The organism is Caballeronia ptereochthonis, from assembly GCF_001545075.1.
Lineage (GTDB): Bacteria > Pseudomonadota > Gammaproteobacteria > Burkholderiales > Burkholderiaceae > Caballeronia > Caballeronia ptereochthonis.
The window spans coordinates 55262-108245 of record NZ_FCOB02000027.1 but is presented as its reverse complement, the minus strand read 5'-3'; the positions used below and the strand labels follow the sequence as shown (position 1 = coordinate 108245).

51 protein-coding genes (1 of these 51 only partly in view) are annotated in these 52984 nt (G+C 65.1%); 30 read left to right on the top strand and 21 right to left on the bottom strand.

Translation table 11 applies throughout. The features are described 5' to 3' along the window. The first annotated feature begins 381 nt into the window (after positions 1–381). The 10 genes from AWB83_RS26005 (at position 382) to AWB83_RS25960 (ending at position 9690) form a co-directional block, all read left to right on the top strand. Entirely contained in the window at positions 382–1665 is a 1284-nt protein-coding gene (locus AWB83_RS26005; RefSeq protein WP_087048490.1) for a molybdopterin-binding domain-containing protein, read from the top strand. After that, positions 1662–3362, top strand: coding sequence for a formylmethanofuran dehydrogenase subunit A (locus tag AWB83_RS26000; RefSeq protein ID WP_087048489.1), 1701 nt, complete (start codon positions 1662–1664; stop codon positions 3360–3362). The genes AWB83_RS26005 and AWB83_RS26000 overlap by 4 nt, the downstream gene beginning before the upstream one ends. Before the next feature lie 5 nt (positions 3363–3367). After that, on the top strand, positions 3368–4309 hold the full coding sequence (gene fhcD / locus AWB83_RS25995; protein WP_087048505.1) for a formylmethanofuran--tetrahydromethanopterin N-formyltransferase: 942 nt from the start codon (positions 3368–3370) through the stop codon (positions 4307–4309). Then, positions 4306–5139 (top strand): formylmethanofuran dehydrogenase subunit C, encoded by an 834-nt coding sequence (locus tag AWB83_RS25990; protein ID WP_087048488.1) that lies wholly within the window; start codon positions 4306–4308, stop codon positions 5137–5139. The genes fhcD and AWB83_RS25990 overlap by 4 nt, the downstream gene beginning before the upstream one ends. A gap of 67 nt (positions 5140–5206) precedes the next feature. Then, positions 5207–5779 (top strand): cytochrome b, encoded by a 573-nt coding sequence (locus AWB83_RS25985; RefSeq protein WP_087048504.1) that lies wholly within the window; start codon positions 5207–5209, stop codon positions 5777–5779. Continuing rightward, positions 5776–6696, top strand: a complete 921-nt coding sequence (gene pqqB / locus AWB83_RS25980; RefSeq protein WP_087048487.1) for a pyrroloquinoline quinone biosynthesis protein PqqB — start codon at positions 5776–5778, stop codon at positions 6694–6696. The genes AWB83_RS25985 and pqqB overlap by 4 nt, the downstream gene beginning before the upstream one ends. A gap of 34 nt (positions 6697–6730) precedes the next feature. Further along, positions 6731–7465 (top strand): pyrroloquinoline-quinone synthase PqqC, encoded by a 735-nt coding sequence (gene pqqC, locus AWB83_RS25975; RefSeq protein ID WP_244197890.1) that lies wholly within the window; start codon positions 6731–6733, stop codon positions 7463–7465. Then, a complete protein-coding gene (pqqD, locus tag AWB83_RS25970; RefSeq protein WP_244197887.1) occupies positions 7462–7770 on the top strand; it encodes a pyrroloquinoline quinone biosynthesis peptide chaperone PqqD in 309 nt (102 codons plus the stop codon). The genes pqqC and pqqD overlap by 4 nt, the downstream gene beginning before the upstream one ends. Before the next feature lie 4 nt (positions 7771–7774). Next, complete coding sequence (gene pqqE / locus AWB83_RS25965) at positions 7775–8971, top strand: pyrroloquinoline quinone biosynthesis protein PqqE (protein WP_087048502.1); 1197 nt, start codon at positions 7775–7777, stop codon at positions 8969–8971. Further along, entirely contained in the window at positions 8968–9690 is a 723-nt protein-coding gene (locus AWB83_RS25960; protein WP_087048485.1) for a response regulator, read from the top strand. Before pqqE ends, AWB83_RS25960 begins: the two co-directional genes overlap by 4 nt. Here the strand turns inward: AWB83_RS25960 and AWB83_RS25955 are convergent. Then, positions 9600–10640: an ATP-binding protein gene (locus AWB83_RS25955; protein ID WP_087048501.1), complete on the bottom strand. Its 1041-nt coding sequence runs from the start codon at positions 10638–10640 to the stop codon at positions 9600–9602. The two genes, AWB83_RS25960 and AWB83_RS25955, sit on opposite strands and share 91 nt — an antisense overlap. Positions 10641–10815: 175 nt before the next feature. Here AWB83_RS25955 and AWB83_RS25950 point away from each other — a divergent pair, with 175 nt between their 5' ends. Then, positions 10816–13173, top strand: a complete 2358-nt coding sequence (locus tag AWB83_RS25950; RefSeq protein ID WP_087048484.1) for a TonB-dependent receptor — start codon at positions 10816–10818, stop codon at positions 13171–13173. Between the two features lie 21 nt (positions 13174–13194). On the opposite strand, the gene AWB83_RS25945 is transcribed toward AWB83_RS25950, so the two are convergent. From AWB83_RS25945 to AWB83_RS25930, 4 genes are all read right to left on the bottom strand, one after another. After that, a complete protein-coding gene (locus AWB83_RS25945; protein WP_087048483.1) occupies positions 13195–13605 on the bottom strand; it encodes a hypothetical protein in 411 nt (136 codons plus the stop codon). A gap of 138 nt (positions 13606–13743) precedes the next feature. Next, positions 13744–14805: a YVTN family beta-propeller repeat protein gene (locus tag AWB83_RS25940; protein ID WP_087048482.1), complete on the bottom strand. Its 1062-nt coding sequence runs from the start codon at positions 14803–14805 to the stop codon at positions 13744–13746. 189 nt (positions 14806–14994) lie between these two features. Continuing rightward, the gene (locus AWB83_RS25935) at positions 14995–15522 is read right to left on the bottom strand and encodes a DUF3280 domain-containing protein (protein ID WP_087048481.1); all 528 of its coding nucleotides are present in this window, start codon (positions 15520–15522) and stop codon (positions 14995–14997) included. Between the two features lie 394 nt (positions 15523–15916). Next, the gene (locus tag AWB83_RS25930) at positions 15917–18112 is read right to left on the bottom strand and encodes a SulP family inorganic anion transporter (RefSeq protein WP_087048500.1); all 2196 of its coding nucleotides are present in this window, start codon (positions 18110–18112) and stop codon (positions 15917–15919) included. A 364-nt stretch (positions 18113–18476) separates the two neighbouring features. Between AWB83_RS25930 and AWB83_RS25925 the strand changes: the two genes are divergently transcribed. The 3 genes from AWB83_RS25925 to AWB83_RS25915 all read left to right on the top strand — a co-directional run bounded on the left by AWB83_RS25925 (position 18477) and on the right by AWB83_RS25915 (position 19803). Further along, on the top strand, positions 18477–18800 hold the full coding sequence (locus AWB83_RS25925; protein ID WP_087048480.1) for a hypothetical protein: 324 nt from the start codon (positions 18477–18479) through the stop codon (positions 18798–18800). Positions 18801–18811: 11 nt separating this feature from the next. Beyond that, positions 18812–19198 (top strand): VOC family protein, encoded by a 387-nt coding sequence (locus AWB83_RS25920; RefSeq protein WP_087048499.1) that lies wholly within the window; start codon positions 18812–18814, stop codon positions 19196–19198. 356 nt (positions 19199–19554) lie between these two features. Continuing rightward, on the top strand, positions 19555–19803 hold the full coding sequence (locus AWB83_RS25915; RefSeq protein WP_087048479.1) for a hypothetical protein: 249 nt from the start codon (positions 19555–19557) through the stop codon (positions 19801–19803). Between the two features lie 90 nt (positions 19804–19893). On the opposite strand, the gene AWB83_RS25910 is transcribed toward AWB83_RS25915, so the two are convergent. Both AWB83_RS25910 and AWB83_RS25905 read right to left on the bottom strand, forming a co-directional pair. Continuing rightward, complete coding sequence (locus tag AWB83_RS25910) at positions 19894–20493, bottom strand: J domain-containing protein (RefSeq protein ID WP_087048478.1); 600 nt, start codon at positions 20491–20493, stop codon at positions 19894–19896. Between the two features lie 87 nt (positions 20494–20580). Next, positions 20581–20901, bottom strand: a complete 321-nt coding sequence (locus AWB83_RS25905; RefSeq protein ID WP_244197886.1) for a hypothetical protein — start codon at positions 20899–20901, stop codon at positions 20581–20583. 122 nt (positions 20902–21023) lie between these two features. Here AWB83_RS25905 and AWB83_RS25900 point away from each other — a divergent pair, with 122 nt between their 5' ends. The 3 genes from AWB83_RS25900 (at position 21024) to AWB83_RS25890 (ending at position 23867) form a co-directional block, all read left to right on the top strand. Continuing rightward, positions 21024–21578: a phosphonate degradation HD-domain oxygenase gene (locus AWB83_RS25900; protein ID WP_087048477.1), complete on the top strand. Its 555-nt coding sequence runs from the start codon at positions 21024–21026 to the stop codon at positions 21576–21578. A 210-nt stretch (positions 21579–21788) separates the two neighbouring features. Continuing rightward, a complete protein-coding gene (locus AWB83_RS25895; RefSeq protein ID WP_087048476.1) occupies positions 21789–23198 on the top strand; it encodes a DHA2 family efflux MFS transporter permease subunit in 1410 nt (469 codons plus the stop codon). Between the two features lie 105 nt (positions 23199–23303). Then, positions 23304–23867 carry a lytic transglycosylase domain-containing protein gene (locus tag AWB83_RS25890; protein WP_087048475.1) on the top strand — a complete coding sequence of 188 codons (564 nt, stop codon included), beginning with the start codon at positions 23304–23306 and terminating at the stop codon, positions 23865–23867. A 125-nt stretch (positions 23868–23992) separates the two neighbouring features. Here the strand turns inward: AWB83_RS25890 and AWB83_RS25885 are convergent, their stop codons facing one another. Both AWB83_RS25885 and AWB83_RS25880 read right to left on the bottom strand, forming a co-directional pair. Beyond that, positions 23993–24352 carry a hypothetical protein gene (locus tag AWB83_RS25885; RefSeq protein ID WP_087048474.1) on the bottom strand — a complete coding sequence of 120 codons (360 nt, stop codon included), beginning with the start codon at positions 24350–24352 and terminating at the stop codon, positions 23993–23995. 112 nt (positions 24353–24464) lie between these two features. Then, positions 24465–24788 (bottom strand): hypothetical protein, encoded by a 324-nt coding sequence (locus AWB83_RS25880; protein ID WP_087048473.1) that lies wholly within the window; start codon positions 24786–24788, stop codon positions 24465–24467. Positions 24789–25190: 402 nt separating this feature from the next. On the opposite strand from AWB83_RS25880, the gene AWB83_RS25875 reads away from it, so the two are divergent. Then, positions 25191–25487, top strand: coding sequence for a hypothetical protein (locus AWB83_RS25875; protein WP_087048472.1), 297 nt, complete (start codon positions 25191–25193; stop codon positions 25485–25487). 199 nt (positions 25488–25686) lie between these two features. Further along, complete coding sequence (locus tag AWB83_RS25870; RefSeq protein WP_087048471.1) at positions 25687–26190, top strand: Mpo1 family 2-hydroxy fatty acid dioxygenase; 504 nt, start codon at positions 25687–25689, stop codon at positions 26188–26190. Here AWB83_RS25870 and rarD read toward each other — a convergent pair whose 3' ends face one another. Then, the gene (rarD, locus tag AWB83_RS25865) at positions 26191–27168 is read right to left on the bottom strand and encodes an EamA family transporter RarD (protein WP_087048470.1); all 978 of its coding nucleotides are present in this window, start codon (positions 27166–27168) and stop codon (positions 26191–26193) included. 409 nt (positions 27169–27577) lie between these two features. Between rarD and egtD the strand changes: the two genes are divergently transcribed. After that, positions 27578–28546 (top strand): L-histidine N(alpha)-methyltransferase, encoded by a 969-nt coding sequence (gene egtD, locus AWB83_RS25860; protein WP_087048469.1) that lies wholly within the window; start codon positions 27578–27580, stop codon positions 28544–28546. A 1-nt stretch (position 28547) separates the two neighbouring features. On the opposite strand, the gene AWB83_RS25855 is transcribed toward egtD, so the two are convergent. The 5 genes from AWB83_RS25855 to AWB83_RS25835 form a co-directional block, all read right to left on the bottom strand. Then, a complete protein-coding gene (locus tag AWB83_RS25855) occupies positions 28548–28844 on the bottom strand; it encodes an acylphosphatase (protein WP_087048468.1) in 297 nt (98 codons plus the stop codon). Positions 28845–28906: 62 nt separating this feature from the next. Then, entirely contained in the window at positions 28907–30046 is a 1140-nt protein-coding gene (locus AWB83_RS25850; protein WP_087048467.1) for a hybrid sensor histidine kinase/response regulator, read from the bottom strand. Between the two features lie 30 nt (positions 30047–30076). Further along, positions 30077–30682 carry a chemotaxis protein CheB gene (locus AWB83_RS25845; RefSeq protein WP_087048466.1) on the bottom strand — a complete coding sequence of 202 codons (606 nt, stop codon included), beginning with the start codon at positions 30680–30682 and terminating at the stop codon, positions 30077–30079. A gap of 2 nt (positions 30683–30684) precedes the next feature. After that, positions 30685–31521: a CheR family methyltransferase gene (locus tag AWB83_RS25840; RefSeq protein WP_087048465.1), complete on the bottom strand. Its 837-nt coding sequence runs from the start codon at positions 31519–31521 to the stop codon at positions 30685–30687. 17 nt (positions 31522–31538) lie between these two features. Beyond that, positions 31539–34688, bottom strand: a complete 3150-nt coding sequence (locus AWB83_RS25835) for a hybrid sensor histidine kinase/response regulator (RefSeq protein WP_087048464.1) — start codon at positions 34686–34688, stop codon at positions 31539–31541. Between the two features lie 174 nt (positions 34689–34862). Here AWB83_RS25835 and hpnA point away from each other — a divergent pair, with 174 nt between their 5' ends. The 3 genes from hpnA (at position 34863) to AWB83_RS25820 (ending at position 39120) form a co-directional block, all read left to right on the top strand. Beyond that, positions 34863–35873 (top strand): hopanoid-associated sugar epimerase, encoded by a 1011-nt coding sequence (hpnA, locus tag AWB83_RS25830; RefSeq protein ID WP_087048463.1) that lies wholly within the window; start codon positions 34863–34865, stop codon positions 35871–35873. Positions 35874–36118: 245 nt separating this feature from the next. After that, positions 36119–38371 carry an NADP-dependent isocitrate dehydrogenase gene (locus AWB83_RS25825; protein ID WP_087048462.1) on the top strand — a complete coding sequence of 751 codons (2253 nt, stop codon included), beginning with the start codon at positions 36119–36121 and terminating at the stop codon, positions 38369–38371. 200 nt (positions 38372–38571) lie between these two features. Further along, positions 38572–39120: a hypothetical protein gene (locus tag AWB83_RS25820; RefSeq protein WP_087048461.1), complete on the top strand. Its 549-nt coding sequence runs from the start codon at positions 38572–38574 to the stop codon at positions 39118–39120. 31 nt (positions 39121–39151) lie between these two features. Here AWB83_RS25820 and AWB83_RS25815 read toward each other — a convergent pair whose 3' ends face one another. Further along, positions 39152–40354: a glycosyltransferase gene (locus tag AWB83_RS25815; protein ID WP_208636806.1), complete on the bottom strand. Its 1203-nt coding sequence runs from the start codon at positions 40352–40354 to the stop codon at positions 39152–39154. 53 nt (positions 40355–40407) lie between these two features. Between AWB83_RS25815 and AWB83_RS36860 the strand changes: the two genes are divergently transcribed. Genes AWB83_RS36860 through hpnH form a run of 3 tightly spaced genes read left to right on the top strand, consistent with a single transcriptional unit; the run spans position 40408 to position 42986 of the window. Beyond that, positions 40408–40821 carry a hypothetical protein gene (locus tag AWB83_RS36860; RefSeq protein WP_167389163.1) on the top strand — a complete coding sequence of 138 codons (414 nt, stop codon included), beginning with the start codon at positions 40408–40410 and terminating at the stop codon, positions 40819–40821. Between the two features lie 34 nt (positions 40822–40855). After that, positions 40856–41818 (top strand): 4-hydroxy-3-methylbut-2-enyl diphosphate reductase, encoded by a 963-nt coding sequence (gene ispH / locus AWB83_RS25810; protein WP_087048460.1) that lies wholly within the window; start codon positions 40856–40858, stop codon positions 41816–41818. A 13-nt stretch (positions 41819–41831) separates the two neighbouring features. Further along, entirely contained in the window at positions 41832–42986 is a 1155-nt protein-coding gene (gene hpnH / locus AWB83_RS25805; RefSeq protein ID WP_087048459.1) for an adenosyl-hopene transferase HpnH, read from the top strand. A gap of 147 nt (positions 42987–43133) precedes the next feature. Here hpnH and AWB83_RS25800 read toward each other — a convergent pair whose 3' ends face one another. Together AWB83_RS25800 and AWB83_RS25795 are read right to left on the bottom strand one after the other, a co-directional pair. Then, the gene (locus AWB83_RS25800; protein WP_087048496.1) at positions 43134–43328 is read right to left on the bottom strand and encodes a YbdD/YjiX family protein; all 195 of its coding nucleotides are present in this window, start codon (positions 43326–43328) and stop codon (positions 43134–43136) included. 27 nt (positions 43329–43355) lie between these two features. Further along, on the bottom strand, positions 43356–45440 hold the full coding sequence (locus tag AWB83_RS25795; RefSeq protein WP_087048458.1) for a carbon starvation CstA family protein: 2085 nt from the start codon (positions 45438–45440) through the stop codon (positions 43356–43358). 164 nt (positions 45441–45604) lie between these two features. Here AWB83_RS25795 and AWB83_RS25790 point away from each other — a divergent pair, with 164 nt between their 5' ends. Together AWB83_RS25790 and AWB83_RS25785 are read left to right on the top strand one after the other, a co-directional pair. After that, a complete protein-coding gene (locus AWB83_RS25790) occupies positions 45605–47032 on the top strand; it encodes a cache domain-containing protein (protein WP_087048457.1) in 1428 nt (475 codons plus the stop codon). Beyond that, positions 47022–47660 (top strand): response regulator, encoded by a 639-nt coding sequence (locus AWB83_RS25785; RefSeq protein WP_087048456.1) that lies wholly within the window; start codon positions 47022–47024, stop codon positions 47658–47660. Before AWB83_RS25790 ends, AWB83_RS25785 begins: the two co-directional genes overlap by 11 nt. 30 nt (positions 47661–47690) lie before the next feature. On the opposite strand, the gene AWB83_RS25780 is transcribed toward AWB83_RS25785, so the two are convergent. Next, positions 47691–48308 (bottom strand): MlaC/ttg2D family ABC transporter substrate-binding protein, encoded by a 618-nt coding sequence (locus AWB83_RS25780; protein ID WP_087048455.1) that lies wholly within the window; start codon positions 48306–48308, stop codon positions 47691–47693. A 262-nt stretch (positions 48309–48570) separates the two neighbouring features. On the opposite strand from AWB83_RS25780, the gene hpnN reads away from it, so the two are divergent. Beyond that, positions 48571–51231, top strand: a complete 2661-nt coding sequence (hpnN, locus tag AWB83_RS25775; protein ID WP_087048454.1) for a hopanoid transporter HpnN — start codon at positions 48571–48573, stop codon at positions 51229–51231. Further along, positions 51228–52223 carry an MlaA family lipoprotein gene (locus AWB83_RS25770; protein WP_087048453.1) on the top strand — a complete coding sequence of 332 codons (996 nt, stop codon included), beginning with the start codon at positions 51228–51230 and terminating at the stop codon, positions 52221–52223. The genes hpnN and AWB83_RS25770 overlap by 4 nt, the downstream gene beginning before the upstream one ends. A gap of 41 nt (positions 52224–52264) precedes the next feature. Here the strand turns inward: AWB83_RS25770 and AWB83_RS25765 are convergent, their stop codons facing one another. Continuing rightward, complete coding sequence (locus AWB83_RS25765) at positions 52265–52738, bottom strand: acyl-CoA thioesterase (protein ID WP_087048452.1); 474 nt, start codon at positions 52736–52738, stop codon at positions 52265–52267. Positions 52739–52862: 124 nt separating this feature from the next. Beyond that, positions 52863–52984, bottom strand: partial view of a phosphorylase gene (locus AWB83_RS25760; protein ID WP_244197888.1) — the 3' portion only. 535 nt of this gene lie beyond the right edge of the window; the window shows 122 of its 657 coding nt (coding positions 536–657); the start codon falls outside the window, past its right edge — the gene reads right to left on this strand; its stop codon occupies positions 52863–52865.

Below are 52984 nucleotides of genomic sequence, written 5' to 3'. Positions count from 1 at the left end.
TCTCTTCGCATTCGCTAAAGGTTGGTTTCCCTCGCATGCCCGACGGCAGCGCGTAGCGCTGTGCCGGAACGCTTTGGTGCTGAACCAGCGCGTTAAACGGACTAGCTTGGCAGACCGTGCGCGAGCCAAGCCGGGTCAGTCCTATGAGGGCGACACTTAGGGGCTGGGCCACTCTGAACGATGACGACGAGTCTGCCTGGGCCCAAAGCTGCTTTCTTTGGTTACTTTCTTTGCAGCAGCAAAGAAAGTGACTGCCGCCCCGCACAGGGGCAACGCTAATAGACCACTAAGAATTCAGGATTCCACGAAAGAACAAGCAAGCAATAGAACAAACAAGAAACACAAAAAAAATCGGCATAAACCTTGCTCTAAAGCACGACCATGCCGACCTTCCCCACGAAAACGACCATAGAGTCCCCGGCCCGGACCACCGGGCCAACCCACTGGACCTGTCCGTTCTGCCCACTGCTATGCGACGACATCACGCTCGCGCCTACCGGCGATCAACGCCTCGCAGCGCCGCACATCGCCTGCCCGCGTCTGGCGGACTCACTTGCCCGCTTCGGTCCGCAGGATGCAAGCCAAAAGCCCACGATCGACGGACAAGGCACCGATCTCGCATCGGCGCTCTCGCAGGCCGGCGAGATCCTGTCGAACGCACGGCGGCCGCTCTTCGGCGGCCTCGCGACCGACGTGGCCGGCGCACGCGCGCTCTATGAACTCGCCGCGCACTGCGGCGCCATCCTCGATCATCTGCACGGCGACACGCTCGCCGACTCCAATCGCGCACTACAGGATCGCGGCGCATTCTTCACGACGCTGTCGGAAGTGCGCTCGCGCGCCGATCTCGTCATCGTCTTCGCCTGCGCGCCGTCGCGGCGCTATCCGCGCTTCTATGAACGTGTCATCGATGAAGGCAGCGCAACGAGTATCGTATTCGTCGGATGCGACATCGACCCGGCCGCCAGCGCACGAACCAGACGAACGGAATCGATTCTGCAGACAAACGATCCCTTCGATACCCTCGCGCTCTGGTCAGCGCATGTCGAAGGCGGCCGCCCAATCCCGGCACCCGAACTCGCCGCGCTGACCGCGCGCATCGACGCCGCCAAGTACACCGCGTTCATCTACGAGCCGTCGTCGCTGCCCGCGCCGCACGCGGCGCTCGCGATCGAAGCGCTCCAGCGCATCGTCAAGGCGATCAACCGCACCGTGCGCGCAGGCGCGCTCGCGCTCACCGGCGACGACGGCGCGCTCTCCGTCAATCAGGCCACGACGTGGCTCTCGGGCTTCCCGCTGCGCACGCGCATCGCATACGGCCTGCCGCTCGATCACGACTCGTATCGCTACCGCACCGAAACACTCCTGAACCGCGGCGAACCCGATGCGCTCCTGTGGGTGTCGAGCTTCGCGCCCGAACCGCTGCCCGCAGCGCTCGATGACACCGTGCCCGCGATCATCCTCGGCCATCCGTCGACGACACTGCCCGCACGCGCGGGCCCGACCGTGTTCATCCCCGTCGCGACGCCCGGCATCGACAGCGGCGGCCACCTCTTTCGCGTCGATACTTCCGTCGTCGCGCCGCTTGCCGCCGCGCGCGACGCCGGCCTGCCGAGCGTCGCGACGATCGCAGCGCAGCTCGCGCAGGCAAGGAGGCCACAATGAGCCTCACGCGCCTCAAAGGCGGCACGCTCTACGATCCGGCAAACGGCATCGACGGCGAGAAGCGCGACATCTGTTTCCGCGACGGCCGCATCGTCGATGACGCCCAAGGCGAAACCGTTCCGCCCGAACGCGACTTCGATGCGAGCGGCATGATCGTGATGGCCGGCGGCATCGACCTGCATTCGCACATCGGCGGCGGCAAGACGAACCTCTCGCGCCTGCTCCTGCCGGAAGATCATCGCGACGATCCACGCGCCGTGCCCGATCGTCCCAACGAAGGCCGCTACATGCGCCTGCCCTCTTGCGGCGTGTGCGCGCCGGGCACGCTCGCAACCGGCTACCGCTATGCGGAGATGGGCTACACGGCCGCATTCGAACCCGCGATGATCGCGTCGAACGCGCGCCACGCGCATCTGGAAATGGGCGACACGCCGATCATCGATCACGGCGCCTACGTGATGATCGGCAACGACGAGATCTTTCTGCAGATGCTTGCCGCAAACGAAGACTTCGGGCGCCTGCGCGATTACGTCGGCTGGACCATCGATTCGAGCAAGGCGCTAGGCGTGAAGGTCGTGAATCCGGGCGGCATCTCGGCGTTCAAGTTCAATCAGCGCTCGCTCGACGTCGACGAAAGGCACGTGCATTACGGCATCACCCCGCGCGATGTGCTGAAGACGCTCACGCGCGCGCTCACCGACCTGCGCGTGCCGCATCCGCTGCACGTTCACGCGAGCAACCTGGGCGTGCCGGGCAACGTCGAATCGACGATCAAGACGATGGACGCCGCCGAAGGCCTGCCCATTCATCTGACGCATATCCAGTTCCACAGCTACGGCGCCGAAGGCCCGCGCAAGTTCTCGTCGGGCGCGCGGGCGATCGCCGAAGCGGTGAACGCGCGCCCCAACGTGACGATCGATGTCGGCCAGATCATCTTCGGTCAGACGGTCACCGCATCCGGCGACACGATGATGCAGTTCAGGAACGCGCCGATGGCCCGTCCGCGCAAATGGGTGCTCGGCGATATCGAATGCGACGCGGGCTGCGGCGTCGTGCCGTTCCGCTATCGCGAGCAGAGCTTCGTGAACGCGCTGCAATGGATCATCGGGCTGGAAATCTTTCTGCTCGTCGACGACCCCTGGCGCGTGTCGATGACGACCGACCATCCGAACGGCGGCCCTTTCACGAGCTATCCGCATCTGATCCGCCTGCTGATGGACAAGTCCTTCCGCGACGAACAGCTCGACACGCTGCACGCCGACGCGAAAACCGCCAGCGCCTTGAGCGAAATCACGCGCGAGTTCTCGCTGTACGACATCGCGATCATCACGCGCGCCGGTCCCGCGCGTCTGCTCGGCCTGAAGGATCGCGGGCATCTCGGCGCGGGCGCGGCGGCGGATATCGCCGTGTATCGCGACGACGCCGACCGTGAGCGCATGTTCACGTCGCCCGCGTTCGTGTTCAAGGACGGCGAGCTGATCGCGCGCGACGGCACGCTGCTCGCCACGCCCACGGGCGGCATTCATTACGTGAGCCCCGACTACGACCGCGCAATCGAAAAGCGCATACGCGAATACGCGCAGGCGAACCTCGCGACGCGCTTCGAGAACATCGCCATCGGCGACGACGAAATCTGCGCGTGCTGCAACGGCGGACGCCTGCTGCCGGTCGCGTGCTTCGCTGCGGGCGAAAGGTGACGGCGATGCGCATCAACGACACGCAGATCGACGACACCTTCGCCGAAGCCTTCCCGATGAAGGCCACGCGTCTCGTCATCACCGCGCACACGTCGACCTGGGCGCGGCACGCGGCCAATTCGCTGACGGGCTTCGCCACATCCGTCATCGATTGCGGCTGCGAGGCGGGCATCGAGCGCGATCTGTCCGGCGACGAAACGCCCGACGGACGGCCCGGCGTCGCCGTCCTGATCTTCGCGATATCGTCGAAGGAATTGGCCAAGCAGATCGCGCGGCGCGTCGGGCAATGCGTGCTCACCTGCCCGACGACGGCGGTATACGGCGGCATCGATCCCGTGACGAGTCGCGCGCCGCTCTCCGACAACGCGGCGCTCGGCGCGGGCCTGCGCTTCTTCGGCGACGGCTGGCAGATATCGAAAGTGCTCGACGGCACGCGTTACTGGCGCGTGCCCGTGATGGACGGCGAGTTCGTCTGTGAGGATTTCACGGCCACGGTGAAGGCGGTCGGCGGCGGCAACCTGCTGTTGCTCGCGCGCGACCTCGACAGCGCCTTGAATGCCGCGGAAGCCGCCGTCGCTGCGATGCATCGTCTGCCGAACATCATTACGCCGTTTCCGGGCGGCGTGGTGCGCTCGGGGTCGAAGATCGGCTCGAAGTACGCGGGCGCGACGGCGTCCACCAACGATGCGTTCTGCCCGACGCTCGTCGGATTGTCGAAGAAGAGCGAGTTGACGGCGGACGTCGCGTGCGTGCTCGAAATCGTGATCGATGGCTTGACCGACGCCGATGTCGGCGCCGCGATGACGGCAGGCATCGCCGCCGCGACGAACATCGGGCGCGCGGGCGGCGTGCTGCGCATTTCCGCGGGCAATTACGGCGGCAAGCTCGGGCCGTATCACTTCAAGCTGCACGAGCTTTCGCAGGACATCGACGGGAGCCGCGCATGAACGCCATCACGCTGCGCGTAAAAAATGCGCCGGGCTTTCGCGTCGACGGGTCGAAATTACTGCCCGCCGCGCTTGCGGCTGTTTCGCCGGCCGAACTGCCGCGCATCGAGCTGCAAGGCGCGGGAGAAAAGTGCGCGCTCGGCGATCTCTTCGACATCGCGCAGGCAGATGCGGGCACTCCGTCGCTCACGATCGAAGGCGACGTGCAATGGCTCGATCGCGCGGGCGCGAACATGAGCGAGGGCACGCTCACGATACATGGCGGCGCGGGCGATTATGCGGGCATGAAGATGTCCGGCGGCGAGTTGCACATATATGGCGACGCGGGTCTTTTCGCCGCCTGCGAAATGCGGGGCGGACGCTTGACCGTACAAGGCAATGCCGGCGATTTCGCGGCGGGCGCGTTGCCCGGCGACATGGAAGGCATGACCGGCGGCACGCTCGCGATCCACGGCGGCGCCGGCGCGCGGCTGGCCGACCGCATGCGGCGCGGCACCGTGCTCGTCGGCGGCGATGCGGGCGACTTCGCGGCGTCGCGGCTCGTCGCGGGCACGGTCTGCATCGGCGGCAAAGTGGGCGCACACTTGGGATACGGCATGCGGCGCGGCACGGTGTTGCTGTCCAACGCGCCGGCTCGCATCCCGCCGACCTTCACCGAAGGCGGCCATGGCTTCGATGTGTTCTGGCTGCTTTTCACACGCATCCTCGCGCGCGAGATCGCGCCCGGGTTTGCGTGCTTTGCGACGCTCGCGGGCAATGTGTTGCCGCGGCGCTACGCAGGCGACCTCGCGGTGGACGGACGGGGGGAATTGCTGATCGCCAACTCATAGCCAGGCGAGAAAGAATGGACCTTGCATGCTGCGGAACGAAAACCATTTTCACGAGAGAGATGCCATGATGAGCACCGCGCGGACATCCGCAACGTCGCGCGACGGCAGCCTGAATGCCGCAAGCGAGCGTTTCGCACGCCCGATGATCGCGTTGCACTGGCTGATCGCGATCGCCATCATCGCGATGCTGTGCATCGGCTTTTATATGGTCGGCCTGCCGCGCGGGCTGCCGTTCAAGTCGGACCTCATCAACTTCCACAAGTCGCTTGGAATCACCGTTTTCCTGCTGGTGCTGATCCGCATCCTGGTACGCCTGGCCTATGGCCGTCCGCCTCTGCCGCCGATGCGGGCGTGGCAACGCGCCGCCGCGAGCATCACGCAGGCTCTTTTATACGTTGGCATGGTGGCGATGCCGCTCACCGGTTATCTCGGCTCGTCGTTCAACAAGTACGGCACAAAGTTGTGGGGTCTCGCGCTGCCGCAATGGGGCTGGGACGACAAGCATCTGCGCCAGATCTTTTTCGGCATCCACGAGGCGCTTGCGTGGATCATGGCCGCGCTGGTCATCCTGCACTTTCTCGGCGCGATGAAGCATCAACTGATCGACCGCGACGGGCTTCTGAGGAGGATGTCGCCTTGAAAATTCGCGTGCTGGGCTCCTCGGCGGGCGGCGGTTTCCCGCAATGGAACTGCAACTGCCGCAATTGCGACGGCGTGCGGCGCGGCACCATCTCGGCCCGCGCGCGCATGCAATCGTCGATCGCCGTTACCGACAACGGCGAGGACTGGCTGCTCGTCAACGCATCGCCGGACATTCTCGCGCAGATCGCGGCGAATCCCGAGCTGCAACCCGCGCGCAAGGTCCGCGATACCGGCATCGCGGCGGTCGTCACGATGGACGCGCAGATCGATCACGTTACCGGCCTCCTGATGCTGCGCGAGCGCGGCACGCCCTTGCCGCTCTATGCGACCGATGCGGTGTGGCAGGACCTTTCCACCGGCTTCCCGATCACGTCCATCCTTTCGCATTACTGCGGCATCGAGCACAGGCGCGTCGCGCTCGACGGCGCTCCGTTCTCCGTGCCCGAACTGCCGCGCGTGACGATCGATGCATTGCCTCTGTCGAGCAAGGCGCCGCCCTATTCGCCGCATCGCGAAGCGCCGGAAGTCGGCGACAACATCGGCCTGATGTTCACGAACAGCGCGACGGGCAAGCGCGCATTCTATGCGCCGGGCCTGGGCGCGCTCGAAGCGCATGTGCTCGATGCGATGCGCGCAGCCGATCTCCTGCTCGTCGACGGCACCGTCTGGACCGACGACGAGATGATCCGCCTCGGACTCACGAAAAAGACCGGCAAGGACATGGGCCATCTCGCGCAGACCGGCCCGGGCGGCATGATCGACGTGCTCGATTCGATCGACCGCGCGGGCGTGCGAAAGGTGCTGATCCATATCAACAACACAAACCCGATCCTCATCGAGGACGGGCCCGAGAGGCGCATGCTATCGGAGCACGGCATCGAAGTCGCGCACGACGGCATGACCTTCGAGCTATGACATTCGCACTGGAGACCCTTCGATGTTCAACCCGATGCTCAACCCGACCACAGGCCCGATCTTCACCGCCTTGAAGGAGCCGGGCCCCGCGTGGACGCGCGAGGAATTCGAAGCGCAATTGCGCGCGAAGGGCACGGCGTATCACATCCATCATCCGTTCAACGTGAAGATGAACAACGGCGGTTGTTCCAGGGAGCAGATACGCGGCTGGGTCGCGAATCGCTTCTACTATCAGATCAACATTCCGCTGAAGGATGCGGCGGTGATGTCCAACTGCCCCGATCGCGAAACGCGCCGCCGCTGGGTGCTGCGCATTCTCGATCACGACGGCTACGGCGATCAGGCCGGCGGCATCGAGGCATGGGCGCGTCTCGGCGATGCGGTCGGCCTCTCGCGCGACGACCTGTGGTCGCTCAGGCTCGTGACGCCGGGCGTGCGCTTCGCCGTCGACGCCTACGTGAACTTCGCGCGGCGCGCGCCGTGGCAGGAATCGGTGTGCTCGTCGCTGACCGAGATGTTCGCGCCGCAGATCCACAAGGATCGGCTGGCGACGTGGCCCGAGCATTACAAGTGGATCGAACCGGACGGGCTCGCGTATTTCCGCTCGCGCGTGTCGCTTGCGCAGCGCGATGTCGAGCATGGGCTCGAAGTGACGCTCGCGCATTTCACCACGCGTCAGGAGCAGCAGCGCGCGCTCGACATCCTGCAATTCAAGCTCGATATCCTCTGGACCATGCTCGACTCGATCGAGAAGGCGTTTGCGCAATGAGCGACAACAACCCGACCCAACGCGTGCAGGAAGCCGTCGAGGCACCGGACGATTCGTTGCATCCGAAACTGAAACGCCTGTTCCGCCTGCAATGGGAACCGGCGCAGGACGCGCACGTGCTGCTCTATCCCGAGGGCATGGTGAAGCTCAATCAGAGCGCGGCGCAGATTCTTCTGCGCTGCGACGGCACGCGCGATATTCCGGCGCTCGTCGCCGATCTGGAAACGGCGTTCAGCACGACGGGCCTCGGCGACGACGTGCGAGCGTTCATCGCCGGCGCGCGTGCGCGAGGCTGGCTGGAGTAGCGTGATGACCGACCTGTCCGAACCCATCGCCAGGCCCGAGCACGAAAGCGCGCCCATCGCGCCGCCGCTGTGGCTGCTCGCGGAGCTGACGTATCGCTGTCCGCTGCATTGCGTGTTCTGCTACAACCCGGTGAACTACGCGGACCACACGCGCGAGCTCGACACCGCGCAATGGCTCGATGTGCTGCGTCAGGGGCGCGCACTGGGCGCGGCGCAACTGGGCTTCTCGGGCGGAGAACCGCTCTTGCGCGACGATCTGGAAACGCTCGTCGGCGAGGCGCGCAAGCTCGGCTTCTATACGAACCTCATCACGTCGGGCATCGGCTTGACGGAGAAGCGCATCGGCGCATTGCAGGAGGCGGGACTCGATCACATCCAGCTCTCGTTTCAGGACTCCTCGCAGGAGCTCAACGACTTTCTCTCCAGCACGAAGACCTTCGACTACAAGAAGCGCGTCGCGAACCTGATCAAGGCGCACGGCTTTCCGATGGTCCTCAACTGCGTGCTGCATCGCTACAACCTGCCGCATATCGGGCGCATCATCGACATGGCGCTCGCGATGGGCGCGGAGTACCTCGAACTCGCGAACACGCAGTATTACGGCTGGGCGCACACGAACCGCGCGCAGCTCATGCCGACGAAGGAGCAACTGGACGAAGCGGAAGCGGTCGTCGAACGCTATCGCAGCGAGATCGGCGACAAGTGCAGGATCTTCTTCGTCGTGCCCGATTACTACGAGCGGCGGCCGAAGCGCTGCATGAACGGCTGGGGCTCGGTGTTTCTCGGCATCGCGCCCGATGGCGCGGCGCTGCCGTGTCACACCGCGCGCTCGCTGCCGGGCCTCACGTTTCCGAACGTCACCGAGATGCCGCTCAAGGACATCTGGTACGAAAGCGATGCGTTCAATCGCTTTCGCGGCTTCGGCTGGATGAAGGAGCCGTGCCGCAGTTGCGACGAGAAGGCGATCGATCTCGGCGGCTGCCGCTGTCAGGCGTACTTGCTCACGCAAGACCCCGCGAACGCCGACCCTGTTTGCGACAAGTCCCCGCATCACGAGCGCGTCATCGAAGTGGTGCGCGCGGCATCGACAAGTCCGGCGCCGCAAGAGCAACCCATCCTCTTCCGCAACGATGCGAATTCCCGGCGCATCGCGGCGCTCGATCGCGAAAATGGTTCAGAAAAAGGAGAAGACAAGCCATGATTGCCGCCGACATATCCGTGCTGCTCGTGGACGATCACGCGGTGGTCCGCGAAGGCTACAAGCGTCTGCTCGAACTGAGCCCCGACGTGAGCGTCGCGGGCGAAGCGGCGGATGCCGCGGAGGCTTATCAAAAGTTTTGCGCGCTGCAGCCGGATGTCGTCGTGATGGACCTCGCCCTGCCCGGCGCGAGCGGCATCGAGGCGATGCGGCGCATGCTGACGCGCGAGCCGCATGCGCACGTGCTGATCTTCAGCGTGCACGAGGAGGCGATCTTCGTGCGCCGCGCGCTCGATGCCGGCGCGCGCGGTTATGTCACGAAGGCGAGCGCGCCCGATGTGCTCGTCGAAGCGGTGCGCTCGGTGGCGCGGCGCGTGTGCTATCTGAGCCCGGACATCTCGCAGGCGCTCGCGTTGCGCGCGACGATCCAGGAAGGGCCGCCGGGACGCCAGCTATCGGCGCGCGAGTTCGAAGTGCTGCGCCTGCTCGTGCAGGGCTACACGTTGCCGAGCATCGCCGAGAAGCTCGGCTTGAGCCAGAAGACGGTGGCGAATCATCAATCCGTGATTCGCCAGAAATTCGGCGCCGACAACGGCGTGCAGCTCGCGCAGATCGCCAATCGCCTGGGCCTTCACTTCGCCGATTTCGCCGGATCGGCCGACGCCGCGTTCACCGCTTCGTTCGGCTCCCTCGGCTCGATGGGCAACGGCAGTCCGGCCTGAGCCGGCACGCGCGCGCAGAACAGAAAGCCCGCGCCCGGCTCGCTCGCGACATGAAACTCGCCGCCGAGCGCTTCGACGCGCTCGCGCATGCCGATCAGACCGAGCCCCTTGCGCGGCTTCACGAGATCGACGCCCGGCCCGTCGTCGGCCATCGTCACGACGATTTCCTCCGGCGCGCGCGCCAGATAGATTTCCACGCGGGACATCCGCGCGAACTTCGACACGTTCGTGAGCCCTTCCTGCACGAGCCGATAGAGCGTGATGTTGAGCGCATCGCTCAGGTTGTCGAAATCGCCGTCGACGGCAAGCGTGAACGTCGCATCGGGCAGGCGCTCGCGCCAGCCGTCGACGCAATGTTCCAGCGCGGTGGGCAAGCCGAACTCGTCGAGACCGATCGGCCGCAGCTTGCGGATCATCCCGCCGATCTCGCGATACACGTGCGTCGCGCTTTGCATCAGCGCGAGCGACAGGCGATGGATCTCCGCCTCGCGTCCCGCCGACAGATCGCGGATGCGGCCCGCATCGAGCGACATCGCATTGAGGTATTGGCCCAGTTCGTCGTGCAACTCGCGCGCGAGATGGCGACGCTCGGTTTCCTGCGCGGCGAGCGCCTGGCTCGCGAGCCGACGGTTCTCCGCAAGCAGGTGCTCCGCCTCCTCTTCCAGCGCACGCCGCCTGCGCACTTCCGACTGTGCCTCGCGATAGCGCCGCCACGCGAACCATGCAAAACCGATCGCGAGCACGACGAGCGTCGGGGGCAGCTCGTCGAGCTGGAAACGCTCGGCGCTGCGCGTCAGGCGATACGCGTACTCGCTGAAGTCGAATCTCGCGAAGAGCGCGCCGGCGACGAACGTCGCGGCGAGCACGCAGGCGAGATCGCGCCACACCGGCGAGCGCGGCGCGCGGCGGGCAGCGTGTTTCTCGAGAGGGGGCAGGGATTCGGATGGCATCACGGAATGCATTCTACGCACGGCTTCATCGTGCGGCGCAGTGCACGGAACGCAATTGGGAACGCTTCCCTGCGTGATCGGGAAAAGCTCCCGGTCCACGCGTTCATTCTTATGCGACGCTTTCATTGAAAGAAACATTCTCGACGCGTGGATCAGAATACAAGAGGAGACGACGATGAAGAGCATGCCGCGCAAGCCCGCGCCCGCGCATCCGTTCAAACCCCGAGCGGGTCTGCGGCTCGTTTTCGGCAGCGCGTTCGCGAGCATGACAGTGTCCGCGTGGGCGCAGACGCCGCCCGCCGCCGGCTCGGCGGACGCACCCGCGCCCGCATCGGCCACGGCGCCCGCCACAGCCAGCGCGCCGCCGAACACCGAACTGCCTACGATCGTCGTCGTCGGAACCACGCCGCTCGTCGGCGTCGGCACGCCGCTCGAGAAAGTGCCCGCCAACGTGCAGACGATCAAGGGCAGCGAGATCGAGGCGCAGCATTCACAGACCGTCACCGATTACCTGCAGAAAAACCTCGCGAGCGTCGATACCAACGACGCGCAAGGCAACGCTTCGCAGACCGACATCCTCTATCGCGGCTTCACCGCTTCGCCGCTGCTCGGCACGCCGCAAGGCCTCTCCGTGTTCATGGACGGCGTGCGCATCAACGAGCCCTTCGGCGATGTCGTCAACTGGGATCTGGTCCCGCAGGCCGCGATCCAGACCATGCAGATCATCCCCGGCTCGAACCCGACTTTCGGCCTGAACACGCTGGGCGGCGCCGTGGCGGTGCAGACCAAGAACGGCCGCAGCAACCCCGGCGGCAACGTGGACCTGAGCTTCGGCTCGTTCGGCCGCAAGGTCGCGCAGATCGAGCAGGGCGGCGTGATCGGCGATCACCTCGACTACTACTTCACCGCGAACGTCACGAACGACAATGGCTGGGCGGATCACAACTCGAGCCGCCTGCGCCAGGCCTTCGGCAAGATCCGCTACACCGACGCCGATACGACCATCTCCGTCTCGATGGGTGGCGCCGACAACACCCTGAACGGCTCGCAGACGATCCCGCGCTCGTTCATGGACAACTTCCGGCAGGCGTACACCTTTCCGGACACGAACGAGAACCAGGTCGGCTATCTGACGATCAACGCGGAGCACTACTTCACGCCGAACATCCAGCTGAGCGGCAACGTGTACTACCGGCACTATCGCAACAAGAACGTGAGCAGCAACGTCAACCACGACTTCGATCCGGACGGCGACGATGCTGACGAACTCACGCAAGCCACCAACGATCAGTCGGTGATCGTGACGGACAGCTACGGCGCGAGCCTGCAGCTCACGCTGCTCAACAAGCTGTTCGGCATGGACAACCAGCTGATCCTGGGCGCCGCGGGCGACTTCGCCAATTCTCACTTCACGCAGTCCTCGCAGCCGGCGGAGTTCACCGACACCCGCGCGACCATCGGCACGGGCCCGTTCGCGCAGACGACCGACGCCAAGACGCGCAACGAGAACTGGGGCATCTACTTCGAGAACACGCTGTCGTTCACGGAGCAATGGTCGATGACGCTGGCCGGCCGCTACAACTGGGCCAAGGCGACCATCGGCGATGAAAGCGGCGTGCAGCCGCTGCTCGATGGACAGCACACGTTCTCGCGCTTCAATCCGGCCGTGGGCTTCAACTGGAATCCGACGCCGTACTTCACGGCCTACGCGACCTATAACGAGGGCATGCGCTCGCCGACCGCCATCGAGCTCGCGTGCGCGGACCCGAACGCGCCGTGCTCGCTGCCCAACGACTTCATCGCCGATCCGGACCTGAAGCCGGTGATCTCGCGCACCTTCGAAATCGGCGCGCGCGGCCGCATCGGCAGCCACACGACGTGGAGCGCCGCGGCCTACAGCACGACGCTTTCCGACGACATCCAGTTCGTCAGCAGCCAGGGCGCGGCGAGCACGCTCGGCTATTTCCAGAACGTCGGCAAGACCCGCCGGCAAGGCTTCGAACTCGCGGGCCGCACGCAATGGGGACCGGTGGGCGTCGCGGCGAGCTACAGCTATGTGAACGCGACGTACCGCTCGACGTGGACCGAAAGCAGCGCAAGCAACTCGAGCGCGGACGACAACGGCAACATCACCGTGCATTCGGGCGACCGCATTCCGGGCATTCCGGCCAACACCGTGAAGCTGCGCGTCGACTACAACCCGATCTCGCGCTGGAACATCGGCACGAATCTCACGTATCGCAGCAACATCTTCGCGCGTGGCGACGAGAACAATCAGGACGTGAACGGCAGCATTGCGGGCTACTTCCTCATCGATCTCGACACGACCTATAACGTGACCAAGCAATTGCAGGTCTATGCGACGGTGAAGAACCTGTTGAACAAGCGCTATGCGAACTTCGCGATTCTCGGCGAGAACTTCTTCAACGGCCCGAACCATACGTTCAATGGCACGGACACGGTGAGCGAACAGTTCCTGGGCGTGGGCGCGCCGCGCGGCGTGTGGGTGGGGATGCGTTATGCGTGGAAGTGAGCCTTGGGTGGGCGAGCGTGCTCAGCGCGGCCTGAACGGATACACCTTCGCGGGCCGCCGCTGCTGCAATTCGGCCAGATAGTGCTCGACGAAGCGGCTGAGCGCGTTGGCCTTCAGTTGTTCCATCATGCGCATCGCGTCGCTCGGCGATTCCGGGCCCATGACGATTGCGCCGATACCCAGCGCGCCCAGACGCACGACGAGTGCGCACGACGACAGCGAACCCGCATCGAACAAGCCGATCGCGTCGGCGGCGTCTTCGTCGAGTTCGATCTCGGCATCCGGGTCCGCATCGCAGCGAAGCTCGCCATGCTTGCCGATATGCGCGGGCAGCCAGCGGCAATTACCGCGATCGCCCTGGGCCGCGATCAGAACGCGCTTGCGCAAGGGCGCCTCGCGGATTTCCTCGAATGCCTCGGCCAGGGTAAGCATGACGATCCTCGAAGGCGGGTCCAGTCGATACTAGCAGCCAACACGGCTGCGGCGGGCAGCGGATCGTGCAATGCCGCGCCGCAGAAAGCGAAATGGCCACGCACGGCGGCCATCCCACGAACCTGGCCCGTGCTTCGATCAGCGTCCCACGATCGACCCCGCGCTCGGCGGATACGTCACGATGCCCCAGGCGAGCGGCAGATCGCCGATCTGCTTGATTTCCTTGTAGTCCGTGCCGTCCAGCACGTAGACCGCATTCGAGCGGCCGCACGCGAGCAGCACCTTGGAGCCGTCCGGCGTGAAGCTGAAGTGCCAGCAGCGCTGGCCGACCGGAACGTCCCGAACGTGCTCGTACGTGGCGCCGTCGAACACCTGCAAGGTCTTGTCGCGCGATGCGGCAACCAGCAGCCGCTTGCCCGAAGGATCGAACGAGACGCCATACGGGCCCGTCTTCGTGTCGACGGTCTTGATGGTCTTGAGGCTGCCGCCATCGAGCACGACGAACTTGTTCGCGTTCTCCAGCGTAACGACATATTGCTTGCCATCGGGCGACGCCTTGATGCCGCGCGGGCGCGAGCCCTTCGGCAAGTTCACCGTGCGCACCGGCTTGCCCGTGCCGACCCGATACACCGACACCGTGTCGTCGCCCTCGTTGGTCACGAGCATCAGCTTGCCGTCCGGCGAGAACTCGACGCCTTCGGTCTCGTGACCGCTCTTGACCGAGTGCGTGACCTTCATCGTCTTCAGATCGACGATGGCGATTTCGGCGGGCGGCGAGTTTGCGTCGTCGTCCTTTTCCGGTTCGCCGGGCTTGGGCGGACCGCCGCTCTCTCCGGGCTCGTAAGTCACGTACGCATAGCCGCCGAAGACGCGCACGAACTCCGGATTCTTGCCGATCTTCGCACGGCGCACGACCTTGCCCGTGGAGGTGTCGATCTCCGAGAGATCGCTCGTCGCCTTGTTCGCCACATAAAGACGCGTGCCGTCCTTGTTCAGGGAAAGGCCGCGCGGGCCGTCCTTGCCGACGTCGTAGGTCTTCGTCAGCGAGAGATTGTCGAGATCGATCACGCCGACTCCGGCGCTCTCGGTCGTCACGTAGGCGGTCGGCGCGGCGGCGTGCGCGAGACTCGCGGCAACTGCGAGCGATGGCGCCATGACCGACGCGCAAGCAATGCGCGCCGCCTTGAATCTGACATGCATGTTCGTCTCCAGCGGTTTCGTCTTGGATTATTCGAGTTCATGGGCACATGCGCGGCACGCCGCGCGCGGGCCTGCGTGGCCAACTCAGCCCAACTTAGCCCAATAAGCGCCGAGGTGGCAACGCTCGCGGCCGGGAGAAATTCCCGAATTCGGAGGCGCATGCCGCATTGCGCGCATTTCGGTACGACATCAGCGCGTGGCCGAGGGATCGTCCGCCAGCAGATCGGCGAGCGCCTTCGCGGCGCGCCGCCACGACTGATCGGTATTGCCGCGCATGTCCACCGAGCGCTGGAATAGGGTCTTGCCGGTGGCGGCGTCCTCCACGCGCAGATTGATGTTGAGGATGAGATTGCTGATCTTCTGCACCCAGCACACGCCGACGCGCGACGTGCCCAGCTGCTTCGCCACGCGCAGCTCGCAGCCGTTGCACGCGCTCATGTCCTGGGCCCTTTGCAGCGACGCGATCAGATCGCGCGCGCCCGCATTGTCGGCGACGCGAAAGAGCGCGCGCTCGCGCAGGTCGTCGCGCAATGCGCCGCTCACCATCGCGAGGCGCGCGGCCTGGTCGCGATCGGTCTGCGCGTCGTTGTAGGCGGCGTTGTCGTCGATCAGCGTGCAGTCGGGCACCGCGATCGATTGCGGTGCGTCCTGCGCAAGTGCGCCGCTCGTGACGATGAAGAGCGCCATCGCGAGCGACGCGCAAAGTCTGTGGGTCATGATCCCGGCCTCGATGTTGGACGCCTGCAAGCGCCAACAGCAGATCGCATACCTGTTCGCGCGCGTCCAACATACCGGTCATCGAAGTAGCGATCAAGAGGGGCTGCGCATGAAGCCGCAATGAGGCGAATGCCCGCATTCGTCCCGACGAATGGCATGGCGCGTGCAAAAGAACGGTCGAGCACACGTGCCGTGCTCGACCCGCTTCAGCCAGCTCATTCAGGGAGAGCCATCATGCGACGCACTCTCGTCATCAAGGACCTTCCCATCGGTCCCGACCAACTCGACGAAACCTCGCTCGCGCAGGCGCGGATGCGGCGGCACGCAGCGCGAGAACTGTTATCCATGCCTGACGTGCCCATCGCGGGCACGCATCACCGCATCGGATGCGCGCTCACGATGCCGCGCGCAACGCTTCGTCCGCGACGGCGAGACGCGAGGCCATCATCTTCACGACGAAGCGATGCCATTCCTGCGCGGTCAACGGATCTTCGAGTTCGAGCGCGCGCAATGCCGCGAGCGTCATCCGCCGCAGACGCGCGGGCTCATCGGCCACGACATCCGCGCTGCGCGGCGCGTGCGTGTACACCGCCATCTCGCCGATGATCGTCCCGGGGCCGAACGAGCGCAGCCGCACCGAGCGGCCGTCCGCAAGGGGCAGCGACACGGTCACGCGACCTGCCTCGACGATATAGAGCGCATCGCCCGCATCGCCGCGCCGAAAGAGCGTATCGCCCGCGGCGATTTCGCATACGTCGAGCAATCCGGCCAGCTGCGAGAGCGCGCGCGCCGTGAAGTGCGGCGCGAGCATCACGCGAAAGTCCTCTGATGGCGCGCAAGGCGGCGACGCAGGCGTGAGCGCGGCGAGTTGCTGCGCCTCGATCCATTCGAGCCCCGCATCGAGCGTGTCGAACTCGCGGATGCCGAGCGCGAGCGCGCCGGTGCGCTTGAGCAGCGCACGCGAGTTGCGCGGCAGCGCGGTGAGCACGAGGTCCGCGCCGATCGCGGCGCACGCCTGGCGCAGCTTGACGAATGCAAGCGACACCGACGCATCCATGCCGTTGGTCCACGCGAAGTCGAGCACGACATAGCGCACGGGCCTCGGGTTATGCGAGCGAATGCGTTCACGGATACGTTGCAGCATCGAGTTCGCGGAACCGAAAAAAAGGAAGCCTTGCAGACAGACGCCGCAGATCTCGTCGCCGCGATCGATCAGCAGGCGCGTCTCCTCGATGCTGCGCTCGACGTTCGAGGTGCGCGTGCGGCCGTCGAACTCCATGCGCACGCAGCCGGCGCGGCCATAGAGCAGCGCGAAGGTCACGCACGCCGCGACCACGCCCGCGACGACGCCCGCGATCACGCCATAGAACGCGATCACCGCGAGAATCAGCGGCACGAGCAGATACTCGTGCCACGTGAGCCTGCGATACGCGCCGACGAGCCAGTCCATCATGAGCCGCAGGCCCATGTAGATCTGCATGCCGACGAGCACCGGCACCGGAAAGAACGAGACGAGATCGGGCGAGGCCACCAGCACGAAGAGACACGCGAGCGCCGCGAACACGCCTGCGGCGCGGCTCGTCGCGCCGGCGCGCGCGTTGAGCATCGAGCGGTTGTACGACTGATAGCCGACCATGCCGCCGAAGAGGCCGCTCGCGATGTTCGCGAGGCCCGCTGCGCGCATCTCGCGGTTCAGGTCGATGTCCTGTCCGGTGGCCGCGCCCATCGCGGTCGAGTTCATGATGATCGTGATCGCCGACACCGACGTGACGATGAGCGTCTCGGGCAAGTGCGCGACGATCGCGCGCCAGTCGATCTCGCCGCGCGCGAGCGACGAAGGCAGATGCAGCTCGGGAATGTGCAGTGCGTGTGTCGGCACGTGCTGAAGCAGAAGACCCATGCTGCGCGCATCGTCGGGAGAGATGCCCGCGACGCGCAGAAGCACGTAGAACAACGCGATGCCGATGGCGAGCGTGATCGGCAATGCGGCCGCGTGACGCCATGTGCGTGCGAGGATCGTCGCGAGCGCGCCGACGAACAGCGCGGGCGCCCACGCGAGCCAGTGCAGGCGCGCGATCGTGGGCAGCGTGTGCCAGTCGAGCGCGACACCCGTCAGCACGCGAAACGCCCCCGCGAGCAGCAGATAGCCCGTGCCCGCGAGAAAGCCGCCCATCACCGGATATGGCAGGAATTGCAGCGAGCGGCTTTTCTTCGACGAGCCGATGGCGAAGAGAATCAGGCCCGTCACGAGCGAGCACAGCGCGATGGCGACGAGCACCGTCAGCAGGATGACCGTGGGCGATCCGCCGTTCGCGCGCACGCTGCTCGCGACGCCCGCCGCGACGCCGACGAGGAACGCCGTCGCATTGCTGTCCGGCCCGCCGATGTTCATGCGCATGGAGCTCGTCAACGCGATGACGAACGCCGTGACGATGCAGCTGACGAGCGCCGTGGGCACCCCGAGCTCGGCATAGCGCGCGAGATCGGCGCTGAAGATGAGCGTGCCGAGGCTCATCGCGTAGCACAGCATGACGAGCGTGGAGACGGTGCCCGCGGTCACGTCGCCGACGAGCGCGGCGAGGCGCGGCATGGCGCGCACGCGCACGGCGCGACGTGTCGAGGCTGGTGTCGTACTCGGCTTCACGGCGCCCCCGGGATAAGGGAAACGGCTGACGGATGCGCTTGACTGACGGCTGGACGTGCCGCGCTTCCCGAACGAAGCGCGAGGTGCGCCAAAAAGTATCCGCCGGGCGCGAAGACGATGTCAATTTTTGCGCGGATACGCGCCTGCATCGAGGATGCGTCGCGTCTTTCGTCTGATGTGAGACGCGAGCGCCATCCCGATTCGATGGACCCGCCGATGCAGCGCGCGCCGCCACGCGTTCCGATGGATTCGGCGCGCCAACAGGAGTAACGTTGGCTGGCGAGCGAACAACTAGACCAAGGAGGCGATCATGCCCGACGACCCCGCTCAATGGCGCGTGTTCGAATACGAAGGTTTCGAGATCCACGTGCTGCCTCAGCTCAAGCCCACGCCCGAGCATGCTCCGCCGCGCGCGGTGGACCGCTTCGTGTACATCGGCCATGTGTGCAGACACGGCGCCAATGCGGACATCCCGGGCGAAGCGGTGCATTTCCACGCCGACGGCGACGACGAATACAAGACGGCGCAAGACGCCGTGGAAGATGCGCGGCACGTGGGCAAAAGCATCATCGATGGCACGCATCCGGATCTGTCGGTGCTGTCGCTCGTATCGCATCATCATCATCCGGGATGACATTCGAGCGCATGGGAACGCCGAACGATCGACGACAACACGACGATGCGCACGTCGAAAGCCTGAGCGCGATCACGCTCGCCACGCACGACATGGCGCGCGCAGTGCGCTTCTACGAAGCGCTAGGCTTTCGCATCCTGCATGGCGGCGCGAACGAGGCGTTCACTTCGTTCGCCCTCGGTGCTTCATTCCTGAATCTCACCAGCGAGACGCATGATCCCATTCGATTCTGGGGCCGCGTCATCATCTACGTGTCCGATGTGGACGCGTTCTACCGCAAGGCGAAAGCGCACGGCATCGGGCCGCAATTCGAACCACGCGATGCGCCGTGGAACGAGCGCTATTTCCATCTCACCGATCCCGACGGCCACGAACTGAGCTTCGCGCGCCCGCTCTGAATCGCCCACGACTCGCGCGAGCCCGGGCACGGGAATCGCTTCGTTCGAAGTGACGGCTAGCGTACGCACCGGACCATTGATATGACCGTTCGCGTACATATCCGTGCACTGCGTTGCATGAGGATACGTCCATAAGATGGTCAGGCGTTTTTCGTGAACGAGACGTGGCAAAGCGCATTTTCGCCCGCTGTTGCTATTTCGCAAAAACGGGCCCCGCTCATGCATACGGGCGTAGAGTTAAAGTGCTTTGTGAGGAACGTGGTGCGTTGCGGCAGGGGTTTTCTCGATCGGGCTTTAAACCGTTGGAAAGTGGCGCCGTTAACCCGATCATGAATGCCGCGTGCAGGAGACTGAAAATGAAACACGCGAATGAGCGATCACTTCGTTACCAGGTCGAAAAATGGCTCGCGCCGGGCAGCGTGCCGGTCCATGTGAGACAGTTCAGCCGCATCCGTTCCGACGGACGGCGCTATGTATGCGTCGAGACGTGCCACGGCAAGGCGTCGCGAGCGCTGTTTTTTTTCCGCCACGACGATGGGCACTGGTGTGTCTATCCACCGGCGCCGCGGCGAAGCAACATGCGCGGCGAAGTGCTCGCAGCCTGACGGGCGCTTCTATCAACGAACCGGTTCGACTTCGCTTTTTTTGCCGCCCCGCTTCGAAGACAGGGCGTTCCTCGCGTTAGCGGCCAACAACTAGAAACGCAGATTGTTGAGGAACTGGAACCACATTGCGCCGAGCGGATTCGCAGCGCCGGCGGTGGCGGCTTCCTTCTCTTCTACCTTGCTCGCCTGGGGCTCGTCCGCGGGTTCTTCCTCACGCTCGCGACGCGCCTGCTCCGCCTGACGCGACTCGTGCAATGCGATCGCGCTGTCCGCGATCTGCCGCGCCGCGGATTCATCGCATTGCGCGCCGAGCAGAACGCCGAACACGACATCGCGGTTATAGCCTTGCGACGCGAAACGCATCGCGAGCGACACGCGCTCCGCATAGAGCGCCTCGCGTGCCTCGCGCTCCTTTGCTTCGCGCGCCTCGCGTTCCGCTTCCTCGCGGCGCGCGCGCTCTTCCCAACGACGCATTTCCTCTGCGAAGATCCGGTCGTATATCGCCCGTTGCTCGGGGTCGGAGAGAATCGCGTAGGCTTCCTTGATCTCCTGGAATTTCCCGCGGGCGGCGTCTTCGTTGCCCGCATTGCGGTCGGGGTGGCAGCGCATCGCGGCCTTGCGGTACGCGCGCTTGATTTCTTCGTCGGTGGCGTGCTCGTCCACGCCGAGCGTTTCGTATAGCGTTGCCATCTTGCGTTCGGTGGATACGGGTCGCCGAGCATCGTAACATGCGAAAAACGGGGCCCCTTCGCGCGATGCGGCGATGCAACACGCCGTCTAGCGGCCCGTGACGAAGCAAGCCGCCGCGCTTCCCAGCAAGTCGAAAATGGCGCGCGCGGGCTTCAGATAGCGCGCGATATGGAACCTGATGTTGACGACCGCCACGACGAAAATCACGAGCGTGACGAGCAGATAGTCGCGCCGTTCCGGCACGACGTGATAGCGCGTGTGCAGCAGCACGAAAACGATCCACGCGAACGCGGGCGCGTGCAGGGTCCAGTGCCTTTGCGCGAAATGCCAGGCGATGCGGCGCACCTCGCGCCGCGACCGGAGATCGAGACCCGCGAGCTCGGGGCGCCGTCTGAAGGAGAAAGGCATCGCGTTCGTTCCTCGCGCGTCGCAGGTCATGCTGCCGTGGTTCGCCATCGTCGCGACATAAAGCGGAGCGATAATCTCCGGATTTCATTTCAGCAGCATACGCATTCCCAGGCTTCCTTACGATGGCGCTTTCCCTCGACGACATCCGGCATCTCTTCGACGCACATGGCTCGATCGCCTATAGCGGCGAGCCGGTCACCCAGCTGCAGCACGCGCTGCAAAGCGCGACGCTCGCGGAACAGGCGGGTGCGAGCCGCGAGCTCATCGTCGCCGCATTGCTGCACGATCTGGGGCATCTCCTCAATCTGCAAGGGGAAACGCCGACCGAGCAAGGCATCGACGATCTGCACCAGTACTTCGCGCTGCCGTTCCTGCGGCCGCTCTTCTCCGATGCCGTGCTCGAGCCGATTCGCCTGCACGTCGACGCGAAGCGCTGTCTGTGCGCGATCGATGCGTCGTATCACGCGCGCCTCTCGGCGGATTCCGTGCGCAGCCTGCAACTGCAAGGCGGCGTGTTCGATGTGGAGGAAGCGCATGTGTTCCTCGCGAAACCCTACGCGCAGGATGCCCTCGTGCTGCGACGCTGGGACGATCAGGCGAAGGACGCGCATCGCGTGACGCCCGAACTCCCGCATTTCATGGCGATGGCGGCGAGCATCGCCCGCGCGCAGGCTTAGGCGCAAACCGCCCGGCTGCGCTTCGCCGGCGGAGCCTGACCGCCCGACACACCTTGCCGATGGAGGCATGCCGCGCGCTCGTCGCGGATGCGTAGAAAAACGCCCGTGCGCTTATCGCGCTAGACTCTGCGGCATACAGCCATTCCCATTTCAGCACGCCTTGCAACGAATCTTGCAACAAGCCTTCAGCGCGCGAGCGGGCGCCGCATCGTGAAAGGCAGCAACTTCCGCATCACCGCCGCCGTCGTGGCCAGCGCGCTTTTCATGCAGAACATGGACGGCACGATCGTCGCGACCGCCATCCCGAGCATGGCCCGCGATCTCCAGGTCGACCCCGTTCATCTGAGCAGCGCGATCACCGCCTATCTCGTCGCGCTGACGGTGTTCATTCCCGCGAGCGGCTGGGTCGCCGACCGCTTCGGCGCGCGGCGAGTGTTCATGTGGGCGATCGCGACCTTCACGCTCGCTTCCGTCGCGTGCGCCGCCGCGATGAACCTGCCGCAGTTGCTGGCCGCGCGCATCGTGCAGGGACTCGGCGGCGCGATGATGGTGCCGGTCGGCCGCCTGATCCTGTTTCGCGGCGTCAAGCGCGAGGAATTGCTGCAGGCGACCACCTGGCTCACGATGCCCGCGCTGGTCGGCCCCTTGCTCGGTCCGCCGCTCGGCGGCTTTCTGACCGACGCCCTCAACTGGCGCAGCATCTTCTGGGTCAACGTGCCGGTGGGCGCGGCGGGCCTTCTGCTCACCTGGAAGCTGCTGCCGCCCTCGCCGCCCGAAAGCCGCACGCCGCCCGATCTGCGCGGCATGCTGCTCTCGGGCGCATCGCTCAGCCTTTTCATGATCGGCATCGAGAGCGCCGGGCGCGGCGTGCTGCCCGAGGGCGTACCGTGGATCTGCGTCGCGGTCGGTTTGCTGCTCTTCCGCGTCACGGTGCTGCATTGCCGCCGCGTGGCGAACCCGGCGATCGACTTCTCGCTCCTGTCCATTCCCACGTTTCACGCCGCCACCGTTGCGGGCAGCCTGTTCCGCGCCGGGGCGGGCGCGCTGCCCTTTCTCGTGCCGCTCACGCTGCAAACGGGCTTTGGCTACAGCGCGACGGCCAGCGGCCTTGTCACGTTCGCGAGCGCGCTCGGCTCGTTCTGCATGCGCCCGATGACGGCGCTCGCACTGCGGCGCTTCTCCGTGCGCACGGTGCTGTGCGCGGGCAGCGTCTGTTTCGCGGCCGTGCTGCTCGTCTGCTCGACGATGTCGCAGGCCTGGCCCGCCGCCGCGATCTTCCTGCTGTTGCTGCTGGGCGGACTCGGGCGCTCGCTCAGTTTCGCGACGATGGGCGCGCTTGCCTTCGCCGACGTGCCCAAGCCGCGCCTAGCCGCCGCGACCTCTTTCCAGGGCACCGCGCAACAGCTGATGAAGGCCGTGGGCGTGACGGTCGCCGCCGGGACGATCCAGGCAACGATGCTCGTTTCGGGCAGCGCGCACACGGAGCGCTGGCAACTGGCGTGCGCGTTCATCGCGACGGCGCTGGTCGTTCTGGCTTCGCTGCCGATGTTCGCGCGCCTCTCCTCGGATGCCGGCGAGGGCATCTCCACGCCGTCTGCAAAGCGGGCCGAGCGCACGTAATTCATTCCGATTTTCGAAACGAAACATCAGATTTAAGACAAGTACATGATCCACAAGGATTTTTTATGGGGATATAATGCGACTCCGCTTTGATCTCCCCGTCCGATGCGCCGATTTCTCGTCACCTTCGCCGCCCTCGCCATCTCGCTGAGCGCCGCGCACACCGCGTCCGCTCAGGAAAACGTGCTCGCCGCCAGCGACGCGACCGTTCAGCAAAGCCCGAAGGCGCAGCAGGAAGGTCACAAGATTTCAGAATTCCTTACACGGAAATTCGGCGTGGCCCGCGAGAAGGCCCAGACCATCGCATCCGCGGTCATGTCGTCCGCGTCGAAATATTCGCTTCCTCCGGCGCTCTTGCTCGCCATCATCTCGATCGAATCGCGCTTCAAGGAAACGGCCAGAGGCCCGAACAACGCAACTGGGCTCATGCAGGTGGTGCCGTCGGCGCACAAGAAACTCGTGCGAGACATCGACCTGACGGACCCTGAGGACAATATCGAAGCCGGTTCGGCCATCCTCCATGGCTATATGAAATCCGCACAAGGCGACATCGACGCCGCGCTGAAGAATTATGGCGGATCGCGCGCTTATGCGGAGAAGGTCAGCTTGCGCGCGAAAGCGTTCGAACCCGCTGCCTCCGCCGATGCGGCGTCCGCAAGCGGTCAGTGAATCTCGCGCCATTCACGGCGCGTCCTGCTTTATTTTCTATTTGAATTGCGCACCGCCGTCGGGCGGATGCCGCCATCGTGTCCCGGCGACGTCGCGGCGATCGCACCCGCATGCGCGCGGGCCCATCAGTAGGGCTTCTGCGTGCCGCTGCCGCTCGAGTTCGTGCCGCCCGAGTTCATGTTGCCGTTGTTAGGCGCACTGCGCTGCACGGTACCCTGATCCTGGCTCATTCCGTTGTTTACGCCATTGCCCATCCCGCTCTTGGCGCCCGTGCCGGCCGTGCTGTCCGGTGAGCCGCCCATGCCGGTGCCGCCCATGCCGACGCCGCCGCCCTTGGCCGCCGCAGCCGAACCCGAGCCTGACGAACCATTACCGTCCGCTCCCATCGAGCCGCCCGCTGCGCCGCCGCCTGCTTGTGCAAAGACGCCGCCGGACAGTCCAAGCACCAATGCCGATATCACCAGCTTTTTCGTAGTCGCGTTCATTGCAAGTCTCCAAAATTTGCGTATCGGTCGCGCAACGCGAATGCTGCGACGACCGTATCCGCTTCAGCGCAAGCGACGTGCCGCGACTTCTTCGTCGTGTCGAGCCATGCGGTCAGTAACCGCAAGGCACGTACGCGCCGCGATAGTTGTCGTAGCAGTAGCCGGGAGGCTGCGCCGGTTGGGCATAGACCGGTTGTGCGTACGCTGGTTGTGCATACGCGGGCTGTTCATAGACCGGCTGCGCATAAGTCCGTTGCGCATTGGCGACCGAGGTGACGAGCGCGCCAAGCACCGCACCGCCGATCAACGCGCCGACGATCGCGCCGCCATCTCCTCCGCCGCCGTGGCGACCACCGCCGCCATGTCCGTGTGCCGAAGCCTGGCCCGCCACTGTCAAACTACCGATCATCAACAAGACAAGTGCTGCGCGTTTCATGAGCTTCTCCGTTTCCCGTTAGCCGGGTTCATGACACTCATCTTAAGCAGCCGGCTAAGAAATAACTGCTGCAGTTGGTAACCGTGCATTTCAAGAATTACAAATAGGCCGCATCGAACGTGCGACACCGAACTTCAGTTCGGATACCGAATTACCTTAGGCGCAGTTACAAACTGAAGCGAATTCGCTGAACCGTAACAACTTCCCAGCGCATCCGGTAACGCGCGTCGAAAAGCTCAGGCAACGCCGCCACTCTTACCGAGCGCCGTTTCATTTGCTCGCGACTGGTTACTGTTTGTCACCAGAAGAATGTCAACACTATCCGTGGACGCGGCGTTTTCATCCTTAGCGCGGCGCACTGCGCCACGCGTCCTCCAGAACAGATCAAAGGAGTTTCAAGCCATGAAGAAGATCGTCGCTGCTCTCGCATCCGCCATGCTCGTCACTACGGTATTCGCGCAAACCGCCGCGACCGACGCAGGCAAAGCTCAAATGAAGGCAAACAACGAAAAGGCCGAGGCCCAGGCGACCGCCAACAAGAAGGCGCACGCGGCACAGGCCAAGGCCGACAAGAAGAAACAGGAAGCAGCGAAGGATGCCAACGTGGCGCAAGCAAAGGCCGACAAGGAGAAAGTCGAGGCACAAAGCGACGCAAACAAGGCGGCCGCCGATGCGAAGGTCGACGCTGCGAAGAAGTAAGGGGGGCCGGCGTCATCGCATCGCGCACTGGGCATTGCATAACGACAATCCGGTGCGTTCGATTGGAAGCGAGCCTTCGGGCTCGCTTTTTCTCTTGGCGGCCACGCATTCCAGCACGCCAAAGGAAACGCTCTACTTGCCGATGCCGGCGCGGGGCCTATCATTCGTGGGATAAAAAAACACGAAGGAGACACCCGCCATGCGCACGCTGACCGATCATCTGTCGCAGTACGCCGAATATCATCGCGACAAGCGCAATGTCGCGACGCACTTCATCGGCATTCCGCTCATCGTGCTCGCGATCGCCGCGTTGCTGGGCCGTCCCGCATGGCCGATCTTTTCGGGAGCGTTCATGCTCACGCCGGCATGGCTGCTGTTCGCGCTCGCCACGCTCTACTATCTCTGGCTCGATGTGCCGCTCGGCATCGGCATGGGCATCGTGTCCGCGCTGAGCGCGGCGTTCGGAGATTGGGCGGCCTCGCAAGCCACGTCGATCTGGCTCACGATCGGCATCGGCATGTTCGTGATCGGCTGGATATTCCAGTTCATCGGGCACGTTCGCTATGAACATCGCAAGCCCGCGTTCGTCGACGACATCATCGGGCTGCTGATCGGGCCGCTCTTCATCCTGGTCGAGCTTCTGTCCGGACTCGGGCTCAGGCGCGATCTTCACGATGCCATTCAGGCGCGCGCCGCGCGCTGATCACTCCACCCGCTCGATTTCCTCCGCGACGGTTTCATGCTCGACGCTCGCATGATGCTCGCTCATCGGCATCGCCCGCTCGCGCGAACGCGAGCGCATCAGGAGACGCGCGCTATGCACGCCCGTCAGCAAGACCGCGATCCAGATCGGCACGTAGGTGCCCAGCTTCCGCGCTGAAAACGGCTCGCCTAGCAGCAGCACGGCAACGCCCACCAGCAGCACCGGCTCCACGTAGCCGAGAATGCCGAAGAGCGCGAGCGGCAGATGCCGGCTCGCCCGCAGATACGACGCGAGCGCGATCGTGCTCAGCGCGCCGAGGCCGGGCAAGAGCAGGAGCCACAGATGCGGCGCCCCCGCGACTTCCGCGAACGAGCCGCGCACGAACAGCATGATCAACGCGACGGGCGCGATCAGCATGATCTCCACCGCGAACGACACCAGCGGATCGGCATTGAGCCGCCGCCGGATCACGAAGTACGGCGGATAGCCGAGCACCACGACGAGCGTCGGCCATGCGAACGCATGCGTGACGATGAGCTCGTGCGCCACGCCCAGCGCGGCCGCGGCGACGCCCGCCCACTGAAATCCGTCGAGGCGCTCGCCGTAATGGAAGCGCCCGAGCAGCACCATCGCGAGCGGCAGGAGGAAATAGCCGAGCGAGACTTCGAGCGCGCGTCCGTGGAGCGGCGCCCACAGAAAAATCCACAGTTGCAGGCCGAGCAAGGCCGCGACGACGGCGAACGCCAGCAGCAGATGCGGCGTTTTGGCGAGCTTCGAAACGAGCGCGCATAATTGCGGCCAGCGGCTTCGCAGCGCGACGAGCGCAAGCGCGCCGGGCAGCGTCCAGACGATGCGCCACGCGAAGATATCGAGTCCATCGAGCGGCGCGAGCCACTTCGTATAGCCGGACATGAGCGCAAAAAGCGCGGAAGCGGCAACGGACAGCGCGATGCCGCGCCCCAGGTCATGCTGATTCATCGAATGTGGCGCAAAGCGCTAAAGGTGGAACGCAAGCCGAATGCAATCGAGACTGCGAGGAATGGCGCATTCTAAACGGACCTCGCATCCGTTTTTCAGGATTCGCTTCAAACGAATTTTCCGGGCGTGCGCGCTTTTTGCTTCTTTCGTGTTTCGCCTTGCGGCATGAACCGCGCCGCGTGAACTTTGTCTCGCGCGGTTGTCCGATGTTTTCCAGCACTGCCTTTCGCCGGTCACGATGATCGGCGACCCTTGGAGGTCCGGCGCTCGACGCTGGTCCTGTCCCGAAGTCCGAGCGGCGCTACGCGCGATCATCCGCCGCTCGCGTCATTGCATCCGCAGCAACAGGCGCCGTATCGTCGCTTTCAGCGATGGCACGCGAAGAAAACGCCGCATCGATGGAGACGTCATGACTCAACCTGCCTTGTCGCCCCGCTTTTCCAATGCCTTCGCAGAGGCCGTCCACGCCGGTCTGCGCAAGCATCCGCAGAAGGAACTGCCCTCGATGTATCTGTATGACGAAGTGGGTTCTGCCCTCTTCGAGGTGATCACCGCATTGCCCGAGTACGGCGTGACGCGCGCCGAGGAGCGCGTGCTGAAGGACCATGCGACGGACATCGTCGCGGCCATGCCGGGCGACGTGAAGGTCGCGGAACTGGGCAGCGGCAGCGGCCGCAAGACGCGCCGCATTCTGGAAGCGCTATGTAAAAAGCAGCCCACCGCTTACCATCCAATTGAAATTTCGCGCACCGCCTTGCAGCTTTGTCACCGCGAGCTGAGCGACATCGAACGCGTGTCGATCGTCGGGCACGAGCGCGATTACCTCGCGGGACTGTCGGAAGTCAGCTCGAAGCGCAAGGACGGCGAAAGGCTCCTCGTGCTGTTTCTCGGCAGCACGATCGGCAACTTCGCGCGGCTCGCCGCGACGAAGTTCCTGCGCTCGATTCGCGGCATGCTCCAGCCCGGCGATGCGCTTTTGCTCGGCACCGACCTCATCAAGCCGCTGCCGATCCTGATCGCCGCGTATGACGATCCGATCGGCGTGACCGCCGCGTTCAATCTGAACATGCTCGCGCGCATCAACCGCGAACTGGGCGGCGATTTTCCCCTCGACGCCTTCGAGCATGTCGCGCGCTTCAATCCGGATGCGCGCAGCATCGAAATGCATTTGCGTGCGAAGCGCGCGCTGTCCGTACGCGTGCGCGGCGCGGACCTGCGCGTCGAGTTCCGCGAGGGCGAGACGATCTGGACCGAAAGCAGCCACAAGTACGCGGCCGAGGAAGTCGCGCCGATCGCCGCCGATGCGGGCTTCGAATGCACGCATCAGTGGCGCGACGAGGAATGGCAGTTCGCGGAGAGCCTGCTGGTCGCCCGTTGATCTAGTGCTGCTCGAAGCGCTCGTAACGCTTTTCGACGTGGCGCTCTTCGCTGAAGAAATCGGTGACGCGGGCATGCGGGGGCCCGCGTCGCAACCATTCGAGCATCAGGTCGACCTGGTTGGCGGCGCCCTGGATGATCGCTTCAACGGAGCCGTCGTCGAGATTGGCGACCCAGCCGCGCACGCCGAGCGCATGCGCGCGCCGCACCGTGTGGTGCCGGAAGCCGACACCCTGCACGACGCCCCGCACGCGCACGTAATAGGTTTCGATTCTCGTATCCAGATCCGGGCCCGGCATCGTGCACTCCCTTCGTTCGTCGTTCACAGGCCGCATTGTAGACACGCTCGGCCGCGAACGTGTCAGCTCAGACGGAATGGCTGCGCCATGTCAGCGCGCTCGCCCGCACGCGGCCGCGGCACGCGCGGCAGCGTCACCTCGAAGACGGTGCCCGCTTCGGACGTCGAGTGCACCTTGACGTCGCCGCCGTGCATCTGCGCGATTGCGCGCGTGATATAGAGCCCGAGCCCCAAGCCACTCGATTCGAGCTGGCGCCGGCCCGAGCGATACGGCGCGAAGATCGTCGGCAGGACATCGGCGGGAATCTCGCCGGCGTTCTGCACGGCGATGGTCACGTCGTCGGCGCCGCCGTCGAGGCGCACCTGGATCGCCGAGCCTTCGAGCCCGTGTTGCAGCGCGTTGCCGATGAGGTTCGAGAACACCTGCGAGAGCAGGTCGCCGTCGCCCTGCAGCAGCGTATCGCCCTGGCGCGCCAGGGAAATGCGACCCTTGCCGACGCGCGCCTCGTATTCATCGACGATGTTCTTCGCGAGCGTCGTCAACTCCACCGCGCGCGGCTGCAAGGTCACGCGCCCGCCGCGCAGGCGCGCGAGATTCAGCAACTGATCGACCATGCGCACCATGCGCATGCCGCTCGACTTGATGCGCGTGCCGATGTTCGCGACGTTCTCGTCCGGCACGAAGCGCGCGAGATATTCCGCCGACGCGATCACCGCCGACAGCGGCGTGCGCAAATCGTGACCGAGCACGGCCATCAGCATCTCGTTCGCATCGAGCAGCTGCTGCACCGTGGCGAGCTGCGTCGCGAGCTGCTGCTTCTGGCGCTCCATCTGGATGAACACGTCCACCTTCGAGTTCAGGATGCGCGAGTCGAACGGCTTGTAGAGAAAGTCCACCGCGCCCGCTTCGTAGCCGCGGAACGTGCGGCTCGCGTCCTGCGCCGTCGCCGTGAGAAAGATGATCGGCACGTGCGCGGTGCGGGGGCTGCCGCGCATCAGCTCGGCGAGTTCGAACCCGTCCATGCCGGGCATGTTGACGTCGAGGATCGCGAGCGCGACTTCGTGCTTGAGCAACAGCTCGAGCGCGGCGGGCCCCGATTCGGCTTTCAGCACCGACAGATCCGGCCGCGCGAGCGACGCTTCGAGCGCGGTGATGTTGTTGCGGATGTCGTCGACGATCAGCACGTGGATGGGTTGCGTCATCTGGTGACTCCTTGCCTTGCCTTGCCTTTTTTATTGCCTGCGGTCGATGCATTGCGTGAGCCGCATCGCCATGTCGTCCGGCGTGAGCACTTCGTTCACCACGCCTTCCGCGATGGCCGCGAGCGGCATCGCGGGCGCCGTGGCCGTCGCCGGGTCCTGCGCCCAGCACACGCCGCCCGCATCGCGAATCGCGCGCGCGCCACGGGCGCCGTCGTCGTTCGCGCCGGACAGCACGATGCCGAGCAGCCGCTGGCCGTACGCGTGCGCCGCCGATTCGAACAGCACGTCCACCGACGGCCTGGAGAAGCGCACCGGCGGATCGACCGACAGCGCGATCGACGGCGCCGCGCCCCCTTCCGCCTCGACGAGCATGTGATAGCCCGGCGGCGCGAAATACACGGCGCCCGGCGCGATCTCGTCCTTGTCGAACGGCTCCACGATGGCGAGCGCGCAGCGCGCAGCGAACAGCACCGGCAACAGGCTCGGCTGCCCCTGCCGCACATGCACGACGACCAGCACCGGCACCGCGAACGTCTTCGGCAGCACGGGCAGCAACTGGTTGAGCGCCTCGACGCCGCCCGCCGATGCGCCAATCACGACGGCCCCGATGCGTTGCGCGTCGAATGAGGTGTTCATCGTCACACCTTCTGGTAGAGCCGCTCGCGCGGATTGAAGTCCGCGAAGTGGTCCGCGTACTTCGAAAAACGCAGGCTCTCCTTGCTGCCCAGACCGAGAAACCCGCGCCGCACGAGGGAATCGCTGAAGAGGCCGAGCGCGCGGTCCTGCAGCGCGCGATCGAAATAGATCAGGACATTGCGGCACGACACCAGATGCGCTTCCAGAAACACGCTGTCGGTGGAGAGGCTGTGATCCGCGAACACGACGCGCGACTTGAGCGTCTGCGAGAACTTCGCCGCGCCATAGGCCGCGTGATAATAGTCGGAGAGCGAACGCTTGCCGCCCGCCGCCAGATAGTTCTGGCTGAAGCCCGCCATGCGCTCGACCGGATAGATGCCGCTTTCGGCCTGGCGCAACGCTTCTGCGTTGATATCGGTCGCGTAGAACACGGTGCGATCCGCGATCTTCTCCTCGGCGAACAGCACGGCGAGCGACCACAGCTCCTCGCCGCTGCTGCATCCCGCGACCCACACCTTGATCGACGGATACGTCTGCAGAATCGGCACCACCTGCTCCCGGATCGCGCGGAAATACTGCGGGTCGCGGAACATCTCGCTCACCTGCACCGTAAGGTACTGGAACAGCCGCGCGAACAGCGCCGGATCGCGCAGGATGCGTTCCTGCAGCTGCGAAAGCGTGGGCACGCCGAAATCGTGCACGGCCTGCGCGAGCCGCCTCCTCAGCGAACTCACGGAGTAGTGCCGGAAGTCGTGCTGATAGCGCAAGTAGATCGCTTCCAGAATCAGCTTCAGTTCGATGTCGAACGCCGCTTCTTCCTCGTGCCTGCTGTCGTTCATCTGAGAGACCGGTCCGGTCATCGCTGGCGGAGCCACACGCGGCACAGCGAGACGAGCTTATCCACGTCGATGGGCTTGGATATGTAATCGTCCGCACCCGCTTCGAGACATTTCTGGCGGTCGCTCGGCATCGCCTTCGCCGTCAGCGCGATGATCGGCAGGCGCGCATGCTCCGCCCGCTTGCGAATCTCCATCATGGCGGTCAGGCCGTCCATCTCGGGCATCATCACGTCCATCAGCACGAGGTCGATGTCGCCGCGGCGCGCGAGCGCCTCGAGCGCCTCGCGTCCGTTGCGCGCGATTTCCAGCGTCGCGCCCAGCGGCTCGATCACGCGCGACAGCGCGAAGATGTTGCGCACGTCGTCTTCCGCGAGCAGGATCGTGCGGCCCTCGAACACGTCGTCGCGCTGGCGCGCCGCGCGCAGCATGCGCTGCTGCTCCGGCGGCAGCGCGCTCTCGACGCTGTGCAAAAAGAGCGTCACTTCGTCGAGCAGGCGTTCCGGCGACTTCGCCCCTTTGATGATGATCGATTTCGAGTAGCGGCGCAGGCGCTGCTCCTCTTCCTGCGACAGCAGGCGTCCCGTATAGACGATCACCGGCGGCGACGCGGGTCCGCCGCTCGTCGACACGCGCTCGAGCAGTTCGTAGCCGGAGCCGTCGGGCAGCGCGAGATCCATGACGACGCAATCGAACATGCCGCGCTGCATTTCCTCGAGCGCCTCGGCGATCGAGCCCGCCTCGACGATCGCCACCGTCTCGCTCGCGAGCAGCGCGTGGATGCTCTGGCGCAGCGCCGGATCGTCCTCCACGACGAGCACGCGGCGCGTGCCCTGCGACGAGCGTGCTTCGAGCTTGCGGATCGCGTTCGCGAGGTCGTCGCGCGCGCTCGGCTTGAGCGTATAGCCGATCGCGCCGAGATGCAGCGCGACATCGGCGTGATCGGTCGCGGAGACGATGTGAATCGGAATGTGGCGCGTGAGCGGATCATGCTTCAGCCATTCGAGCACCGTGAGACCCGACTGATCCGGCAAGCCGATGTCGAGCAAGACGCCGTTCGGCTGCAGCGAGCGCGCGAGCTCGACACCTTGCGTCGCGGTGGCCGCGTGCACGCAGTCGAAATCGAGCTCGTGCGCGAGATCGTAGAGGATGCGCGCGAACCGCTGATCGTCCTCGACGACGAGTATCACGCGATCGGGACGCTTGCGGTCGGCGCGGTCGTCGGCGATGACCGCCGGCTCGGATATCGCTGCGGGCGGTTGAACGGGCTTCGGCGGCCGGACCGGCGCGGGCGCAGGCTCTGGCGGCGGCGACCGGACCGCGGCCGGCTCCGGCTCGGCCGCATGGGCGATCGTCTCGAGCTTCGCCGCGACGGTGCCTTCGCGCGCGGCGATCGGCAGCGTCACCGAGAACACGCTCCCTTTGCCCAGTTCGCTGGTCACGCTGACCGTACCGCCGAGCAGGCGCGAGAACTCGCGCGAGATCGAGAGCCCGAGGCCGCTGCCGCCATACTTGCGGCTCGTCGTGCCGTCGGCCTGCTGGAAGGCCTGGAAGATCAGGTCCTGCTTTTCGCGCGCGATGCCGATGCCCGTGTCGCGCACGTCGAAACGCAGCGCGTTGTCCCCCGCGCGCTCCACCGCGACCGTCACGCGGCCGCGCTCGGTGAACTTGAACGCGTTCGACAGCAGGTTGCGCAGCACCTGCAGAAGCCGCTGGCTGTCGGTGACGAAATACTGCGGCACGTTCTCGCCGCGCTCGGTGACGAATTCGAGGCCCTTGTTCGCGGCGACCGGTGCGAAGGACTGCCTGAGCGCCTCCAGAATCGAATCGACGGCGGCGGGCGCGAACTGCACGTCCATCTGCCCGGCCTCGACTTTCGACAGGTCCAGAATGTCGTTGATGAGCGCGAGCAGGTCGCTGTTCGACGAGTGGATCGTCGCGGCATAGCGCACCTGCTCGTCGGTCAGATTGCCCTGCTTGTTGTCCTGCAGGAGCTTCGCGAGAATCAGCGAGCTGTTGAGCGGCGTGCGCAGCTCATGCGACATGTTCGCCAGGAACTCCGACTTGTACTGGCTCGCGCGCTCCAACTCGACCGCGTTCGCGGTCAGCTCCTGCTGCACCTGCAACAGTTCGGCCTTTTGCCGTTCGAGATGCTGCGTATGTTCTTCCAGTTGGACATTGGTCTGCTCGAGTTCGGCCTGCTGCTGTTCGAGCCGCGCCTGCGAATCCTGCAACGCGCGGCCGCGCTCCTCCAGTTCCTCGTTCGACACCCGCAGTTCTTCCTGCTGCACCTGCAGCTCCTCGCTCTGGCGCTGCGTTTCCTCCAGCAGTTCGACGAGACGCGCACGATAGCGCGCGGAGCGCAGCGCGATGCCGGCCGGCTCCGACGCCATGTCGAGCAGCGCGCGGGCGTCCTGGAAGCGCCCTTCGCCGCCGACAAAGCCGAGCTCGATCGCGCCCGCCACTTCGCCATCGGCGTAGAGCGGCGCGATCACGACGCGCGACGCCGTCGCCGAGCCGAGCGCGGAACCGGTTCTCAAGTAATGCGCGGAAGCGTCGCGCAGTTCGAGCACGCGCGCATCCGCGAGCGCCTGACCCACGAGCCCCTCGCCGCGCGCGATCCTGCGCGGCGCGCTGTCCTCGTCCGGCAGCGCCCAGGCCGCGGCGCGCACGAGCGCATCGCCTTCGAGCGCGTAGACGACGCCGACTTTCGCCCCCAGGTACGGAACGATCGAACGCAGGATGTTCGCGCCGATCGAAGCCGGGGACTGCTCGCCGCGCAATTGCAGGCCGAGCTGTACGATGCCCTGCTGCAGCCAGGTCGTGCGTTGTACCGCGAGCCGCGATTTGATATACAGGTGCGCCACCGCCGCGAGCACGAGCAGCACGAAAATGCCGATCGCGCGATTGAACTGCAGCACGTCGCGGCTCGCGTTCGGGTCGGCGGCGGAGAATCCGTATCCTGCAATCATCAGCACCGACGACGCGACCGCGGTGATGATCGGCACCGCCGGCCGGTCCGCCCACACGCAGAGCACGACCGGCAGCACGTAGAACACCCAGATTGCAACGCGCATCGGCGTGAGCAGATCGATGGCGAACACGGCGGCAAGCGCGATCGCGATCGCGAGGTAGATCCAGGAGGAGAGGTTTCGAGTGTCTTGAGGCATCGTTCACCGGTTGTGTTCGAGTATTGCGCGCAGCTCGCGCCGGTAGCAAGGCACGGACCATAGCATGAGGCGCAAGCCCTTGTCACATCTGGCTTTGCAGCCCATCGGGGCATGCTTTCCCGCGCGGCAGTTGTTACGAAAGACGGCCGCGCCAGTGTTTTCAACGAGGTAACAATGACTGATTTTTCCGGCTCTCGCGTGCTCGTCACGGGCGCTTCGGGATTCGTCGGGTCCGCCGTCGCGCGGCTCGCCATCGAACGCGGCTTCGACGTGCGCGCGCTCGTGCGCGCGACCAGCCCGCGCAAGAACGTCGAATCGCTGGATGCGGAGATCGTCGTCGGCGACATGCGCGACGAAGCGTCGATGCGCGCCGCGCTCAAAGGCGTGCGGTTTCTCTTTCACGTCGCCGCCGATTACCGCATCTGGGCGCCGGACCCGAGCGAGATCGAGCGCGCGAATCTCGAAGGCACCGAGGCGACCATGCGCGCGGCGCTGGCCGAAGGCGTGGAGCGCATCGTCTATACCAGCAGCGTCGCGACGCTCAAGGTGACGAGCTCGGGCGCGATCGTCGACGAGACCAAGCCCTCGGACCCGGCGAGCACCATCGGCGCCTACAAGCGCAGCAAGGTGCTGGCCGAGCGCGCGGTCGAGCGCATGGTCGCGAACGACAGGCTGCCCGCGGTGATCGTCAATCCGTCGACGCCGATCGGCCCGCGCGACGTGCGCCCGACGCCGACCGGGCGCATCATCGTCGAGGCGGCGACCGGCAAGATTCCCGCGTTCGTCGACACAGGCCTGAATCTGGTGCACGTCGACGACGTCGCGAACGGGCATTTCCTCGCGCTGGAGCATGGCAGGCTCGGCGAGCGGTACATCCTGGGCGGCGAGAATCTGCCCCTGCAGCAGATGCTGGCGGACATCGCGGGCTTCGTCGGGCGCAAGCCGCCGACCATCAAGCTGCCGCGCGGGCCACTCTATCCGCTCGCGGTCGGCGCGGAGCTGTTCGCGAAGGTGAGCGGCAAGGAGCCGTTCGTCACGGTGGACGCGCTGCGCATGTCGAAGAACAAGATGTATTTCACGTCGGCGCGGGCCGAGCGCGAGCTGGGATACAGCGCGCGGCCGTACCGCGAAGGCCTGAAGGATGCCCTCGACTGGTTCCGGGCGAACGGCTATCTCGCTGGGTGAAGCACGAAATCATTTCGTGAAACGTTCCGGCAGTCGCAACGGGGATTCAACATCGCAACTCTTGTATAAGACTTGAAAAAAGTTAAGTCTTTGATATAGCAGAACAAATGCCGATTTTGGCTGCCCGCGCAAGGCTTCTTTCACACGCGAGCGACGTAAATTCAGGCAGAATAGCGGTTTGTTGCCGGAAGGGCGATTGAGGCCGGCGGTTTTTTCCAACCTGTTTTCGGATGTCGAGACAAGCGATGAGTAATCAGCAACCCACCATCATCTACACCCTGACCGACGAAGCTCCGCTGCTCGCGACCAGCGCCTTTCTGCCGATCATCCGTACCTTCACCGCGCCGGCGGGCGTCAACGTCGAGACGAGCGACATTTCCGTCGCCAGCCGTATCCTCGGCGAATTCCCCGAATTCCTGACCGAGGAGCAACGCGTTCCGGACAACCTGGCCGAACTCGGCCGCCTCACCCAGCTCCCCGACACCAACATCATCAAGCTGCCGAACATCAGCGCATCGGTGCCGCAGCTCATCGCCGCGATCAAGGAATTGCAGGGCAAGGGCTACAAGGTGCCCGACTATCCCGAAGAGCCGAAGACGGAAGAAGAAAAAGCCATCCGTCAGCGCTACTCGAAGTGCCTCGGCTCGGCCGTGAACCCGGTGCTGCGCGAAGGCAACTCCGACCGCCGCGCGCCGCTCGCCGTCAAGAACTACGCGAGGAAGCACCCGCACAGCATGGGCGAGTGGAGCATGGCCTCGCGCACGCACGTCGCGCACATGAAGCACGGCGACTTCTATCACGGCGAAAAGTCGATCACGAACGATAAAGCCCGCGAAGTCCGCATGGAGCTCGTCACGAAGCGCGGCGACACCATCGTGCTGAAGCCGAAGGTCAAGCTGCAGGACGGCGAGATCGTCGACAGCATGTTCATGAGCAAGAAGGCGCTGGTCGAGTTCTACGAGGACCAGATGGAAGACGCGCGCAAGACCGGCGTCATGCTGTCGCTGCACGTGAAGGCGACCATGATGAAGGTCTCGCACCCGATCGTCTTCGGCCACGCCGTGAAGGTGTTCTACAAGGACGCGTTCGCCAAGCACGCGAAGCTCTTCGAAGAGCTCGGCGTCAACGTGAACAACGGTCTCGCCGACCTGTACACCAAGATCGACACGCTGCCGGAATCGCAGCGCGATGAAGTCATCCGCGACATGCACGCGTGCCACGAGCACCGCCCGGCGCTCGCGATGGTCGACTCCGCCAAGGGCATTTCGAACCTGCACGCGCCGAACGACGTGATCGTCGACGCTTCCATGCCCGCGATGATCCGCGCCGGCGGCAAGATGTGGGGCGCCGACGGCCGTCCGCAGGACACCAAGTGCCTGATCCCGGAAAGCACGTTCGCGCGCATCTATCAGGAAATCATCAACTTCTGCAAGACCAACGGCGCGTTCGATCCGAAGACGATGGGCACGGTGCCGAACGTCGGCCTGATGGCGCAGAAGGCCGAAGAGTACGGCTCGCACGACAAGACCTTCGAGATTCCGGAAGACGGCACGGCGCGCATCGTCGACAACGCGACCAACGAAGTTCTCGACGCGCTCACGCAGGAAGTCGAGAAGGGCGACATCTGGCGCATGTGCCTCGTGAAGGACGCGCCGATCCGCGACTGGGTCAAGCTCACCGTCACGCGCGTGAAGAACTCGGGCATGCCGGCGGTGTTCTGGCTCGACCCATATCGTCCGCACGAGAACGAACTCATCAAGAAGGTCGAGACGTATCTGAAGGATTACGACCTGACGGGCCTCGACATCCACATCATGTCGCAGGTGCGCGCAATGCGTTACACGCTCGAGCGCGTGATCCGCGGCATGGACACGATCTCCGCCACCGGCAACATCCTGCGCGACTACCTGACCGACCTGTTCCCGATCATGGAGCTCGGCACGAGCGCGAAGATGCTGTCGATCGTTCCGCTGATGGCGGGCGGCGGCCTGTACGAAACCGGCGCGGGCGGCTCGGCGCCGAAGCACGTGCAGCAGCTGGTGCAGGAAAACCACCTGCGCTGGGACTCGCTCGGCGAGTTCCTGGCGCTGGCGGTGTCGCTGGAAGAGCTCGGCATCAAGAACGACAACGCGCGTGCGAAGCTCGTCGCGAAGGCGCTCGATGCCGCCACCGGCAAGCTGCTCGACAACAACAAGAGCCCGTCGCCGAAGACCGGCCAGCTCGATAACCGCGGCAGCCAGTTCTATCTCGCGATGTACTGGGCACAGGAACTCGCTTCGCAATCGGAAGACCGCGAACTCGCCGAACGCTTCGCGCCGCTCGCGAAGACGCTCGCCGAGAACGAGCAGAAGATCGTCGAGGAACTCGGGGCCGTGCAGGGCAAGGAAGCGGACATCGGCGGCTACTACAAGCCGGACGAGAAGAAGCTCGAAGCCGTGATGCGTCCGAGCAAGACGCTCAACGCCGCGCTGGCGGAAGCCCAGGCAAGCGCGAAGTAAGGCTGGACGGGCGCATCGTCAGGTGCGCCGCGATGAACCGGCATCCCTTCGGGGTGCCGGTTTTGTTTTTTGGGCGGCGGAAAACTGTCGTGTAATCCGCACGTTCGGTGCAATTGGTTACAACCTGTGCCGACCTCGCCAAAGGTGAGCAGGTAGAATCGTTGCCTCGCCGCAAGCTCGCAAGACACAGACACATTCGCATGAATCTAAATGACCAGCTCGGCGCGCTGGAGTCGAGCCTCGACGCGCTCCTTCAGACCGCTGCCGCATCTGCCCGATCGTCTGCTGAATCGCCGAGGTCCGCCGCCTCCGGGCAGACGCACGATGCGTCCGTCGATACGCCCGCTTCGTCCGCCGCGGCTTCGTCCGATGATGCCGCGCCCATCGAGCCGCCCGCGCTGGACCCGACGCCCACGCTGAACGAGCCGCCCACGCTCGTCGTCTCGCGGCCAGACCGCGATGCGATCGAAATGACGATCGCGGGCAAGTCGGTGAAGCTGAGCCCGGAAGGCGTCTCGGAGCTCATCGAGGAATTGTCGAATGTGCGCGCGTCGATGTCGGTCGAGCAGCCGGGCGGCATCGCGCCGGGCTGGCGCTTCGCGGCAACCAGGAACCCGATCATGGCGACGCAGAAATATCCCAACGGCGACCGGCTTCTGGTCCTGCGTCACGGCGGGCATGGCTGGGTGCCGTTCACGTTCTCGCCGAACATGGTCATCGAGCTGTATGCCATGCTGACGAAGAAATAAGACGGCCTCGTTCCGGAAGCCGCTCAGCCGCTCAGGAGCCTTCCTGCGTCGGGGCCTGCACCCGCGCCTTCCACTGTCCGCCCTTCCCGCTCCAGTAACGCACGGCGGAGCCGATCGTGGCGCTGACATAGAACAACGCGACGAGCGGCAGGAGCGGCGCCCACAGAAGCGATCTGCGGTAATGGCGCAGCATCGGCCCGTAGGCGATGCACATGAACGCCCACGCCGCGCACGCGGGCCAGGCGCGCGCGCCCATCGTCAGGGCGAGAACCGGCGGCACGAGATAGATCATCACCATGCCGAGCACGGTCCCGATGAGCAGCAGCGGCGAGTAGCGCAGCTGCGTGAAGGCCGTGCGCGCGATCATGTTCCAGATGTCCCGCCAGCTGTCGTACGGACGCAGCGATTCGCTGCGCTCGGCGAGGTCGAGGCGAATCGGCCGCGCGCCGTTGCGGCCCGTGCGATGCTTGATGCGCGCGGCGAGACTGCAATCGTCGATCAGTTCCTGACGGATCGATTCGATCCCGCCCGCCTCCACGAGCGCCGAGCGGCGCACGAGCATGCAGCCGCCGGCGGCGCCCGCGGTCGGTTTCTTCACGTCGTTCACCCAGGCGAACGGATACAGCTTGGCGAAGAAGAATACGAAGGCGGGAATCAGCGCCTTTTCCCAGAGCGAATCGCAGCGCAGACGCACCATCAGCGAAACCAGGTCGCGGTCCTCGAGGATCGTGCGTGCCACGAGCTGCGTCGCGGCATCGGCCGGATGGTAGATGTCCGCGTCGGTGAGCAGCAGATACTCGGCGGGCAGACCGAGCGAATCGATCGCCCCGATGCCCTGCGACTGCGCCCACACCTTGCCCGACCAGCCCGGCGGCAGCGGCTCCGCGGTCAACACCGTGAGGCGGTCTTCGAGACCGAGATCGCGGGCGGCGGCGAGCGCGACGCTGGCGGTGCCGTCGGTGCTGTGGTCGTCGACGACGATCACATGGAACGCGCCCGCGTAATCCTGCTTGAGCAGGGAGCCGACGGCGCGGCCGATGACGTCGGCTTCGTTGCGCGCCGGCACCACGGTCACGAGCGCGGGCCAGGCGCCGCGCCGCGCGATCTCCGCGTTGCCGACGGCGTGGATCGTCGTGTCGGAAAGCGCCGGCGCGGGCTCGGCCCGCCAGAAGCCTCCGCGCGCGAAAAGCAGCACGATCCAGATCAAGAAAGACAGCCAGGCGATCAGTAGCATGAAATAAACGATTAGCTTGTAAAAAACCGCGCGAGCCGGAAGACACGCGAACGATGTCGGATCCGGCCCGCAAAATTCCAGACGCGCGATGGAGCCGGGCCACGCGATATCCGGCGCCCTGCGGCGGCCAGGCGTTGCGCAAAAAATACAAAAACCGGGCACCGCGATGGACCGGCCCGGCAAGCCGTTCGGCACGGCGCGCTGCGGGAGCCTCGCGGGCGCGCGGCCCGCAGCATTCAACAGTTTACTGGGTTCTGCAAATCGCCGTATTCGCGTGCATCGCGGCGTTCCGCGCTGCGGCGCAGGCATTAAGCACCCAAAAAGGGAACGCGTTAGAATACGCGGTCAACTTCGGCGCGCAGACCGAATCCACCGTGTCTTTTTTTCCGGTCTGCTTTCCCGGCCTCTTTCGACGTTCAAGCGTCGTTCGGGCCGAACCCGGAAAGCGCGAGCTTCGCGCCGGCTAACCCGAAACCCGCGTCAGTCGGAGTTCGTTCGAATATGCGTATTATCCTTGCTCAACCCCGCGGCTTTTGTGCGGGCGTGGTCCGTGCGATCGAAATCGTCGATCGGGCCCTCGAACGGCATGGCGCACCGGTTTATGTGCGTCACGAGATCGTTCATAACCGTCATGTCGTCGATAACCTGCGCAGCAAGGGCGCACGTTTCGTCGAAGAGCTCGATGAAGTGCCGCACGGCGCGGTCGCGATCTTCAGCGCGCACGGCGTCGCGCAAAGCGTCGAGAAGGACGCGCAGGCGCGCGGCCTGGACGTGCTCGACGCCACCTGCCCGCTCGTCACCAAGGTTCACGTGCAGGGCCGGCAGTACGTGTCGCAGGGGCGTACGCTCATCCTGATCGGGCACGCGGGGCATCCCGAAGTCGAAGGCACGATCGGGCAGATTCCCGGCAAGGTCGTGCTCGTGCAGAGCGAAGCCGAAGTCGAGAAGCTGACGCTCCCAGCCGACACGCCCGCGGCGTACGTCACGCAGACGACGCTTTCCGTCGACGACACGCGCGGCATCATCGACGCCCTGCAGCGCCGCTTCACGGATATCGTCGGCCCGGACACGCGCGACATCTGCTACGCGACGCAGAATCGCCAGGCCGCCGTGCGCGAGCTGTCGGGCCAGGTGGACGTGCTGCTCGTGGTCGGCGCCACCAACAGTTCCAATTCGAACCGCCTGCGGGAAATCGGCGCCGAGAGCGGCGTACCGAGCTACCTTGTCGCGGACGGTTCGGAGATCAAGCCGGAATGGTTTGCCGGTGTGCAGACGGTCGGCATCACGGCGGGCGCCTCGGCGCCCGAGGAAATGGTCAAACATGTGATCGATGCCCTGCGCGCGTTCGGCCACGTCGAAGTCACGACGATGGACGGCCGCGAGGAAAAGGTCGAATTCAAACTCCCCGCGAAGCTCATGCAGCCGCTCGCCGCCATTGCGGCCACGGCGATTCGCGAAGAATAAGGAGATCAGACAATTGTCTATCCCGATGCTTCAGAAGGCCCGCGTTGGCGCCTACATCTTCAAACAGCACCTGACGCGCAACAAGCGCTACCCGCTCGCGCTGATGCTCGAACCGCTGTTCCGCTGCAACCTCGCGTGTAACGGCTGCGGCAAGATCGACTATCCGGATCCGATCCTGAACCAGCGGCTGTCGCTCGAAGAGTGTCTCGGCGCCGTCGACGAATGCGGCGCGCCGGTCGTATCGATCGCGGGCGGCGAGCCGCTCCTGCACAAGGAAATGCCGCAGATCGTGAAGGGCATCATCCAGCGCAAGAAGTTCGTGTATCTCTGCACGAACGCGCTCCTGATGGAAAAGAAGATGGACGACTACCAGCCGAGCCCGTACTTCGTCTGGTCCGTTCACCTCGACGGCGACAAGGACATGCACGACCATTCGGTCTCGCAGGAAGGCGTGTACGAGAAGGCGACGAAGGCGATCCGCGAAGCGAAGCGCCGTGGCTTCCGCGTGAACATCAACTGCACGCTGTTCAACGATGCCGATCCGGACCGCGTCGCCAAGTTCTTCGACACGCTGCGTCCGCTGGGCGTGGACGGCATCACGGTTTCGCCGGGCTACGCGTACGAGCGCGCGCCGGATCAGCAGCACTTCCTGAACCGCGACAAGACCAAGAACCTGTTCCGCGAAATCTTCAAGCGCGGCAACAACGGCAAGAACTGGTCGTTCAGCCAGTCGACGCTGTTCCTCGACTTCCTCGCGGGCAACCAGACGTATCAGTGCACGCCGTGGGGCAACCCGGCGCGCACGGTGTTCGGCTGGCAAAAGCCGTGCTATCTGCTCGGCGAAGGTTACGTGAAGACCTTCAAGGAACTGATGGAAACGACCGAGTGGGACAAGTACGGCACGGGCAAGTACGAGAAGTGCGCGGACTGCATGGTCCACTGCGGCTTCGAGGCGACCGCCGTGATGGACACGGTGGCGCATCCGCTCAAGGCCGCGAAGATCGCGCTTTCGGGCCCGCGCACGCACGGCGCTTTCGCGAAGGACCTGCCCATCGACAGTCAGCGCCCGGCCGAGTACGTGTTCTCGAAGCATGTCGAGATCAAGCTGGAAGAGATCGGGCGCATGCAGAAGAACAAGGGCGCGAAGCAGACCGCGGCGGCGCATTGAATTGCGGTTGAGTCTGTAGAAGCGCGAAGGGCGGATGGCTTGGGGTCATCCGCCCTTTTTGTTATCCGGCTATTCTTCGCTCAAACCAAAAAACGCGACGGCTCGTCACCGTCGCGTTCTCATCGATTGCCGCCAAACAGCATCGAATCAGCAGCACTTCCCCGCCCCCGACCCGTACCTCGCCTCCTGCCGCTCGCGGAAGAACTCCGCGTAGCTCATCACGGGCTTGTCCGGGTGCGTCGCCTGCATGTGCGTGACGTACGCATCGTAGTCGGGCATCCCGACCATCAGGCGCATCGCCTGGCCGAGATACCGTCCCGCTTGTCGAAGATCGCTGAACATCGCAGCCTCCATTTATCGCCGCTGCGATCAGTGACCCGAGCGCACAGCCGTGCCGGCACCCGCGGGCATGGCCTCGAAAGGCGTCTCGCGCACGGTCGGCTTCGCTTCGCGACGTGCGCGCAACACCGACAGCACGCCATACGCCGCAATGCTCACAACCACGAAGATGAAGAGCCCTGCAAGCGCCGCATCGACGTAATCATTGAAGATGATGCGCTGCATCTCCGGCAGGGACTTCGCCGGCGCCATGACCTTGCCCGCGTCATAGGCCTCGCGCAGCTTGCCCGCGTGCGCGAGGAAGCCCACCTTCGGATTCGCGTCGAAGATCTTCTGCCAGCCGGCCGTCAGCGTGCAGATGAGCAGCCACGCGGTCGGCACGAGCGTGACCCACGCATAGCGCTCGCGCTTCATCTTGAAGAGCACGACGGTGCCGAGGATCAGCGCAATGCCCGCGAGCATCTGGTTCGAGATGCCGAAGAGCGGCCACAGCGTGTTGATGCCGCCGAACGGATCGACTACGCCCTGATACAGGAAGTAGCCCCATGCGGCGACGCAAAGCCCCGTCGCAACCAGATTCGCAGGCAGCGATTCCGTGCGGCGCAGCGCCGGATGGAACGTGCCGAGCAAGTCCTGCAGCATGAAGCGGCCGGCGCGCGTGCCTGCATCGACGGCGGTCAGGATGAAGAGCGCCTCGAACAGAATCGCGAAGTGGTACCAGAAGGCCATCATCGCCGGGCCGCCGATCACCTGGTGAAGAATCTGCGCCATGCCGACCGCGAGCGTCGGCGCGCCGCCGGCACGCGCAACGATGGTCGTTTCGCCCACGGCCTTCGCCGTCGCGGTGAGCATGTCCGGCGTCAGCGCAAAGCCCCAGCTCGACACCGTCTGCGCGACCGCTGCCGGCGTCGTGCCGAGCAGCGCGGCCGGGCTGTTCATCGCGAAGTACACGCCCGGCTCGATCACGCACGCGGCGACCAGCGCCATGATCGCGACGAACGATTCCATCAGCATCGCGCCATAGCCGATGAAGCGCATGTTCACTTCGTTGTCGATCATCTTGGGCGTCGTGCCCGACGAGATCAGCGCGTGGAAGCCCGACACCGCGCCGCACGCGATCGTGATGAAGAGGAACGGGAACAGGTTGCCCGACCACACCGGACCCGAGCCATCGACGAACTTCGTGAAGGCCGGCATCTTGAGTTCGGGCGCGACGATCAGAATGCCGATTGCGAGGCCGAGAATCGTGCCGATCTTGAGGAAGGTCGACAGATAATCGCGCGGCGCGAGCAGCAGCCACACCGGCAGCACCGATGCGACGAAGCCGTAGCCGATCAGGATCCACACCAGCTGCGTGCCGGTGAATGTGAACAGGGGTGCGAGCGTCGCCGATTCGGCGACCTGGCCGCCGTACGTAATGGCGAGCATCAGCAGGACAAAGCCGATGATCGACACCTCGCCGATGCGCCCCGGCCGGATGTAGCGCGTGTAGATGCCCATGAAGAGCGCGATCGGAATCGTCGCGGCCACGGTGAACGTGCCCCACGGCGAATTCGTCAGCGCCTTCACGACGATCAGCGCGAGCACCGCGAGAATGATCACCATGATGAGGAACGCGCCGAACAGCGCGATCACGCCGGGCACGGTGCCCAGTTCCATCTTGATGAGATCGCCCAGCGAACGGCCGTCGCGGCGCGTCGAGATGAACAGCACGACGAAGTCCTGCACCGCGCCCGCGAACACGACGCCCGCGAGAATCCACAGCATGCCGGGCGTGTAGCCCATCTGCGCGGCGAGCACCGGACCGACGAGCGGACCTGCGCCCGCGATGGCCGCGAAGTGGTGGCCGAACAGCACGTACTTGTTGGTCGGCACGTAGTCGAGGCCGTCGTTGTGACGCACGGCCGGCGTCATGCGCAGGCCGTCGAGTTGCAGCACCTTGCCCGCGATGAAGCGCGAATAGAAGCGGTAAGCGATGAGATAGACGCAGACCGCCGCGATGACGATCCACAGTGCGCTGATACGCTCGCCGTGCGCGAGTGCGATGGTGCCGAATGCGAACGCGCCCAGCAGCGCGAGCGCGATCCAGACCAGGAATCCGGAAGCCCGATTCATGGTGTCTCCTTTTATTTGGCCCTTGGGGTAAGCCCTTGGTGTCGATCCATGCGCCGCAGCGACGCATTGGGCGGTAGTATTCGCCTTCGCCCAAAGCCTTACAAGCGCACAACTACGTACCCGACCTACGTAGAATCACGTAGCAAGAAACGCATCACGAGCCGATGAATCTCAAGGCAAAAATCTTTCTGCTGGCGATCGTGCCGTTCGCGCTGGCGATCGGCGGCATCACGTACGGCGTGCGCCAGCAGGCGGAATCGCTCGCGCAGGCGCAGCATGCAACCACGCAGGCCGCGTACATGTCGAGCAAGGAGATCGAGCTGCGACATTACGTCGAGCTCGCGAAAAGCGCGATCGCGCCGTACTACGACGCGCCCGCGAACGATCCGAGAAGCGACGACGAACGCCGCCGGCTCGCGCTCGACGCGCTGCAGCGGCTCGATTTCGGCCAGGACGGCTACTTCTTCGTCTACACGATGCACGGCACGTCGCTGATGCATCCGCGCCAGCCCGATCTCGTCGGGCGCGATCTGTGGCTGATGCGCGATCCGAAAGGCGCGTTGACCATCCAGGAGCTCATCGAGCAGGCTTCGCGCGGTGGCGGCTACGTGCGTTACGTGTGGCGGCGGCCGTCCACCGGCATGCTCGCGCCGAAGCTCGGCTATGTCGTGCCGCTCGAGCGCTGGGGCTGGATGATGGGCACGGGCATCTATCTGGAGGATGTCGAAACGACGCTCGCGCGCATCGATGCGCAGGCCGCCGCGAACATCGCGCACACGCTGATGTGGATCGGCGCGATCGCGCTCGCCGCGCTCGGGGTCATCGCGCTGTGCGGCGCGGTGCTCAACATCAGCGAGCACCGGAGCGCGGACGCGAAGCTCAAGCGCCTCGCGCGGCAAGTGGTGGAATCGCAGGAGCAGGAGCGCGCGCGCCTGTCGCGCGAACTGCACGACGGCATCAGCCAGATGCTCGTCTCCGTGAAGCTGCTGCTCGAATCGGCGCTCGCGCGTTTCGAGCGCGGCGCGGCGCGCGAGCCGACCGCGGAGGCCGCGCTCGCGACGAGCCTCGGACGGCTCTCCGGCACGCTGCGCGAAGTGCGCCGCATCTCGCACGCGCTGCGCCCCGCGATGCTCGACGATCTCGGTCTCGCCGCCGCGCTGGAGCAGCTCGCGCGCGAGTTCGACGGTCAGGGCGGCGTCGAGGTGCGCTTCGGATCGATGTCGGACGGCAAGCCTTGTGCGGCGCAACGCACGACACTTCCCGACCCGGTCAACACCGTGCTCTTTCGCATCGCGCAGGAAGCGCTGACCAACATCGCGCGCCACGCGCACGCGTCGCGCGCGGCGCTGACGCTCGACATCGCGACGCACGCCGTCACGCTCGAGATCTCCGATAACGGCCGCGGCTTCGACGCGCACAATGCGTTCTCCGATCCGGCGAGCGGCGTCGGCCTGCGCAACATGCGCGAGCGGCTCGACACGCTCGGCGGCACGCTGGCGATCAGTTCGCAACTCGGCCGCACGGTCATCGCCGCGACCGTGCCGTTGCCACTCGCGGCGCCCAATCTGCAAGGACACACCGATGAGCGCTGAACCCGCACGCATCATTCTCGTGGACGATCACCCGCTCGTGCGCGACGGCCTGCACGCGCGCCTCGACTCGGTGCCGCATCTGCGCGTGATCGGCGAAGCGGGCAACGCCGGCGAAGCGCTCGCGCTCGCCGCCGACGAGTCGAACCCGCCCGATCTCGTGCTGATGGACGTGGGCATGGCGGGCATGAGCGGCATCGAGCTGGCGGCGCGCTTTCACGAGCGCTTTCCGGGCATCCGCGTGCTGATGTTGTCAATGCACGACAACGTCGAATACGTGACGCAGGCCGTGCGCGCGGGCGCGAGCGGCTATGTGCTGAAGGACTCGCCGTCCGCCGAGATCATCCAGGCGATCGACGCGGTGCTCGCCGGCAAGACCTTCTTCAGCGCGGGCGTCGCGGCCCGCATGATCCAGGCACGTTCGATGCAGACGCCGCTCGAGCGCCTGACGCCGCGCGAGCTCGACATCCTCGACGCGCTGGCGGAAGGCTTGTCCAGCAAGCAGATCGCGCAGCAACACCGGCTTTCCGTGCGCACGGTGGAAACGCATCGGCTGAATTTGAAGCGCAAACTGGATATCGATGGCCAGGCCGAGCTGATCAAGTTCGCGGTGGAGCACCGCCGAAAGTGACGCCCGGCCGGCCGGAAGGACGCGAGCGCGTCAGCCCGCGGAACGGGCGTTGTGCTCGGAGAGGAACTTGATGAGACCGTCGACGCCGCCCTTTTGCAGCTGGCCGGCGAACTGTTGCTGATAGACCTGGATGAGCCAAGCGCCCATCATGTCGATGTCGTAGATCTTCCAGCCCTGCGGCGTCTTTTGCAGGCGATAGCGCACGGGATTGTCGCCGCCCGTGGAAATGACATGCGATTCGACGACCGTGTCCTTCGTGTTGGCGTCGACGTTGGGCGCGTCGAAGCGGAACTTCACGTCCTGATCGCGCAATTGCGAGAGGGACGCAGCATACGTGCGGACCAGAAGCGTCTGGAACTGATCGTAAAGCTGCTTCTGCTGGTCGGGCGTGGCGCTCGCCCAGGCCTTGCCGACCGCGATGCGCGTCGTGCGCTGGAAGTCGGTGGCGGGCAGGAAGCGCGTTTCGACGAGCTGCGTGATCTTCGCCATGTCGCCGCCGCGCGCCTGCGGGTCGGCCTTCATCGCGTTGACGGTGCCCTCGACGGCGCTCTTGACGACTGAATCGGGACTCGTTTGTGCGAGCGCCTCGCCGGCGAACGACATCGAGGCAAGGAGGAAAGCAAAGCAAATAGACAGATAGTGTTTCATGGCACCCGTTCTCTAATCAGGTTTGGTGGCGCGGGCTCTGCGGCCTTCAGGCGTTGCGAGGGCGACCGAATGGCGACGAAGTCAGTATACCGACACCGCAGCGCCGCAACAGTTCAAGCACGGAGTGTTCCGGCGCGCCCGGTATACTTGCGCGACACCCGTGTCGTGTCATGAAAATGATTCGGAACCCGGCGGCCGGCATCATGCAATTCGCGCTCGTTGAAAGCGCAAGAACAACAGGACACCCCCAGGTAGCGTCTTCATGCTGACGTCCAACATTACCCGCTTCGTCACACTCTCCATCCGCCGCCCGGCGTGGATTATCGCCGTTTCGCTGCTGCTTGGCGTGCTGAGCACGATTTATGTCGTCCAGCACTTCAAGATCAGCACGGACGTCAGCCAGCTGATCGAGGCCGAGCCCGAGTGGGCCGCGCGCAGCAACGCCATCGACGAGGCGTTTCCGCAGCGCGGCGCGACGCTCCTGATCGTCGTCGAGGCGCCCGCGCAGGAGTTCGCCGCTGCCGCCGCGAACGATCTCGCCGCCGCGCTCGCGAAGGAGCCGGACCGCTTCAAATCGGTATCGCAGCCCGCGGGCGGCGCGTTCTTCGAGCACAACGGCTTGGTCTACCTGCCGACGGACAAGGTCGAGCAGATCACGAAGCAGCTCGTTTCCGCGCGCCCGCTCATCAACACGCTCGCGCACGACCCCACGCTCACCGGTCTCGCGCAGACGCTCAACACCACGCTCAATCTGCCGTTGCTGACGGGTCAGGTCAATCTCGGCCAGATGGCCGGCCTGCTCGGCAAGAGCGCGACCGTGCTGGACCGCGTCCTGGCGAATCAGCCCGCCGCGTTCTCCTGGCGCGGCCTGGCGGATTCGTCGACGAGCGATGCGCCCGGGCGCGCGTTCGTCACCGTGCTGCCGGAGCTGAACTTCAACGCGCTGAAGGCGGCGGCGGGCACATCGGAGGAGATTCGCGCGAAGGCGGCGGAGATCGGCATCGACAAGAAGTACGGCGCGACGCTGCATCTGACCGGCGCGCAGCCGCTCGCCGACGAGGAGTTCGCGTCCGTGCAGGACGGCGCCGTGCTCAACGGCGTGCTGACGTTCCTCGTCGTGCTGATGATCCTGTGGGTCGCGCTGCGCTCGAAGCGCATGATCTTCGCGGTGTTCATCACGCTGTTCGTCGGGCTCGCGATCACCGCCGCGCTCGGCCTCATGATGGTCCACGCGCTCAACATGATCTCGGTCGCGTTCATGGTGCTGTTCGTCGGCCTCGGCGTGGACTTCGGCATTCAGTTCGGCGTGAAGTATCGCGAAGAGCGCTACAAGCACAAACGGCTCGACGTATCGCTCGCGGAAACCGCGCGCCATGTCGCCGTGCCGCTCACGCTCGCCGCCACCGCGACCGCCGCGAGCTTCTTCTCGTTCCTGCCTACCGCGTATCGCGGCGTGTCGGAGCTGGGGCTGATCGCGGGCGTCGGCATGTTCGTCGCGTACGTGACCAACATGACGCTGCTGCCCGCGCTCATCAAGGTGTTCGCGCCGCCCGGCGAAGCGCATTCGCCGGGCTTTCCGGTGCTGGCGCCCGTCGATGAATTCCTCGACCGGCACCGCAAGCCGGTGCTGATCGGCACGCTCGCGGTCGTGATCGGCGCGCTGCCGCTGCTCTTTCAGTTGCGTTTCGACTTCAATCCGCTGCATCTGAAGGACCCGCACACCGAGTCGATGATGACGCTCGCCTCGCTCAAGGATTCGCCCGAGGGCGCGGTAAACGACGTCGCCGTGCTCGCGCCGTCGCTCGCGGAGGCGGACCGGATCGCCGCGAAACTGCAAGCGCTGCCGGAAGTGGAACGCGCGACCACGCTTAGCTCGCTCATCCCCGCCGATCAGCCGAAGAAGCTCGAGCTCATCAAGGCCGCCGCCGCTCAACTGCTGCCCGCGCTCGATCAGCAGACCGCGTCCTCCGTGACGGACGACGTGCGCGTCGCGGCGCTGAAGCGCGTGTCGAGCCAGCTCTCGCTCGCCGCCGACGAGCATCCCGGCCCGGGCGAGAAGGAAGCAAAGCATCTGTCGCAAACGCTCGCGAAGCTGGCCCAAGCCGACGCCGCCACGCGCGACCGCGCCGAGCACGCGATGGCCGAACCGCTGCGCCTCGCGCTCGCGCAACTGCGCGCGCTCCTCACGCCGACCGAGATCACGCGCGCGACGCTGCCGCCGCAGATGGTCGAGACCTGGGTGACGCCGAAGGGTCAGGCGCTCGTCGACGTTTCCCCGAAAACGCCGCCCGGCGTCGATCCCAGCGACGACACGCTGCTCGCCCATTTCGCCGATGCCGTGCAGAAGGCCGAGCCCGACGCGATCGGCGGGCCGATCTCCGTGCGCCATTCGGCCGAGACGATCATCAAGGCGTTCCAGCAGGCCGCGCTGTACTCGCTCATCGCGATCTCGGTGCTCTTGTGGATTGCGCTGCGCCGTTTTGGCGACGTTCTGAGAACTTTGGTACCGTTGCTGGTTTCCGCGATCGTGACCCTGGAGCTGTGCGTCGTCTTCAGGATGCCGCTCAACTTCGCGAACATCATCGCGCTGCCGCTCATGCTGGGCGTCGGCGTGGCGTTCAAGATCTATTTCGTGATGGCGTGGCGCTCCGGGCAGACGCGGCTGCTACAGTCGAGCCTCACCCATGCCGTTATGTTCAGTGCGGCCACGACCGCGACCGCGTTCGGCAGCCTGTGGTTCTCGCATCACCCGGGCACGTCCAGCATGGGACGGCTGCTGGCGCTGTCGCTCTTTTGCACGCTGATCGGCGCCGTGGTCTTCCAGCCCGTCCTGATGGGGAAACCGCGCAAGGTGCGCGCGGCGGACCGGGCGAAGCTGCGCGCGGCGCGACGACATGACAACCTTAGAGGAATTGAAGAATGAAGTCGGGATCGACGGCTTTGACCGCTCGCGCAGTACGTAGATTGGGATTGAGTTTGGCCATTGCGGGCGCGCTCGCGACCACAGGCTGCGCAACCGGTCCGGACCGCAATCCGAAAGACCCGCTCGAGCCGATGAACCGCAAGATCTTCACGTTCAACGACACGCTCGACACCTACGTCGCGAAGCCCGTCGCGCAGTTCTACGTCGATTACACGCCCAGCCCGTTCCGCACCGCCGTCAGCAACTTCTTCTCGAATCTCGGCGATTTCTCCAACTTCGCGAACAACCTGCTGCAGTTGAAGATCACCGACGCGACGCAGGATCTGATGCGCATCGCGATGAACTCGGTGTTCGGCATCGGCGGCCTGATCGATATCGCATCGCCCGCGGGCTTGCCGAAGCACCATCAGGACTTCGGTCTCACGCTCGGACACTACGGCATGCCGTCGGGGCCGTATCTCGTGCTGCCGCTGCTCGGTCCGAGCTCGTTCCGTGACGCGACCACCTGGGCCGTCGACTGGCGCGTGAATCCGCTGAGCTACTCCGAAGCCGAGATCCGCTGGCCGCTGTACGGGTTGAACTTCGTGAGCGCGCGCGCGGACCTGATCGGGGCGACCGACCTGCTCTCGCAAGCCGCGCTCGACAAATACGCCTTCGTTCGCGATGCGTACACGCAGCGCCGCCAGTATCTGCTGACGGGCGGAGGCGCCGCCTCACTGCCCGATTACGGCGACGAGGGCGCATCGGCGCCCGAAGGCGCGAGCGCGCCGGAAGGAGCCAGTGCGCCGGGCTCGACCGGCGGCGGCAGCACGGGGCAAGGCTTGCCGACTTACGTGGATCCGGGCGCGGCGGCGTCGCCGGCGGGCGGCGTCGGCGGCAAGGCGCCCGCGCCACAGGAGAACGCACCGAAGGGCGCGCCTTCGCCGAGCTCGAGCAAGGCGCAGGGCCTTCCGCAGTACGAAGATCCCGCGGCGCAGCCCGCGGGCAAGTGAGCCTTCGAAAGCAAACGGGCGCCTGAGCGCCCGTTGCGCTTTTAGTGCGCGGCTTCCTCGACCTCTTCCTCGATCAGATCGTCGCCTGAAATCTTGGGCGCTTCCACCGCGCGCTGGTCGCGGCGATACGCCTCGAACAGCTCATCGGCATAGAGGATCTGCGTGCGGCCGTGCGGCGCAGGCTCGCCCTGCTCGTTCAGGTTCACGAACACCATCTTCTCGACAGTCAGGATGCTCTTGCGGGTGATCTTGTTGCGCACTTCCGCGCGCAGCGTGATCGACGTGCGGCCGAAATGCGTCGCCGTGATGCCCAGCTCGATGATGTCGCCCTGGCGCGCCGAGCTCACGAAGTTGATCTCCGACATGAACTTGGTCACGACGCGCTGGTTGCCCAGCTGCGAAATGGCGTAGATCGCGGCTTCCTCGTCGATCCAGCGCAGCAGGCTGCCGCCGAATAACGTGCCGTTCGGGTTCAAGTCTTCCGGCTTGACCCATTTGCGAGTATGAAAATTCATCTGATACCTCCCTTTCCTGCCGCGGCGTGGCTTCGACCGGATCGAGCCGCGCACTTGATTAGGGTTTTCCCTGATTATATCGAGATAGGGGTTAACCCGCAAAAAGCAAGATCGAGAGGAAAGATCAGTCGAATGCCAGCGCCCGCGCGGTTTCGAGCGCGTGCCGCGCCTGTACGAGGGTCGCGCGGGCGTCGCGGGCATCGGAAGCCAGCTTGAGAAGTGCGCCCAGTTGCGCGGGCTCGTGCA

What these genes read in the sequence shown, in the direction of transcription:
- AWB83_RS26005 (WP_087048490.1), top strand. Translation starts at nt 382, where the DNA reads ATGCCGACCTTCCCCACGAAAACGACCATAGAGTCCCCGGCCCGGACC.
- AWB83_RS25825 (WP_087048462.1), top strand. Translation starts at nt 36,119, where the DNA reads ATGAGTAATCAGCAACCCACCATCATCTACACCCTGACCGACGAAGCT.
- AWB83_RS36860 (WP_167389163.1), top strand. Translation starts at nt 40,408, where the DNA reads ATGTCGGATCCGGCCCGCAAAATTCCAGACGCGCGATGGAGCCGGGCC.
- AWB83_RS25795 (WP_087048458.1), bottom strand. Translation starts at nt 45,440, where the DNA reads ATGAATCGGGCTTCCGGATTCCTGGTCTGGATCGCGCTCGCGCTGCTG.
- fhcD (WP_087048505.1), top strand. Translation starts at nt 3,368, where the DNA reads ATGCGCATCAACGACACGCAGATCGACGACACCTTCGCCGAAGCCTTC.
- AWB83_RS25845 (WP_087048466.1), bottom strand. Translation starts at nt 30,682, where the DNA reads ATGAACACCTCATTCGACGCGCAACGCATCGGGGCCGTCGTGATTGGC.
- AWB83_RS25920 (WP_087048499.1), top strand. Translation starts at nt 18,812, where the DNA reads ATGGGAACGCCGAACGATCGACGACAACACGACGATGCGCACGTCGAA.
- AWB83_RS25930 (WP_087048500.1), bottom strand. Translation starts at nt 18,112, where the DNA reads ATGCCGCGCCTCGCCGCGCTCGTCGGCGACGTGACCGCGGGCACCGTC.
- AWB83_RS25945 (WP_087048483.1), bottom strand. Translation starts at nt 13,605, where the DNA reads ATGCTTACCCTGGCCGAGGCATTCGAGGAAATCCGCGAGGCGCCCTTG.
- AWB83_RS25940 (WP_087048482.1), bottom strand. Translation starts at nt 14,805, where the DNA reads ATGCATGTCAGATTCAAGGCGGCGCGCATTGCTTGCGCGTCGGTCATG.
- AWB83_RS25890 (WP_087048475.1), top strand. Translation starts at nt 23,304, where the DNA reads ATGCGCCGATTTCTCGTCACCTTCGCCGCCCTCGCCATCTCGCTGAGC.
- AWB83_RS25785 (WP_087048456.1), top strand. Translation starts at nt 47,022, where the DNA reads ATGAGCGCTGAACCCGCACGCATCATTCTCGTGGACGATCACCCGCTC.
- AWB83_RS25915 (WP_087048479.1), top strand. Translation starts at nt 19,555, where the DNA reads ATGAAACACGCGAATGAGCGATCACTTCGTTACCAGGTCGAAAAATGG.
- AWB83_RS25880 (WP_087048473.1), bottom strand. Translation starts at nt 24,788, where the DNA reads ATGAAACGCGCAGCACTTGTCTTGTTGATGATCGGTAGTTTGACAGTG.
- AWB83_RS25820 (WP_087048461.1), top strand. Translation starts at nt 38,572, where the DNA reads ATGAATCTAAATGACCAGCTCGGCGCGCTGGAGTCGAGCCTCGACGCG.
- pqqD (WP_244197887.1), top strand. Translation starts at nt 7,462, where the DNA reads ATGAGCGACAACAACCCGACCCAACGCGTGCAGGAAGCCGTCGAGGCA.
- egtD (WP_087048469.1), top strand. Translation starts at nt 27,578, where the DNA reads ATGACTCAACCTGCCTTGTCGCCCCGCTTTTCCAATGCCTTCGCAGAG.
- AWB83_RS25950 (WP_087048484.1), top strand. Translation starts at nt 10,816, where the DNA reads ATGAAGAGCATGCCGCGCAAGCCCGCGCCCGCGCATCCGTTCAAACCC.
- AWB83_RS25855 (WP_087048468.1), bottom strand. Translation starts at nt 28,844, where the DNA reads ATGCCGGGCCCGGATCTGGATACGAGAATCGAAACCTATTACGTGCGC.
- AWB83_RS25765 (WP_087048452.1), bottom strand. Translation starts at nt 52,738, where the DNA reads ATGAATTTTCATACTCGCAAATGGGTCAAGCCGGAAGACTTGAACCCG.
- AWB83_RS25925 (WP_087048480.1), top strand. Translation starts at nt 18,477, where the DNA reads ATGCCCGACGACCCCGCTCAATGGCGCGTGTTCGAATACGAAGGTTTC.
- AWB83_RS25885 (WP_087048474.1), bottom strand. Translation starts at nt 24,352, where the DNA reads ATGAACGCGACTACGAAAAAGCTGGTGATATCGGCATTGGTGCTTGGA.
- rarD (WP_087048470.1), bottom strand. Translation starts at nt 27,168, where the DNA reads ATGAATCAGCATGACCTGGGGCGCGGCATCGCGCTGTCCGTTGCCGCT.
- hpnN (WP_087048454.1), top strand. Translation starts at nt 48,571, where the DNA reads ATGCTGACGTCCAACATTACCCGCTTCGTCACACTCTCCATCCGCCGC.
- AWB83_RS25840 (WP_087048465.1), bottom strand. Translation starts at nt 31,521, where the DNA reads ATGAACGACAGCAGGCACGAGGAAGAAGCGGCGTTCGACATCGAACTG.
- AWB83_RS25935 (WP_087048481.1), bottom strand. Translation starts at nt 15,522, where the DNA reads ATGACCCACAGACTTTGCGCGTCGCTCGCGATGGCGCTCTTCATCGTC.
- AWB83_RS25910 (WP_087048478.1), bottom strand. Translation starts at nt 20,493, where the DNA reads ATGGCAACGCTATACGAAACGCTCGGCGTGGACGAGCACGCCACCGAC.
- pqqE (WP_087048502.1), top strand. Translation starts at nt 7,775, where the DNA reads ATGACCGACCTGTCCGAACCCATCGCCAGGCCCGAGCACGAAAGCGCG.
- AWB83_RS25835 (WP_087048464.1), bottom strand. Translation starts at nt 34,688, where the DNA reads ATGCCTCAAGACACTCGAAACCTCTCCTCCTGGATCTACCTCGCGATC.
- AWB83_RS25790 (WP_087048457.1), top strand. Translation starts at nt 45,605, where the DNA reads ATGAATCTCAAGGCAAAAATCTTTCTGCTGGCGATCGTGCCGTTCGCG.
- AWB83_RS25870 (WP_087048471.1), top strand. Translation starts at nt 25,687, where the DNA reads ATGCGCACGCTGACCGATCATCTGTCGCAGTACGCCGAATATCATCGC.
- AWB83_RS25900 (WP_087048477.1), top strand. Translation starts at nt 21,024, where the DNA reads ATGGCGCTTTCCCTCGACGACATCCGGCATCTCTTCGACGCACATGGC.
- AWB83_RS25960 (WP_087048485.1), top strand. Translation starts at nt 8,968, where the DNA reads ATGATTGCCGCCGACATATCCGTGCTGCTCGTGGACGATCACGCGGTG.
- AWB83_RS25985 (WP_087048504.1), top strand. Translation starts at nt 5,207, where the DNA reads ATGAGCACCGCGCGGACATCCGCAACGTCGCGCGACGGCAGCCTGAAT.
- AWB83_RS25815 (WP_208636806.1), bottom strand. Translation starts at nt 40,354, where the DNA reads ATGCTACTGATCGCCTGGCTGTCTTTCTTGATCTGGATCGTGCTGCTT.
- AWB83_RS25990 (WP_087048488.1), top strand. Translation starts at nt 4,306, where the DNA reads ATGAACGCCATCACGCTGCGCGTAAAAAATGCGCCGGGCTTTCGCGTC.
- AWB83_RS26000 (WP_087048489.1), top strand. Translation starts at nt 1,662, where the DNA reads ATGAGCCTCACGCGCCTCAAAGGCGGCACGCTCTACGATCCGGCAAAC.
- AWB83_RS25780 (WP_087048455.1), bottom strand. Translation starts at nt 48,308, where the DNA reads ATGAAACACTATCTGTCTATTTGCTTTGCTTTCCTCCTTGCCTCGATG.
- ispH (WP_087048460.1), top strand. Translation starts at nt 40,856, where the DNA reads ATGCGTATTATCCTTGCTCAACCCCGCGGCTTTTGTGCGGGCGTGGTC.
- AWB83_RS25905 (WP_244197886.1), bottom strand. Translation starts at nt 20,901, where the DNA reads ATGCCTTTCTCCTTCAGACGGCGCCCCGAGCTCGCGGGTCTCGATCTC.
- AWB83_RS25850 (WP_087048467.1), bottom strand. Translation starts at nt 30,046, where the DNA reads ATGACGCAACCCATCCACGTGCTGATCGTCGACGACATCCGCAACAAC.
- pqqC (WP_244197890.1), top strand. Translation starts at nt 6,731, where the DNA reads ATGCTCAACCCGACCACAGGCCCGATCTTCACCGCCTTGAAGGAGCCG.
- hpnA (WP_087048463.1), top strand. Translation starts at nt 34,863, where the DNA reads ATGACTGATTTTTCCGGCTCTCGCGTGCTCGTCACGGGCGCTTCGGGA.
- AWB83_RS25955 (WP_087048501.1), bottom strand. Translation starts at nt 10,640, where the DNA reads ATGCCATCCGAATCCCTGCCCCCTCTCGAGAAACACGCTGCCCGCCGC.
- AWB83_RS25800 (WP_087048496.1), bottom strand. Translation starts at nt 43,328, where the DNA reads ATGTTCAGCGATCTTCGACAAGCGGGACGGTATCTCGGCCAGGCGATG.
- AWB83_RS25770 (WP_087048453.1), top strand. Translation starts at nt 51,228, where the DNA reads ATGAAGTCGGGATCGACGGCTTTGACCGCTCGCGCAGTACGTAGATTG.
- AWB83_RS25875 (WP_087048472.1), top strand. Translation starts at nt 25,191, where the DNA reads ATGAAGAAGATCGTCGCTGCTCTCGCATCCGCCATGCTCGTCACTACG.